Below are 57,671 nucleotides of genomic sequence, written 5' to 3'. Positions count from 1 at the left end.
CTATGTCGACCAGAACTGGTTCGGTGGCAAGCTGCCGTTCACCCTGCACGACACCAAGCCGGACTACGCCTGCCTGAAGCTGGCGGCCGACTCGCAGAAGATCGACTACCCGAAACCGGACGGCAAGCTCAGCTTCGACAAGCTCAGCTCGGTATTCCTCTCCAGCACCAACCATGAAGAGGAACAACCTTGCCACCTGAAGCTGACCGACCCGAACATCCCGATCGCCAGCAACCTGCCGCTGTACGACGAACCGGCGCAGCGCTATTGCCCGGCGGGCGTGTACGAAGTGGTGAGCCAGGAAGACGGCAGCAAGCGCTTCCAGATCAACGCACAGAACTGCGTGCACTGCAAGACCTGTGACATCAAGGACCCGGCCCAGAACATCACCTGGGTCACCCCCGAAGGCGCGGGCGGGCCGAACTACCCGAACATGTAAGCCCCTGCCCTTGCGGTAAGGAAAAGCCCCCGGTTCTCACGAGCCGGGGGCTTTTCTGTTTTACCTGTTGCCTGGCGGTACTGGCCGCGCCTACAAGCACCGCGTCGGCAGCAAGTCGGGCTCGCTCATCGGCAACGGCTCACGACGCCCGAAACAGAGCGCCGTCAACAACCCCACCGCGCCCATGATCAGGCAGAACCCGGCACACACCCACGGGCTCCATGGCATCAATGCGATCAGCGCCAGCGGTGTAGTGCTGGCCCACAGGGCGTAGGCCACGTTGTAGGTGAAGGAAATACCCGACACACGGATCTCGGCCGGGAACAACCCGACCATTACCGACGGCACCACCCCCACCACGCCACAGCACAGGCCGGCCAGTGCATAGGCCAGCCAGGTCATGCCCCACTGCCCTACCAGGCTGGTGTACAACACGCCGATGCCCAGCGGCAGCAGCAGGCTGTAGAGCATCAACGCGCGCCAGGCGCCGACGCGGTCGACCAGCAGGCCGGCCAGCACGCAGCCGATATTGAGAAACACGATACCCACGCTGCTCAGGGCAAAAGTGTGCCCGGCCGTCATGCCGAAGCGCTGTTGCATCACCGTCGGGGTAATCACCACCAGCACCACCACGGCGCTGGTCAGCACACAGGTCAGCAGCACCGCCGGGATCAACGCCCGCCGGTGTTCGCCCAACACCTGCCGCAGCGGGAAGCGCACCGGCTGCTGCTGGCGCGCACGCAAGGCCAGGAACACCGGGGTTTCGCTGAGCCAGCGGCGCAGCCATACGCCCACCACGCCAAACACCCCGCCCAGCAGGAACGGGTAGCGCCAGGCATGGTCGAGGATCTCCTGCGTAGTGAACAGCTGCGCCAGCAAGGTCGCAGTCAGCGCCCCCAGCAGGTAGCCGAAGGTCAGCCCCGCCTGCAGGAAGCCCAGGGCGTATCCGCGCCGTCCGGCCGGCGCATGCTCGGCGACGAAGGTCCAGGCGCTGGGCACTTCGCCGCCCACCGCCGCGCCCTGCAGAATGCGCAGGGCCAGCAGGATCAGCGGCGCCGCATAGCCGATGTCGGCGTAGGTCGGCATCACCCCGATCAACAGGCACGGCAGGGCCATCATCAGGATGCTCAGGCTGAACACCCGCTTGCGCCCCAGGTGGTCGGCGAAGTGCGCCATCAGGATGCCGCCCAGCGGTCGCGCCAGGTAGCCAGTGACGAAAATCCCGAAGCTTTGCAGCAGGCGCAGCCATTCGGGCATCTCGGGCGGGAAGAACAGCTGGCTGAGGGTGAGCGCAAAGAACACGAAGATGATGAAATCGTAGATTTCCAGCGCGCCGCCCAGCGCCGCCAGGCCCAGGGTCCGGTGGTCGCCGCGGCTGAACCGGGACGGGCGAGCGGTATCGTTGGCAGTCATGGCAGGGTCCGCAAATCGGCAAAGGCCGAAAGGATAGCAAATAGCGCCCCCCTTGCCCCGCCTGCGGCGTGCTAGCGGTTGAATACCGTGTGGGCGAAGTTGGCGCGCGCCACTGGCCGTGCCGGTGCCGCGGGCAGCGTGCCCGGCAGTGGCAGCTTGCCGACCTGCAGCGGTGTATCAATGATCGCCATGAACGCCTGCAGCGCCTCATTGTCAGGCACCTGCGGCAGGCTCAGGCTGACCGCCTGGCGCTCGGCCTGGGGCACCGAAGGTACTTTCACCTGGGTGGAGTGATAAAGCAGGGCATGCTGGATCTGGGTACTGACACGGCAGAAGCGCTCCAGGTCGACCCCGGCATGGCTGGCCAGCTCGATATTGCCCAGCAGCAGGTGGAACGGCTGCAAGGCACACAGCACCAGGCGCTGCAGCTCCTCGAAGCTGTCCACGGGTGCAATCCGGTAATAGCCCAGGCCATTGAGCAGCCGTTCCAGCTGGAGGCGCTGGCACGGGTGTGCATCGGCGATAAGGATGCGCAAGGTCTTGTTTGCCATGGGTCGGGCCTAGGCAGTGGGGTGATGGGTACGCTCCATGACCGTACTGCGCCAGTGACGGCTACTGCCTGGTCGAGGCCTGGCAGGGGTCTACCTTGATAGAAGTCGGGAAAGACGCAGAAATCAAGTGCCTGGGCGAGGGAATTTGCCGGCGCCTGGCGGGCCGGTTATCAGCATTCCCACTCGCGCATGCGCACCCGGCAGTGCTTCATGGCGTTGACGATGTGTTTTTCCACCAGGCTGCGGGAAATACCCAGGTGGTCGGCAATCTGCTGGTGCGACAAGCCATCGAGCTTGCGCAGCAAAAAGCAGTCACGGCAAACCTTGCCCAGCTCATCCAGGGCACGCTGCATCAGCGCCAGGCGCTGGTCGAGCTGCATGGCGTGGGCCGGCGCCGGGGTGTGCCAACGCTCGTCGCTGTCCAGCACCTCCAGCGGCTCGGCCTGACGTACCAGGTGGCGCCGGTGGCGGTCGACCACAAGGTTGAGCGCGGTGCGGTACAGGAAGGCACGCGGGTGCTCGATGCGTTCGCCATCGGTGCGCTCCAGCACCCGCAGGTAAGCGTCGTGCGCCACGTCTTCCGCGGCCTGGCGACTGCCCAGGCGCGCGGAAAGGAAGCCCACCAGTTCGCGATAGTAATGTTCCACGACGTTACCTGAGATCGTCCTGCCAGCCTGCCCAGAAAGCCCTTTCAGGCAGCGCGCGGGACCGAGTGATGTCAGCCTGCGATCTTACAAATTATAATGATTCTCAGCAACACGGTATGGCTGTAGAGCTGCAGCGCCTGTCAGATCTCTGTAGCCGCGCCAGTCCCACGCGATAACCGCTAAATCCCCTTCTGCCGCTTTCGTCTATCTGGCACCCACTCGGCTGGAAGTGTGCATGAGACCTTTACCCAACACCCGTCGCCGGGCCCTGCTCGTCGGCCTGGGTCTGCTCGGCCTGGGCGGCCTGCTGGCCTGGACCACCCCGCCCTACGCTGCACCACCGCCTAGTACGGTCGCCGTGACCCGCGCCGACATCGAAAGCAGCGTCACCGCACTCGGCACCCTGCAGCCAAGACGCTACGTGGATGTCGGTGCCCAGGCGTCCGGGCAGATCCACACCCTGCATGTCGAAGTCGGCGACACCGTACGCAAAGGCCAGCTGCTGGTCGAGATCGACCCCTCGACCCAGCAGGCCCGGCTGGATGCCGGCCGCTACTCGATCGACAACCTCAAGGCCCAGCTTGCCGAACAACGCGCGCAGTTCCAACTGGCCCGGCAGCAGCTCAAGCGCCAACGTGACCTGGCCGCTGCCGGCGCCACCCGCGACGAGGATGTGCAAACCGCCACTGCCCAGCTCAACGTCACCCAGGCACGCATCGACATGTTCCAGGCGCAGATCCGCCAGGCCCAGGCCAGCTTGCGCAGCGACGAGGCCGAGCTGGGCTACACCCGCATCTATGCGCCGATGGACGGTACCGTGGTAGCGGTGGACGCGCGCGAGGGGCAGACCCTCAACGCCCAACAGCAAACCCCGTTGATCCTGCGCATCGCCAGGCTCTCGCCAATGACAGTATGGGCGCAGGTATCGGAAGCCGACATCGGCAAGGTCAAGCCCGGCATGACCGCCTACTTCACCACGCTGGCCGGTGGCAAGCGCCGCTGGACCAGCACCGTGCGCCAGGTGCTGCCGGTGCCACCCAAACCACTGGAGCAAGCCAGCCAGGGCGGCGGCAGCCCGGCCAGCGTCAGCAACGGCAGCGCTGGCAACCAGGTGGTGCAGTACAGCGTGCTGCTGGATGTCGACAACCCGGACGGTGCGCTGATGGCCGAGATGACCACCCAGGTGTTCTTCGTCGCTGGCAAGGCCAGCCAGGTGCTGACCGTGCCTCGGGCTGCGCTGGACGACGCGGATGGCCTGCACTTGGCGCGTGTGCTGACCCGCGACGGCAAAGTCGAACAACGCCAGGTTCGCACCGGCCTCAGTGACCGCCTGCGGGTGCAGGTAGTCGACGGCCTCAATGAAGGCGAACGCCTGGTCATCGGCGCCCCGGGCGTCAGCGGAGGCTGAATGAGCACACCCCTGATCGAACTGGTCGACATCCGTAAATCCTTTGGCGGCGTTGGCTCCCCCAAGGTCGATATCCTGCATGGCATCAGCCTGCGCATCCACCCCGGCGAGTTCGTCGCCATCGTCGGCGCGTCCGGTTCAGGCAAGTCGACGCTGATGAACATCCTCGGCTGCCTCGACCGCCCTACCTCCGGCAGCTACCGCTTCGCCGGCAAGGACGTGGCCGAGCTGGGCAGTGACGAGCTGGCCTGGCTGCGCCGCGAGGCGTTTGGCTTCGTGTTCCAGGGCTACCACCTGATCCCCTCCGGCTCGGCTCGGGAAAACGTCGAAATGCCGGCCATCTATGCCGGCATCGCTGCCAGTGAACGCCACGCCCGCGCCAGCGCCCTGCTCGGCCGCCTGGGCCTGGCCAGCCGTACCGACAACCGCCCGCAGCAGTTGTCCGGCGGCCAGCAGCAGCGGGTATCGATCGCCCGGGCCTTGATGAACGGCGGCCATATCATCCTTGCCGACGAACCCACCGGCGCGCTCGACAGCCACAGCGGCAGCGAGGTGATGGCGTTGCTCGACGAGCTGGCCAGGCAGGGCCACGTGATCATCCTGATCACCCATGACCGCAACGTGGCAGCGCGGGCGCAGCGGGTGATCGAGATTCGCGACGGTGTGGTCATCAGCGATTCGGCCACCGGGCAGCCCCCGGTCGACCCTGGACGAGGGCTGCAGGCGGACCAGTTGCGTCAGCACCTGGACCACGGCGCGGCCTTGCGCGGGGCATGGAAAGGCGAACTGCGCGAAGCCCTGCAGGCCGCCTGGCGGGTGATGTGGGTCAACCGCTTCCGCACCGCCCTGACCCTGCTGGGCATCGTCATCGGTGTTGCCTCGGTGGTCGTGATGCTGGCCGTGGGCGAAGGCAGCAAACGCCAGGTCATGGCGCAGATGGCCGCCTTCGGCTCGAACATCCTCTACCTCAATGGCAAGCCGGCGAGCCTGGGCGAACAGGCCGGCACCATCACCCTCGACGATGTTGCCGCCATCGGCCAGTTGCCGCAGGTCCGGCACGTGATGCCGGTGCTCGGGGAAAAGATGATGGTGCGTTACGGCAACCACAGCCAGCGGTTCTATGTGGGCGGCAACAACACCCGCTTCCCCGAGATTTTCAACTGGCCGGCGGTGCACGGCAGCTTCTACAGCGAAACCGATGAAGCCAGCGCCGCGGCAGTGGCGGTGATCGGTCAGAAAGTGCGGGAACAGATGCTCGACCCAGGGCGCGACCCGCTGGGGCAATACCTGCTGATCGGCAATGTACCGTTCCAGGTGGTCGGTATCCTGGCCGGCAAAGGTGCCAGCTCCGGCGACCAGGATAGCGACGGGCGCATCGTGGTGCCCTACTCCGCGGCGGCCATCCGCCTGTTCGGCCAGCGCGACCCGGACTACATCGCCGTCGCCGCGCTCGACTCCACGCGGGTCGACGAGGCCGAAGCGGCCATCGACCAGTTGCTGCGCCAGCGTCACAACGGGCGCCGGGACTTCGAGCTGACCAACGATGCCGCGCTGATCCAGGCCGAAGCGCGCACGCAGAACAGCCTGTCGCTGATGCTGGGGGCGATTGCTGCGATTTCGCTGCTGGTCGGCGGCATCGGGGTGATGAACATCATGCTGATGACCGTGCGCGAGCGTACCCGCGAAATCGGTATCCGCATGGCTACCGGCGCCCGCCAGCGCGACATCCTGCGGCAATTTCTCAGCGAGGCGGTGATGCTGTCGATGGTCGGCGGCCTGGCCGGCATCGTCCTGGCCCTGGCCATCGGCGCCGGCCTGATGCTGGCCGAGGTAGCGGTGGCCTTCGCCTTACCGGCCATGCTCGGCGCCTTCGCCTGCGCCGTGGTTACCGGCATCGTGTTCGGCTTCATGCCAGCGCGCAAGGCCGCCCGCCTCGATCCGGTCAAAGCCCTTACCAGTGAATAAGCCATGACTCTGCCCAGCCGCATCAGCCTGCTGACCCTGTGCGTCAGCCTGGCCGCCTGCACCACGCCGTCCACACCCGCCAACGGCATTGCCGCGCCGCTCGCCTGGCAGGGCGCAGCCGCATCAGCGCCGGCACAACGGCCGACGACACGATGGTGGCATGCCTTCGCCAGCCGCGAACTGGACCGCCTGGTGCAGCATGCCCTGCACAATGCCCACGACCTGGCCGCCGCCACGGCGCGGGTGCGCCAGGCCCGGGCCCGCGCCGTCATCGCTGGCGCGCCCTTGCTGCCGGAGCTGAAGCTGGGCCTGGACGGCAGCCGCCAACGCCTGCTGCACGGCGAGGGCAACGACCAGCTTGATGTCAGCCGCAACGAACCGACCAGCACCTCGTTCGACGTGCAGCTCAGCGCCAGCTACGAACTCGACTTCTGGGGCGGCCTGCGGGCGACGCGCGAAAATGCCCTGCACAGCCTCGATGCCAGCCGTTTCGACCGTCAAACTGTCGAGCTGACCCTGGTCAGTGCCGTGGCCGACAGTTATCTGCAGGGGCTGGCCCTGGAAGAACAATTGCGTATCGCCCGCTTGAACCTGCGCAATGCCGAGGACGTGCTGGGCCTGGTCGAAGCGCGCCAGCGCAACGGGGCCGCCACGCGTCTGGAGCTGGCCCAGCAGCGTAGCCTGGTGGCCGCGCAGCAACGTCAGTTGCCGTTGCTGGAACAGCAGTGGCAAGACAGCCGGGTCACCCTGGCGACCCTGCTCGGTGAACCGGTGCAGTCGCTGCCGAGCAGCCAGGAAGCGATCGCCAGCCTGCAGTGGCCTGCCATCGGCAGCGGCGTGCCCAGCGAACTGCTTACTCGGCGACCGGACATTGCCGCTGCCGAAGCGCGTCTGGCCGCTGCCAGCGCCAATGTGCAGGTCGCCCGCGCGGCCATGCTGCCCAAGCTCACCCTCGGCGCCAACCTGGGGGCGGGCGCCGATACGTTCGCCCACCTGTTCGACAGCGCCTACTACACCCTCAGCAGCGGCCTGGTCGCGCCGGTGTTCAACCATGGCCGGCTGCGTGCCGCACGTGAGCTGGCCGAAGCCGAACAGGCAGAATTGCTGGAAACCTACCGCAGCAGCATCCTGGCCGCTTTTGCCGATGTCGAGAAGGCGCTCAATGCGATCGCTGGCGTGGATCGCCAGCGCCAGTGGCAGGATGAAGAGGTGCAGCAGGCACGGCTGGCCTTCGAGCTGGCGCAACGGCGCTATGGCGCAGGCGCGGAGACCTTGTTGAGCGTGCTGGAAACCCAGCGCACCTGGTATGTGGCGCAAGACCAGCAGGCGCAACTGCGCCTCGCCCGGTTGCAGGGCAGCGTGGCGTTGTACAAGGCCTTGGGTGGAGGCTGGGGCGCCAACCCGTAGGGCTGGCACAGGCAGCGGCTAGCTCCGCACCTTCAGGTTGCGGGCATACCACGGTCGCTGCGGCACCTTGGGCTGCAACTTGTCGAACAGGCCGTCATCACTGTAGATGATGCGCAATGCCAGCTTCATCGTTTCCGGGTCCATCTCCACACTGCGCCCAGGCCGCAGCCCCGGCACCGTCGAGCAGCCATGGGTATCCGGCCCCAGCCATGGGTCCGCCACGTCCACCCAACGCCCCGGGGCGAACCACGGCACACCGTTGACCTGCAGGCGCCGCACCTCGCCGGGGTGCAGCCGTTCGTGGGCATGGAACCAATCCTCGATGCGGTCGTCGATCCAGCCATGAAAGCGCCAGAACACCGGGTTCACATGGGAGGAGAACGGGTCGCCAAGGAAATCGTTCTGCGCAGCGAACCAACGCTCGGCAAAATCATCCGGCGTGCGCGCCGTGGGCACAGGCATGCCATTGGCGGGGTCCCGCGGCACCGATGCCCAGCGCATGTGCAACCAGTCGTGCAGGCCCAGCTCCAGTTCCGAGCCGAACTGCGCCAGGGTCACCGTGCTCAGGTACTCCGGGTCGGTATAGCGCGACTCCCAGACCTGGAAATTGCCGTGGAAGGTGTCCGCCGCCTTGATGTCGCGCACCCACTGGCTGTACGCCGCGTCACCGCTGGCCAGCCAGGTCGGCGGCAGGGCATTGCCGTCATGGTTGTCGAAGTAACGGGCGAAGCCGACGCGGTCGCGCTCCAGTTCCGGCTGCGGCAGCGGGAAGCGCGGCCAGGAAGGCAGGTCTTGCAAGGCACGGGCGCTGCCCAGCATATGCCGGTGCATGAACAGGAAGTCCTCGCCCGAGCCATTGCGGTCCTTGTGCCGCCCCCGCGCATCGCGCTCGCGGTCACGCGGCCCAGGTTGCCAGCCCAGGCCACGCAGGGCCGCCTGCTTGTCCTTGGCCAGCTTGTGCCATTTATCCCGCGCGGCGTGCCACAGCTGGTGGAACAGGCGATGTTCCGGAGCGACCAGCCAGGCCAGCAGTTGCGGGTTCAGCGGGGTCCGTTCGCGGGCCTCCGGGAAGGTGCGCTTCAAGGCCACGAACTGGTTATCCTGCAGCGGCAACGACAACGCCCGGTCGAGGCAGGCAATGCGCCCATTGAGGGTGGCCGGCCCGGCGTTGCCGAAGCGGCCCCATACCTCGTCGAGCACGACATGGCATTCATAGCGCGCCTGCGATGAAAACAGCCGCCAGCGCAAGCTGCCCGGCTTGTCCGCCAGCAAGTCGCCGACCACGCGGTAACGCGGTTCCGCCTCCGCACGCAGGCGCTCGGGGGTATCCAGATAACCGCGCAGGGCGCGGCCATTGCCTGCAACGTCAAGAAACAGCTCCAGGTCACCTGCCGGCAAGCCCTGCAAACCCGCCTCCTCGCCCAGCAGGGTCAAGCGCCAGACCCCGCGCAGGGTATCGCCCAACTGCTGCAGGCCGGTATCGGCCAACTCGACGACGGCCTCGCCAGGCGTCTCCGGAAATTCCTCGGCGGCACGCTGCCGCTGCTGATACAGCGCACCCACCGCAGCGGGCACCACCACGCCCGTCAATGCCACACCGGCGATGAAACCGCGTCGCGAAATCGTCATTGCATACCTGTGCATTCATTGCGGCCATGGAGCACGGCCCGTCCAAGGCTAGAACGTGGCATGGGCGGCGAAATTTAACCGTGCATGGCCAAAGCCCGCGGCTAAATTTCTGCGCTGCAGGCTCGTCCACTGCAGGTAACGGCGGCTCTGTGCCCATCCCTCGACGGTGAACCTACTGAGACCAAGATGACGACTTCACGCTGGAACAAAGCCCTGTTTATCAGCCTGGCCACTGCGCTTGGCGCTGGCGCCGGGTTTGCTGCCTGGCACTATTTCGCCACGCCCGCGGGCTATTCCAGAGAGGTGACCCGCCAGGCCAACGACCTGCAGGAACGCATCCTCTCGTTCGACAGCCATGTGACCCTGCCGCTGACCTTCGGCACCGAAGGCAGCGAGGCGGACAAGGACGGCGCTGGCCGCTTCGACCTGGCCAAGGCTGCACGCGGGCGTCTGTCCGGCGCCGCCCTGAGCATATTCGCCTGGCCCGAATCGTGGACCGGCGACACTGCCCCGCACCGCCCTACCCCGGGCTTCGTCGAAGCCGCCCGGCATACCCAGGAGGTGCGCTACAACGCCATCAGCGCCATGGTCCGCGACTTCCCGCAACAGGTTGGCATCGCCTACACCCCGCAAGATTTTCGCCGCCTGCACGGCGAGGGCAAGTTCGCGGTGCTGCTCAGCATGCTCAACGCCTACGCCCTGGGCGACGACATCGACCAGCTCGACCGCTGGGCCGCACGCGGGGTGCGCATGTTCGGCTTCAGCTATGTGGGCAACAACAGCTGGGCCGACTCGTCGCGCCCGCTGCCGTTCTTCAATGACACTGCCGATGCCCTGGGCGGCCTGTCACCACTCGGCAAGCGCGCCGTGCAACGGCTGAATGACCTGGGCGTGATCATCGATGTGTCGCAGATGTCCAGCAAGGCGCTGGCCCAGGCCGTCGCCCTCAGCCGCGCCCCTGTGGTGGCGTCGCATTCGGCGCCACGGGCCATGGTCGACATCAGGCGCAACCTCTCCGACAAGGAACTGCAACTGATCAAGGACAGCGGCGGTGTAGTCCAGCTGGTGGCCTTCTCTACCTACCTCAAGCCGCTGAGCAGCAAGACCCAGGGCAAACTCAACGCATTGCGCGCACGCTACGCCCTGCCGCCACTGGCCGATCTCAACTACGCACTGATGCCGGGTGACCCGGTAATCGCCGGCTGGCCCGAGCAGAAGGTCGGCCAGTATGCCAACGAGCTGTACGGCATCCTTGAAGAAGAACCCCCGGCCACCCTCAAGGACTACGGCGATGCCATCGACTACACGGTGCGCAAGGTCGGCATCGACCATGTCGGCCTCAGCTCGGACTTCAACGAAGGCGGCGGCATCGACGGCTGGCAGAACGCCAGCGAGGCACGCAACGTCACCGCCGAACTGATCAGCCGCGGTTACTCCGAAGCGGATATTGCCAAGCTCTGGGGCGGCAATTTCCTGCGCGTGTGGGAGCAGGTGCAACGTGCCGCACAACCTGTCGCCTCTTTATCCCCCTGATCTTGCGAGCCACGTGATGAACGACCGTCGCACCTTCCTCAAACAGGCCGGCCTGCTGGCTGCCGCCTTGCCACTGACAGGCCCCGGCCCGCTGCTGGCAACTGCCCACGCAGCGCCTGGCCCAGCGGCCAGTGGCACCGACTGGGCTGCATTTCGCAGCCTGTTCGAGCTGGACCCTGCGTATGCCCACTTCGCCAACTTCTTGATCACCTCGCACCCACGCCCGGTACGCGATGCCATCGAGGCACTGCGCGCCCGCTTCGACCATCACCCGGCGCGCCTGGTCGACTGGGACAGCCAGTCGGAGTGGAAGCATGAAGCCGCCGTACGTGAATGGGCGGCCCGCTACCTTGAGGTGACACCCCGCCAGATTGCCCTGACCGGCAGCACCACGGAAGGCCTCGGGCTGATCTATGGCGGGCTGAAGATCGCCCCGGGGCAGGAAGTACTCACCACCGTGCATGAGCATTCGGCCGCCCGTCATACCCTGGGTTTTCGTACCACGCGCGACGGCACCCCGGTGCGCCGCTTGCGCCTGTTCGACGACCCCGCCAAGGTCAGCAGCGACCAGGTACTGACCACCATCGCTGCCGCCATCGGCCCGCAGACCCGGGTCCTGGGCATGACCTGGGTGCACTCGGGCAGTGGCGTGAAACTGCCGGTGGGCGAGATCGGTGCACTGGTCCGCGAGGTCAACCGCCAGCGTGACGAGCACGACCGGATCATCTACGTGATCGACGGTGTACATGGCTTTGGCGTCGAAGACATGCGCTTTGCCGACCTGAACTGCGATTATTTCATTGCCGGGACCCACAAGTGGCTGTTCGGACCCCGCGGTACCGGGATCATCTGCGCGGCCTCCCCCGGGCTGGAGCAACTGACCCCGACCATTGCCACCTTTTCCGAGAACGAAGACTTCGCCACCGTGATGACGCCGGGTGGCTACCACGCGTTCGAGCACCGCTGGGCGTTGGGCAAGGCGTTCGAATTGCACCTGCAACTGGGCAAGGCGGCCGTGCAGGCGCGTATTCACGAGCTGAACGACTACCTCAGGCAACGGCTTGAGGCACTGCCGGCTATCGAACTGGTGACCCCGCGCAGCGCACGGTATTCGGCGGGGTTCACCTTCTTCAGGGTCAAGGGCCAGGATGCCGACGAGGTCGCCCGGCATCTGAATAGCCAGCGCATCGTGGTCGATGCCGTGTCGCGGGATGTGGGGCCGGTGGTACGGACGGCGCCGGGGTTGTTGAATACCGAGGCGGAGATCGAGCGGTTGGTAAATGTGTTGGGGCGACGCGTTCACGGGTGACGCCCTGGGGGCGCAACGCGCGCCCCGGCTATCTTGCGTCAGCCCTGCGCCCCGATCCCCTGCAACCACCCCCCGACATCCCGATAAATGTCCGCTACCTGCCCCACGATTCCCGACATGCGCAAAAAGTCATGGGTCAGGCCCTCCACCCGCGCGAAGCGCACCGGCGTGCCGCCCGCCAGCAGCCAGTCCCGATAAGCGATCCCTTCATCGTGCAACGGGTCGTACTCGGCCACGAACAGATACGCCGGCGCCAGCGCTTGTCGCAACGTCGAGCGCAACGGCGACACCCGCCAGTCCAGGCGTTGCTCGGGCTGCGGCGCATAGTGCTGGTAGAACCACTCCAGGGTGGGCGTCTCCAGCAGGTAGCCCTCGGCGTGCTGGCGATGCGATGCACGCTGGCAGGCAATGTCGGTCACCGGGTAGAACAGCAACTGCGCCAGCGGCTGGAATGCCAGGGCCTCGGGCTGCTGCACCGACATGATGGCCATGACCGCAGCCAGGCTGGCCCCGACACTGTCTCCCGCCAGCACTATCCGGCGGTTGTCCAGCCCCAGCGACGCGGCCTGTTCGGCCAGCCAGTTGGCGGCGTCCAGCACGTCGTGCAGCGCCACCGGGAACTGCTGCTGCGGCGCCAGGCGGTAGTCTGCGGCCAGCACCGCGAACTCGCCCAGCGTCGCCAGACGGCGGCACACCGAATCATGCGAGTCGAGGCTGCCGACGACGTAGCCGCCACCGTGCAGGTACAGGATCACCGGTTGCAAGGCGGTGCCGGCCCGGCCCTGACGGTACAGACGGGCAGCCAGGCGAGAACCGTCGCGCACGCTGAACTGCAGCTCGCTGACCGTCACATGGCCCGGCGGGCTGGGGTCGAGCACCTGTGAGCTGCTTTCGAACTCGGCGCGGGCCTGGGCCACGTCCATCGCGTGCATGGGCAGGCTCCTGCCCGTCAGCCGGCCAAACTCGACCAGTTCCAGAAAAGCCGCCAGATCGGGATGCAGTGCCATGTGGGTTCCTTGGGTGAAGTGACTCGGGCTCCCGTACGGGACGTAGCTGCACGCCGGAAAATTACCCGTCCGGATGGCTAAATCGCTGGCGCAGGCACTCGTCATCCTTGCACAACGAAAGACCGCCAGAGGCACACCGTGGACCTTCAGAGCATTCTCAGCAAACTGTTCGCCAACGCCCATGCCGTCGGCATCGAAGGCGTCTTCCAGTTCGTCTTCGGCGAAGACCAGGCCTTCTGGTCGGAAGTGCGCGACAGCAGCCGCACCGGTGCCGGCCGCCACGGCGCCGCGGACGTCACCATCGAGGTGGCCGAGCGCGACTTCCTCGCCATCATGGGCGGCACCGCCAACGTCGAGGAGCTGTTCGCCAGTGCGCGCCTGAAGATCACCGGCAACATGGGCCTGGCCACTCTGCTACCGCAGATCATCAGCAACGCCCGCCGCGGGGCGACGCCGACCAAGGTATCGATGAACCAGCGCTACCCGACACCGGCACGCTTCAGCGAACGGGTCTCGGCCGCCCAACCGGTGCAGCGCGAAGTGCCACGCATTGCCCGCGCCGACATGCCCGTGGCGCGCTTCCACAACGACTACCTGGTGCATGGCACCCCGCTGGTGATCAGCGATGCCCTGCAGGACTGGCCACTGTTCAGCATGGGCCGTGAAGCCTCGCTGGAACATTTCGCCGAACTGCAGGGCATTACCCGCCACGGCGACTACGTGCAGAAGACGTTTTCCACCGACCGCGACTTCCGCTCCACGTCCATGGCCGAGTTCATCGCCTCGCTGGACACCCCGGCCAGGCCTGGTGAAACCCCGGCCTACATGGGCAACAACATCGTGCCGGAAAAGTTGCTGAAGCTGATCCGCTACCCGCAGTATTTCGCCCGTGACAAGTTCATTGCGCCGCGTATCTGGATCGGCCCCAAGGGCACCCTGACACCGTTGCACCGCGACGATACCGACAACCTGTTTGCCCAGGTCTGGGGGCAGAAGTCGTTCATTCTGGCTGCGCCGCACCATCGCCCGGCGCTGGGGACCTGGTCGACCAGCCCCAAGGGCGGCCTGGACGGCTGCGACTTCAACCCCGACGCGCCGGATTACCAACGCTTCCCGGCGGCGCGCGAGGTGCCGTTCCTGCGTGTGGTGCTACAAGCCGGTGACCTGCTGTTCCTGCCCGAGGGCTGGTTCCATCAGGTAGAGTCGGTATCTACCTCGTTGTCGGTGAATTTCTGGGTAGATTCCGGGCGCGGCTGGTAGCCGGGATTGCCGGGGGCATCCTGCGCCCCCGGCACGATTCAGACAGCAGCAACCAGCGCCTCGGCAAAGCGCTGTGCCACTTCATCGATCTGCTCAGCGCTGATGATCAACGGCGGCAGGAAACGCACCACCGCGCCATGCCGCCCGCCCAGTTCCAGGATCAGCCCGCGCTTGAGGCACTCGCGTTGCAGCTTGGCCGCCAGCTCACGGTTGGCCTGCGGCTGGCCCAGGGCATCGCGCTGCCCTTGGCCACCTACCAGTTCCACCCCGATCATCAACCCGCGCCCGCGGATGTCGCCCAGTTCCGGATAATCCCGCTGCAACTGCTGCAGGTGCTGGCGCAGGCGCTGGCCCATGGCCTCGGCATGCTCGGCCAGGCGCTGTTCGACCAGGTAACCGATCACCGCCGAGCCCGCCGCCATGGCCATCTGGTTGCCACGGAAGGTGCCGGCGTGGGCACCCGGCTTCCACGTGTCCAGCCAGTCGCGGTACACCACCACCGCCAGGGGCAGGCTGCCACCAATGGCTTTGGACAGGGTGACCACATCCGGCAAGATGCCGGCGTGCTCGAAGGCGAACATGCGCCCGGTGCGGGCAAAGCCGCTCTGGATCTCGTCGACGATCAGCGCCACGCCAGCCTGCTCGGTGATCCGGCGCACGCCCCGCAGCCACTCGACATCGGCCGGGATGACCCCGCCCTCGCCCTGGACCACCTCGAGGATCACCGCGGCGGGCAGGGGCACGCCGCTTTCCGGGTCGAGCAACAGGTTTTCCAGGTAATGCAGGTTGGCCTTGACCCCGGCTGCGCCGCCCAGACCGAACGGGCAGCGGTAGTCATAGGGGTACGGCATGAACTGCACGCCGTTGCCAAGCAAGGCGCCCAGTGGCTGCTTCGGCCCATGGCTGCCCATCAGGCTCAGCGCGCCCTGGCTCATGCCGTGGTAGGCGCCCTGGAAAGCCAGCACGGTGCTCCGCCCGGTGGCACTGCGCACCAGTTTCAGCGCCGCTTCCACCGCATCGGTGCCGGTCGGGCCGCAGAACTGCACCTTGGCCTCACGACGCAGTGCCTCGGGCAGGACGCCGAACAGGTCCTGGACAAAGCGGTCCTTGACCGGCGTGGTCAGGTCCAGGGTGTGCAGGGGCAGCTCATCGGCCAGGACCCGCTGGATCGCCTCGACCACCACCGGGTGGTTATGGCCCAGCGCCAGGGTCCCGGCCCCAGCCAGGCAATCGATGAACTGGCGGCCTTCGACGTCTTCGACATGAATGCCACTGGCGCGCTTGAGCGCCAGCGGGATGCGCCGCGGGTAGCTGCGGGCATTGGACTCCTGTTGCTGCTGGCGCTGCAGCAGCGGCGAATCGGTGAACGCATACAACGGGCGCGGCGCGCCCGCCGGTGGGACCTGGGCAAGGCTGGAAGCGGTGGACATGGCGTGGTTCCTCGCAAGCAAGCGAATGAGCGGGTGTCGCTTGGGAAACGCTTGAATGCGGGGCGGATTTAGCGGTATCGCTTCTTTATCTCGCCTGTGTCGGCACAGGGCAGCGTCAACTGGCCGGACGCGCCGGCACCTGCAACAAGACCCGCAAGCCATCACTACGGCTGTCGAACTTCAGGCTGCCGGCACAGCGCTGCACGATCGCCTGCACGATCGCCAAGCCCAACCCGCACCCGCCACTTTGCCCATTACGCCAGAAGCGTTCGGTCAAATGCTCCAGGTCTGCCTCGGCAATCCCCGGCCCATGGTCGCGCACCATGAAACCTACCTGCCCGTCGCTCATCTGCAGCTCCAGTTCCACCGCCTGATCGCCACCATGGCGCAAGGCGTTGTCCAGCAGGTTGCGCAACGCCGCCACCGCCAGGGGCGCCGGCATGCCCAGGTAGACCTGCGTGGCTTCTTCCGGCAAACGCAACACGATCCGCCGGTTGTCGCCACCACCGGCGTCCTGCACCGCCTGCCGGGCCACCTGCTCGGCGCTGCACTGCACGCCATCATCGAACGACAGGCTGCCTTCCACGCGCGCCAGCATCAGCAACTGCTCCAGCGTGCGATGCATGCGGTCGGTGCCCTGCTCGGCATGCGCCAGCGCCTGCTCGCGCACCGCCCCCTCGGTCATGCGGGCTACCTGCAGGTGGGTCTTGATTGCCGTCAGCGGGCTGCGCAGTTCATGCGCGGCATCGTCGGTCAGGCGCCGCTCGCGCTCGATGGTCTGGGCAATGCGCAGGAACAGCTGGTTCTGGGTTTCCAGCAGCGGCTGCAGTTCGCTGGGCATGCCCGCCACCTGCAGCGGCTCGACACTGTCCGCACGCCGGCGGCGCAGCGCGTCGCGCATGCGGTTGAGCGGCTCCAGGCCCTTGCCCAGGCCGATCCACAACAGCCCCAGGCTGCCAAGCAGGGCCATCAGTACCGGCGCCGACGCCGCCAGCAGGATCGACTGGTTCAGCGCCTCGCGCTCCAGGTGCCGGTCGGCGGTGGTGATACGGACGTCGCCATGGTTGTAGGTGAAGGTGCGCCACAACGCGTCGTCGATGGTCTGGTCACGGAAACCACTGCGTTCGTCGTCCATGGCGCCATCGTGCTTGTGGTTGCTGGCGAGGATCTCGCCACGCAACGAGCTGACCTGACAGGCCATGCCGTCCGGCACGCTGAACTGGTCGGCGGAAAAGTGCGCCTCCTCGCCCTTGGCGGTCAACGGCTGCGGCAACTGGTCGATCAGGCCGGCGACCATACGCGCCGAGGCCACCAGGCGCTGGTCGAGGGAGAACATCATCTGCTGGCGCAGGTCGCGCAGCATCCACGCGGCAGCCAGCACCCAGATGATCACGAAGGCGCTGCCCAGGATCAGGCTCAGGCGTACCCGCAGGCTCATGATGCGGCCTCTTCCGGCGCCTGCGCCGGGCCCAGGCGGTAGCCGAGGCCGCGCACGGTCTCGACAATGCCATTGCCCAGCTTGCGCCGCAGGTGGTGGATATGCACGTTGAGGGCGTTGCTCTCCACCTCGTCGCTGAAGCCGTACACGCAATCCTTGAGCTGTTCGCTGGACAGCACTCGCCCAGGGTTCTGCAGCAGCGCCTGGAGCAGCGCCTGCTCACGCCGCGACAGGTCGACCGGCTGCCCGCCAAGGGTGGCCGAGCAGGTACTCGGGTCGTAGCGCAGCGGGCCGTGCTCGATCACGTTCACCGCACGCCCGGCCACGCGTCGCAGCAGGGTGTGCAGGCGCGCAGCCAGTTCGCGCAGGTCGAAGGGCTTGAGCAGGTAATCGTCGGCCCCGGCCTGCAGGCCATCGACCCGGTCGGTGACCGCGTCCCGCGCGGTGAGCACCAGCACCGGCAGCGTCTCGCCCTGCTGGCGCAAACGGCGCAGCAGCTTGAGGCCGTCTTCGTCAGGCAGGCCGAGGTCGAGGATCATCACGTCGAACTGCGCCGCCTGCAGCATCGCCCGCGCAGCGGCGGCGTTGCCCACCCGGTCCACGGTCAGGCCCTGGGCGGTAAGGCCGGCGCAGATGCCGGCGGCGATCAGGTCGTCGTCCTCGCAGAGCAGAACGTGCATGGTTGGGCTCCCGGAGTGATGTGGCTGACATTGCACCTTGGGCGGATTAAGGGGGGATTATGAACCCTTTCCGAAGGGCTGAGGATGCCGCGTTTTGGCAAACGCTCCGGGCCTAGATCACACCCTGCGGCGTATCCACATCCAGCAACACCCCGGCATCCGCCACCTCAACCACCGTCCAGCAGCCTTGATGCGCCCGCACCACCGCCCGCGCTCCTTCATCCCCGCGCAACCGCGCCAACGCCGGCCAGAAATCGCGCCCGAAGATCACCGGGTGCCCGTACTGCCCGGCATGACGCGGCAACACGATGGTCGAAGCGCTGGCCGCCTCGGCCAGCCGACACAAGGTTGCCGGTTCGATCCAAGGCATATCACCCAGCAGAATGGCCACCGCCTGCGCCTGGCTGTCGCGCAACGAGCCGGCACCGGCAGCCAGGCTGTGCCCCATGCCGGCGGCAGCCTCGGGGCTGGCGACGATGCGGCAATCTCCAGGCAGGCCGAAATCCTCGCCCCGCTCGCCTGCGCGTAACACCACGCGAACGTCAGCGAAGGCTGCCCGAGCCCGCTCCACGCTATGCGCCAGCAGGCTGCGACCATCGGCCAGGGCCACTCGGCGCTTGTCGGCGCCAAAACGCCTGGCGCTGCCTGCCGCCAGCACCAGCGCGACCACACTCACAACCGCACCTGGCGTCTGGGCGACGAAGCCGCGGCGGCCATCGCAGCGCGCTCGGACGTTTCGCTGGCTATTGTCTCAGGCATGGGCAACTCGTAATGGCCGGATCATGCTGCAATGCAACCATTGCCGTGTCGGCATGGCAAGTGCGGTTGATGGTGTCGCGCCGGGGTACGCACCGCCGCTTGCAGAACAAAGGGTTAACCCTGGGTTAATCGACCCACGCCAGCATGGCCCCATTCCTCGATCTGCCAAGGCGAAGACATGCGCATCCTCCTGCTGTTCCTGACATTGCTGCTGGCCGGCCCGTTGCAGGCCAACCCGTTCGACGTCAAACCTGACTTCCTGCCAGTCGACCAAGCCTTCGTGCTGACCCACAACCGCCAGGCCGACGGCCAGATGCGCCTGTACTTCCAGATCAAGCCGGGCTACTACCTGTACCAGAAACGCCTGAAGTTCGACGGCCTGCCCGTCGAACAACACCCGCAGCTGCCACCCGCCCTCAACCACCACGATGAGTTCTTTGGCGACAGTGCGGTGTACCGCGACCAGCTCGAACTGCTGCTGCCCGCCAGCGCCCAGGGCCAGCTGCGCCTGGGCTGGCAGGGCTGTGCCGATGCCGGCCTGTGCTACCCGCCGCAAACCACGCTGATCGACCTGGGTGGCAGCGTGACGCCGGCAGCCGGGCAAGCCAGTGACCAGGCCCTGGCCAGCGACCTGCAACAGGGCCACCTGGCCTGGAGCCTGCTGGCGTTCTTCGGCCTTGGCCTGTTGCTGGCCTTTACCCCCTGCTCGTTGCCGATGCTGCCGATCCTCGCCGGGCTGGTGCTGGGCAATGGCGCCAGTGCCCGACGCGGCTGGATGCTGGCCGGGGTCTATGTGTTGAGCATGGCGCTGGTGTACGCCGCCCTGGGTGTGGTCGCCGCGCTGCTGGGTGCCAGCTTGCAGGCCTGGCTGCAGCAACCCTGGCTGCTGGGCAGCCTGGCGGCGCTGTTCGTGCTCCTGGCCTTGCCCATGTTCGGCGCCTTCGAACTGCAACTGCCCGCCGCCCTGCGCGACCGCCTGGACCGCGCCGGGCGCGGCACGCAGGGCGGCAACCTGTATGGCGCGGCCCTGCTCGGCGCGCTGTCCGGGTTGCTGATGGGCCCGTGCATGACCGCACCATTGGCGGGTGCGCTGCTGTACATCGCGCAGAGCGGCGATGTGTTGCAGGGGGCGCTGGTGCTGTTCAGCCTTGGCCTGGGCATGGGCGTGCCGCTGTTGTTGCTGGTGACCTTGGGCAACCGCTACCTGCCACGCCCGGGTGCCTGGATGAACCGGGTCAAGGGCGTGTTCGGCTTCGTCTTCCTTGGCATGGCGCTGTACACCGTGCGCGGCCTGCTGCCCGCCGCACTGCTGCTGGCCCTCAGCGGCGGCCTGCTGATCACGCTGGCCTGGGCCGCCTGGCCGGCCCTGCAGCGGCAGCCGGCATTGCGCGCCATTCCGCTACTGGGCGCCCTCTGGGGCGGCCTGCTGCTGGTGGGCGCGGCGGCCGGTGGCGACGACCTCTGGCAGCCGCTGCGCCCGTTCACCGGCGGTGCTGCGCCGGCCGCCGGCCAGCACGCCGAAGCCACCTTGGTCACCGTCAGCCGCCCCGAAGACCTGCAACGCGAACTGGATGCTGCCAAGGCGCGTGGCCAGTGGGTGATGCTCGACTACTATGCCGACTGGTGCGTGTCGTGCAAGGTCATGGAAAAACAGGTGTTCGCCCGCAGCGACGTACAGGCCGCCCTGGCCGGCGTGCACCTGCTGCGCCTGGACGTGACCGCCGACTCCCCTGCCAGCCAGGCCCTGCTGCAGCGCTACCAGGTCCCCGGCCCACCCAGCATCATCTGGATCGGCCCGGAAGGCGACGAACGCCGCGCACGGCGCCTCACTGGTGAAGTGGATGCGGCCGCGTTCCTGCAACACTGGACCCAGACCAGGAGCCAAGGCTGATGCTGACCGTAACCCTCGGGCCACTGACCATGGCCCTCAACCACCTGCTGATGCTCAGCGCGCTGGTGATCGCCAGCGTGGTCGGCTGGTGGGTCGCCCGGCGTGGCGGCGAAAGCCCTGAATCGGCGCTGTTCAACCTGTTCCTGATCGGCCTGTTGTGTGCACGCGCCGGCTTCGTGCTGGCCTACTGGCCGATGTACCAGGACGACCCGCTGCAGATCATCGACATCCGTGATGGTGGCTTCCTGTTCTGGTCAGGCCTTGCCGGTATCGTGCTCGGTGCCTTTTGGCAGGGCTGGCGCCACCCCGGCCTGCGTCGCCCGCTGGGCTGGGCGCTGTTCAGCGGCGCGCTGTTCTGGAGCCTGGCCAGCCTCGCCGGGCACTTGTACAGCAAAGGCACCGAGCTGCCCGAACTGAGCCTGCGCAATGCCGCCGGGCAATCCGTGGCACTGCACGGCTACCGTGGCCAGCCACTGGTGATCAACCTCTGGGCCACCTGGTGCCCACCCTGTCGGCGCGAGATGCCGGTGCTGCAACAGGCGCAAGGCGACTACCCGCATGTGACCTTCCTGTTCGTCAACCAGGGCGAGACCCCGGAAAATGTCAGCACCTTCCTCGCCACCACCGGCCTGAGCCTGACCCATGTGCTGTTCGACGGTAGCGGCCTGCTGGCCCAGCGCGTCGGTTCCATGGCCCTGCCCACCACCCTGTTCTATGACGCCGACGGGCGGCTGATCGGCAGCCACCTCGGCGAGCTGTCCCGGGCCAGCCTGCGCCACGCCCTGGAGCCTTTCGACCGGGCCGCCGCGCCCGCCCCTGCCGCACAAGGAAACTGACATGCGACTGACTGCCCTGCTGCCCCTGTCCCTGGCCCTGCTGGCTGCCCCGGCCTTGCACGCCGAAGAGCTGCCCAAGGCGATTCAGCAACTGCAAGCCAAGGGCGCCGAGATCAAAGGCAGCTTCGACGCCCCCAACGGCCTGCGCGGGTATGCCGCCGAGTACCAGAACAATGGCCTGGCGCTGTACCTCACCCCTGACGGCAAGCACGTACTGGTCGGCAGCCTGTTCGACGAACAGGGCAACGACCTCAGTGCCGAGCCGCTGAAAAAGCTGGTGTATGCGCCGATGAGCAAGGAAATCTGGGCGAAGATGGAGAAAACCTCCTGGATCGCCGACGGCAAGGACGATGCGCCGCGCAAGGTGTACCTGTTCAGCGACCCCAACTGCCCGTACTGCAACATGTTCTGGGAACAGGCGCGGCCGTGGGTGGAGTCGGGCAAGGTGCAGTTGCGCCACATCATGGTCGGCATCATCCGCGCGGACAGCCCGGGCAAGTCGGCGGCGCTGCTGGCGGCGAAAGACCCGGCCAAGGCGCTGCACGAGCACGAGAAGGCCGGCAAGGCGAGCACGCTGAAGCCGCTGGACCAGGTGCCGGAAGCGGTGCAGCAGAAACTGGCCGCGAACATGGCATTGATGGAAGAAATGGGGCTGCAGGCAACCCCGGCGATCTTCTATCAGGATGAGCAGGGCAACCTGCAGAACCAGCAAGGCGCACCACGGCCGGAACTGCTGGGCAAGATTCTCGGCAAGCGCTGAGCGATTGGCCGCCCGTTCCGGCCTATTCGCGGGCACGCCCGCTGCCCCAGGTGCAGCGCCGCTCACAAGGCCGGTGCAATACCTGTGGGAGCGGGTTCACCCGCGCAGAATCCAGCGCGCTGCATGGCACCGGCTGCGCCGGTGTTCGCGGGTAAACCCGCTCCCACAGGGACCTATTCAGGTCACAACCCCTCAAGCTCGGCCATCAGGTCACTCAGCCGGTCGACCTTGGCCTCATCCAGCGCACTGCCCTGCAGGCCCTGCACATATTCGGCCAGCTCAGCCACCGTGCTGCACTCGAACATCGCCCGCAACGGCACATTCAGTTGCAGCTGCTTCTGCACCCGCGAGGCGATCTGCGTGGCCAGCAGCGAATGCCCGCCCAGCTCGAAGAAGTTGTCGTGCATCCCCACCCGCTCGACCTTGAGTACATCGGCCCAGATTTCCGCCAGCAGCACCTCCAGCTCATTGCGCGGGGCCTGGTACGCCTGGCTGTGCTGGCCGCCGATGTCGATGGCCGGCAAGGCGTTGCGGTCGAGCTTGCCGTTGGCGTTGTGTGGCAGGCTGTCGAACCAGCCCCAGTGCAGCGGTACCATGTACTCCGGCAACTCGGCCCGCAGGCGCTGCTTGAGCTGCTCCAGCAACGCAGCATCGGCGCTGAAGCCCTGGTGCGGCACCAGGTAGCCGACCAGGTGCTTGCCATTGGCGCCCTCCTGCACGCCAACGGCGGCATCGCGGATCTCGACCTGCTCGTGCAGGCGCGCCTCGATCTCGCCCAGTTCGATGCGGTAGCCACGAATCTTCACCTGATGGTCGATGCGCCCGATGTACTCGAACACGCCATCCGGGCGCTGCCGCGCCAGGTCACCGGTGCGGTACAAGCGCTCGCCTGCGGCGCCATGGGGATGGGGGACGAACGCCAGCGCGGTACGCACCGGGTCGCCGACATAACCACGGCCAACACCGGTGCCGGCCACGCACAGCTCACCCACCGCGCCCAACGGCACCAACGCCTGCTCGCCGTCGAACAGGTAAAGGCGGTTGTTGTCGGTCGGGCGGCCAATCGGCAGGTAGCTGCCGTGGGTCGAGGCGGCATCGACGCGGAAGAATGCCACGTCGTCGGAGCACTCCGCCGGGCCGTAGGCGTTGACCAGGCCGATCTGCGGGTAACGCTGCAGCCATTGCCCGGCCAGCTCCGGTGGCATGGCTTCGCCGGTCGGCAGCATCCAGCGCAGGCCGTCGAGGGCCTGATGGTCGCTGGCCAGCATGCCCTGGATCAGCGACGGCACGCTTTCCAGCACACTGATACCGGTGGCCTGTACATGCGCCAGCAGGGCCTGCGGGTCATGGGCGATGGCGTTCGGCACGATCTCCAGCCTGGCGCCGAACAGCGGTGCGGCAAGGAACTGCCATACCGAAATGTCGAAGCTCTGCGAGGCGGTCTGGGCGATCACGTCGTGCTCGCTGAGCGCCAGGTAGGGTACCTTGCTCAGCTGGTTGTTGAGCATGCCGCGCTGCTCGACCATCACCCCTTTCGGCAGGCCGGTGGAGCCTGAGGTGTAGATCACGTAGGCAAGGTTGCCCGGCGCGCTGTAGATACCGGGGTTGTGGCTGGCCAGCGGGCAGGCCTGGGTGTCTTCCCACACCAGCAATTGCGGGCGTGCCGGCGCCTCCAGCGTTTCCAGCAACTGCCGAGCTTGCCCGGCACAGGCCGCGCTGCACACCAGCACGGGGGTTCGGCTGCGCTGGATGATGCTTTGCAGGCGCGCCGATGGCAGGCCCGGGTCCAGCGGCAGGTAGCCGGCACCGGCCTTGAAGCTGCCGACGATCATGCCCAGCAATGGCAGCCCGCGCTCGGCCAGCAGCGCCACTGGCTGGTCAACCCGTACACCCGCCGCAATCAAGGCATGGCCCAGGCGGTTGGCCGCCAGGTTCAACCCGGCATAGTCATAGCTCGCCTCCAGGCAGCGCGCCACGGTACGTTGCGGGTGTGCAGCGACCTGCGCCTCGAACTGGGCGATGTAGCTCTGCTCCAGCGGGTAGGCCCGCGTAGTGCGGTTGCAGTCCTCGAGCAGGAAGCGCTGTTCCTCGGCGCCCAGCAGCGGCAGCGCACTTACCTCCCCGGCAAAACCTTGCACCAGCGCCAGCAGCAGGCGCTTGAACTCGGCCAGCAGGCGCTCGACGGTCGGGTAGTCGAAGTAACGCTGGTCGAACGACAGGTGCAGGCCAAGCTCATCGCCCGGGTAGCACACCGCCGTCAACGGGAAGTTGGTGTGGGTGCGGCCCGAGTCGGAACTGGCGTTCAGGTGCTGGGCATGGTCGAGCACGGCGGTTTCGACTGGCGCGTTCTCGAACACGAACAGGCTGTCGAACAGCGGCTGGCCCTTGGGCAGCTCGCTGCATTCCTGAATCGCCACCAGCGGCAGGTATTCGTACTCGCGCAGTTCCATGTTGCGCTCCAGCAAGCCTTGCAACCACTGGCGCACGCTGCAGCGCTGGCCGGCCGCCGGCAACTGCACGCGCAGGGCGACGCTGTTGATGAACAGGCCGACCGTGCGCTGCATCTGCGGCAGGCTCACCGGCCGCCCGGCCACGGTCACGCCAAACACCACGTCGCGGTCGCCGCTGTAGCGCGCCAGCACCAGGGCCCAGGCCGCCTGGGCAAACGTGTTGACGGTAAGCTGGTGGGCCTGGGCCAGTTCACGCAGGCGCACGCCGTCGTCTGCCGCCAGGCGGGTGTAGCAGTCGCCGACGAGCATGCCGCTGCCGGCATGCTCATGGCGTAGCGGGCGGTCGCTGGGGATGGCGGTGGCGCGTTCGAAACCAGCCAGGCTGGCCTGCCACCAGGCGCGGGCATCGTCCAGGCCCTGGCGTTGCAGCCAGCCGATGTAGTCGCGGTAGCGTGGCGGCACAGGCAGTTGCGCCTGACGGCCCTCACCGAGGGCCTGGTAGATTTCGAAGAAATCGTTCATCAACAGCGAGCGGCACCAGGCATCGATCAGGATGTGGTGATTGCTCATCACGAACCAGTAGCGCTCGTCGGCCACCCGCACCAGGCGCAGGTGGAACGGCGCTTCGCTGAGCAAGGCGAAGCCAGCCTCGCGCTCCTGCTTGTGCAGGGCCTGCAGGCGCTGCTCCTGGGCACCCTCATCGAGGTCGCGCCAGTCCTGGTAGTCCAGCGGCGTGTTGCCCGGTTTGTGGATGATCTGCAGCATCGCCTCGCCGGTATTCCAGCTGAACGATGCGCGTAGCGCCTCGTGCCGTGCCACCACGGCTTGCCAGGCCTGGGCGAAGCGCTCGGGATCAAGGGCGCTGTTGATGCGATAACGGTCCTGCATGTAGTAGAGGCCGGTGCCCGGCTCCAGCAGGGTGTGCAGCAACATGCCTTCCTGCATCGGCGTCAGCGGGTAGACATCCTCGATCTGCGCAGCCGGCACCGGCAAGGCGTCGATCTGCGCCTGGGTCAGGTGCGCCAGCGGGAAGTCGGACGGCGTGAAGCTGCCGTTGCCATCGGCCAGGCAATGCTCGACCAGCGCCAGCAGTTCCTGGCGATAGGCCTCGGCCAGGCTGGCGATGGTGCGCTCGTCATAGCGCTCGGTGCTGTACGTCCAGCGCAATTGCAGGGCACCGCCATACACCTGGCCATCGACACTCAACCAGTTGGGCAGCGGCGCATCGGCAGCGTGGGCCTGGCCGGCCGGGGCGTCCAGCGGCTGGAACAGCGCCGCGCGGTCAAACTGCTGGTCGAACTGGCCCAGGTAGTTGAAGGTGATACGCGCCTGCGGCAAGGCCGCCATCTGCTCGCGCAGCGTCGTATCGGCCAGGTAGCGCAGCACGCCGTAGCCAAGGCCTTGGTGCGGCACCTGGCGCAGTTGCTCCTTGATGCACTTGATCGAAGCGGCCCGCGCCGCATCGTCCTCGCCCGGCAGCGGGCGCAGGCTGAGTGGGTAGGCATTGGTGAACCAGCCGACGCTGCGGGTCAGGTCCATGTCTTCGAACAGCCCGTCGCGGCCATGGCCCTCCAGTTGCACCAGCACCGCCTCATCGCCGCTCCAGCGGCACAAGGTACGCGCCAGCGCGGTCAGCAGCAGGTCGTTGACCTGGGTGTGATACGCCGCTGGCGCCTGCTGCAGCAAGTGCCGGGTCTGCTGCGCATCCAGGCTGATGGCCAGGGTACGGGCGTGGCGCTGCAGGTTGCCGCCCTGCGGGTGATCGCAGGGCAGTTCGCGGCGCACGCCCGCCAACTGGCCTTGCCACCAGCCGAGCTCGTCGCGCAGCGAATCGCTGCCGGCATAGCTGGCCAGGCGGGCCGCCCAGTCGCCCATGGCGTGTGTCTTGGCCGGTAGCGGCTGGCCACGGTACAACGCCTGCAGGTCCTCCAGCAGTACCCGCCAGGACACGCCATCCACCACCAGGTGATGGATCGCCAGCAACAGGCGCTGGCTGCCCTGCCCGTCACGCACCAGCAAGGCACGCAGCAGTGGCCCCTGCTGCAGGTCGAGACTGCGTTGCAGGTCGGTGTACAGCGCCTGGCAATCGGCGAAGTCGGCAACCGTCGCGCTCCACAGCAATTGCCCGGCGTCAGGCTGGGCGTACGCGGCCTGCCAGCGGCCGTTGGCCTCGCTGAAGCGCAGGCGCAGGCTGTCGTGGTGCCGCACCAGGGCGGCGAGTGCCTGTTCCAGTACCGCTTCGTCCAGCGTCTGGCGGGCTTGCAGCAACACCGCCTGGTTCCAGTGCTGCGGCTGCGCCAGGTCGGTGTCGAAGAACCAGTGCTGGATCGGGGTCAGGCCGACCTGTCCCTGGCGCAGGCCCTGGTCGATGCTGCTGGTGGCTTCGCTGTGGCGAACGACGGCCGCCAAGGCCTGGATGGTCTGGTGCTGGAACAGGTCGCGCGGGGTGAACTGCAAGCCGGCCTGGCGGGCCCGGCTGACCACCTGGATCGACAGAATCGAATCGCCGCCCAGTTCGAAGAAGTTGTCCTGCACGCCGACCCGGGCAAGGCTCAGCACGTCGCACCAGATCTGCGCCAGTTGCGCTTCAACCGCATTGCCAGGGGCCTGGTAGTGCTGGCGCGCCTGCTCCAGGTCCGGCAGCGGCAGCGCGCGGCGGTCGAGTTTGCCGTTGCCCGTCAGCGGCAGGCGGTCGAGCAGGACCAGGTGCGCAGGCACCATGTAGTCCGGCAGGTGCCGTCGGGCATCGGCCTTCACCGCTTCACGCAGCCGGCCCTGGGCTGCGCTGTCGGCCGCCGCCTGCCGGCACACCAGGTAACCCACCAGTTGCTTGCCACCCGGCAAGTCGAGGGCCAGCACCACGGCTTCGTCGACGTCGGCATGTGCCTGCAGGCGGCTTTCGATTTCCCCGAGTTCAATGCGGAAGCCGCGAATCTTCACCTGCTGGTCGGCACGGCCAACGTACTCGACCAGGCCATCGCTGCCCAGGCGCACCAGGTCGCCGGTGCGGTACAGGCGCCCTCCTGCGCCGCTGAACGGGTCGGCGACGAAGCGCTCGGCGCTGAGCCCGGGGCGGTCGTGGTAACCCTGGGCCAGGCCGGCACCGCCTACATACAGTTCACCGATGCCGCCTTGCGGCAACAGGGCAAGGTTCTCGTCGAGGATATAGGCCGTGCGGCTGCCGACGACACGCCCGATCGGCACGCTACCGAGGTCTGCCGGCAACGTTTCCGGCGCCAGGCAGGCCAGCGGCATGACCACGGTTTCGGTCGGGCCGTAGGCGTTGAACAGCTGCTGCGGCGCAAAGGCCTCGCGAATACGCTGCACATGCTCGCCGGTCAACGCTTCGCCACCGGTAATCACCAGGCGTACCGGCAACTGCTCGCCGTGCCCGGCCAGGTACTGCGCCAACTGGCTGCCATAGCTGGGCGTGAAGCCGAGGATACTGACCTGTTGTTCACGCACCAGCTGGCAGATGTCTTCTGCGCCCCACTGCCCCTGGGCGCGCAGCACCACACGAGCGCCGCACAACAGCGGCGCCCACAGGCGCTCGCTGGCAGCATCGAAGTTGATCGAGTAGAAGTGCAGTTCGCAGTCGTCACTGCGCATGCCAAATGCCGAGATCACCGCCTGGCAGTGCATGGCGAATTCGCCGTGGCTGACGATTACCCCCTTGGGCTTGCCGGTGGAGCCGGAGGTATAGATCAGGTAGGCCTGGTGCTGCGCCAGGTTGCGATTGTCCAGCGGCGCAGCGCTGTAGGCCGACAGGCTGGCAGTGTCGTCTTCCAGGCTCCAGCACGCCACCCCTGCGGGCAGCTCGCCGAGGCTTTGCAGCAGCGCGCGCTGGCTCAGCAGCAGGCCGATGCGGCTGTCTTCGATCATGTAGCGCAGGCGGTCGAGCGGGTACTCCGGGTCGAGCGGCACGTAGGCGCCGCCGGCCTTGAGGATGGCCAGCAAGCCGACCACCATGTGCGACGAGCGCTCCAGCGCCAGGCCCACGCGCACCTGCGGGCCGACCCCGCGCTCGCGCAGGGCGCGGGCCAGGCGGTTGGCTTGCTGGTCGAGCTCGGCATAGGTGAGGTGCTGCCCGGCAAAAGTCAGCGCAACGGCGTGCGGGGTGCGCGCCGCCTGGGCGGCGAACAGGCCATGCAAGGTCTGGTCGAGGCCGGGCGCATGCTCGCCTTGCAACTGGCCCGCCAGCACCTGCTGTTCGGCGCGGCCCAGCATCGGCAGCTCGCACAGGCGCTGCTGTGGGTCGTCCAGCAGGCCGCCCAGCAACTGCTGCCAGTGCGCGGCCATGCGCGCGATGCGCGGCTCGTCGAACAGGTCGCGGCTGTACGTCAGGCAGCAGCCCAGGCGGCCGTCAAGGTCGGTCACCTCCAGGTACAGGTCGAACTTGGTGGCGCTGGCATCGTTGACCAGGTAGTCCACCTGCATGCCGGCCAGCGTACGGCTTTGCTGGAAGGCCCAGCGCTGGACGTTGCACATCACCTGGAACAGCGGGTTGTAGGCGCTGCTGCGCGGTGGCTGCAGGGCCTCCACCAGTTGCTCGAACGGCAGGTCCTGGTGCGACTGGCCTTCGATGGCCGCCAGGCGCACCTGCTCCAGCAAGGCATGGGCCGTCATCTGCCCGTCCACCTCGCAGCGCAGCACCTGGGTGTTGAGGAATGCGCCGATCAGGCCTTCGCTTTCCGGGCGTATGCGGTTGGCCACCGGCGCGCCGATGCGCAAGTCATGCTGGCCACTGTAGCGGTGCAGCAAGGCGGCCAGGGTGGCGGTCACGGTCATGAACAGGGTCAGCCCGCGCTGGCGGTTGAAGGCGTGTACGCGGGCGACCAGCGCCGGGTCCAGTTCGAAGCGGTACAGCTCGCCACGGTGGCTTTGCACCGGCGGGCGTGGGCGGTCGGCGGGCAACGCCAGCACCGGGTGCTCATCGCCCAGGCGCGCCTGCCAGTAGGCCAGCTGGCGCGCCCCCTCGCCGCTTTCCAGCCATTGCCGTTGCCACACGCTGTAGTCCAGGTACTGCACCGGCAGCGGCGGCAGTGGCGATTCGCGGTCATCGACGAACGCCTCGTACAGCTCGCCCAGTTCGCGGGCAAAGATGTCCATGGCCCAGCCTTCGGTGACGATGTGGTGCAGGGTCAGCACGAAGAAATGCTCGCGCTCTTCGGCCTTGACCAGGCAGGCGCGCAGCAGCGGGCCGCGCTCCAGGTCGAAGGGCTGGTGCGCCTGGTCGTCGGCCAATTGGCGCAGGCGTTGCTGGCGGGCTTCGGCAGGCAATGCGCTGAAGTCCTGCCAGTCCAGCTGCAGGCGGCCATCTTGTGCCACGCACTGGTACGGCACGCCGTCAATGCTGGGGAAGGTGGTACGCAGGGTTTCATGACGCACCACCAGCGCCTGCAACGCACGCTCGAAGGCTTCCACATGCAGGGTACCGCGCAGGCGTGCCATGCCGCCGACGTTGTACGCCGGGCTGTCCGGCGCCATCTGCCAGAGGAACCACATGCGCTGCTGCGAGTACGACAGCGGCACTGCCTGACGGCGGTCGACGCGGGCGATTTCGCCTTGCAGGTTGCGCTCGCCGGCAGCACGGATACGCGCGATCTCGGCACAGAAGGCGCCCAGCTCGCTGGCCTCGAACAGGGCCTTGAGCGGCAACTCGACATCGCACGCCTGGCGCGTGCGCGAAACGATCTGGGTGGCCAGCAGCGAGTGGCCGCCGAGGGCGAAGAAGTCGTCCTGCAGGCCGACGCGCGGCAGGTTCAGCACTTCGCACCAGATGGCCGCGACCTGCTGCTGCAATGCGCTGTGTGGCGCGACGTGCTCACGCTGCTGCCACACCGGGGCCGGCAGCGCCTTGCGCTCGACCTTGCCGCTGGGGCCCAGCGGCATCTGCGCCAGCGGCACCAGTTGTGCCGGCACCATATAAGCTGGCAGCTGCCCGGCCAGCACCGCCAGCAACTCGGCTGGCTGGGCGCTGCCGCAGTAGTAGCCGACCAGTTGCGCGCCGACGGCATCCTGGTGCACCAGCACCAGCGCCTGTTCGACATTGGCTTGCGCCAGCAGGCAGGCCTGGACCTCCTCGGGCTCGACCCGGAAGCCACGCACCTTGACCTGCTGGTCGAGGCGGCCCAGGTACTCCAGGGCCTCGGTCTGTACCTGCCAGCGGGCACGGTCGCCGCTGCGGTACAGGCGTTCGCCATGGCCATCGACCCGGGGCACGAAGCGCTCGGCGGTAAGGCCCGGGCGGCCCAGGTAGCCACGCGCCAGGCCGGTACCGCCAAGGTACAGCTCGCCCGGCACGCCGGGGGCAGTGAGCTCAAGTTCGTCGTCCAGCACCCGGCACAGCACGTTGGCCAACGGCCGGCCGATTGGCGAACGCTCACCATCGGTCGCCTGGCAGTGCCAATGGGTGACGTTGATGGCGGTTTCGGTCGGGCCGTAACGGTTGTGCAACTGCGCCTGCGGCAGCACCTGCAGCACCCGGTCACGCAACGCCGCGGGCAGCGCCTCGCCCCCGGAAAACACCCGGCGCAGGCTGGTGCAGGCCTGCGCCAGCGGTTCCTGGATGAAGACCTGCAGCAGAGGCGGCACGAAATGCAGCGTGGTCACGCCATGGGCCTGCACCAACGCGGCGATGCGCTGGGGGTCGCGGTGCTCGCCGGGGCCGGCGAGCACCAGCTTGCAGCCGGTGACCAGCGGCCAGAAGCATTCCCACACCGAAACATCGAAGCTGACCGGCGCCTTTTGCATCAGCACGTCGCTGTCGTTCAGCGCATAAGTGCTCTGCATCCACTGCAGGCGTTCGGCCAACGCCGCGTGGGTGTTGCCTACGCCCTTAGGTCGGCCGGTGGAGCCGGAGGTATAGATCACGTACGCCAGGTTGTCGCCGTGCAAATGCAGCCCTGGCGCATGGCTGGGCCAGCTGTCCAGGTGCAGCTGGTCGAGGGCGATGGCGCTGACCCCGTCGACCTGCGGCAGCTGGCCCAGCAGGCCGCTGTGGCTCAGCAGCAGGCGGGCACCGCAGTCGGCAAGCATATAGGCCAGGCGCTCGGCCGGGTAATCGACGTCCAGCGGCACATAGGCACCGCCGGCCTTGAGAATCGCCAGCAGGCCGACCAGCAATTGCGGCGAGCGTTCGATGGCAATGGCCACGCAGATATCGGGGCCGACCCCCTTGTCGCGCAGGTAATGGGCCAGGCGGTTGGCTTGCTGGTGCAGCTCGGCATAGTCCAGGCTGCCCCCTTCCCAGACCAGCGCGGTGCGCTGCGGGGTGTTGCGCGCCTGTTCATTGAGCTGCTCGACCAGCAGGCACTGCGGCGCTACGGCCGGTGCCTGGCCCCAACCCAGCAGTTGCCTGCGGCCGTGCTCGTCGAGCAACTGCACCTCGCCAAGGGCCCGCTGCGGCGCAGCGCACACCTGCTCCAGCAGGGCCAGCAGGTGCTCGGCCAGGCGTTTGATGGTAGCGGCTTCGAACAGGCCGGCGGCGTAGTCGAAGGCCAGGCTCAGGCGGCCCTGGTGGTCCTCCTCGCTGTGCAACTGCAAATCGAACTTGGCCTCGCGGCTGTGCCACGGCAACTCCTCGGCCAGCAGGCCCGGCAGGCGGCGCAGGGCCGACAGGTCGCGTTGCTGGTGGTTGAACATGACCTGGAACAGGCCTTGCTCGCGGGCCGCGGGCAAGGCTTCGACCAGTTGCTCGAACGGCAGGTCCTGGTTGGCCTGGGCTTCCAGGGTGGCTTGGCGCACCTGGGCCAGCAACTGGCTGAACGGCAGGCGGCCATCGAGTTGCGCGCGCATCACCTGGGTATTGATGAAGAAGCCGACCAGGCCTTGGGTTTCCAGACGCGGGCGGTTGGCGTTGGGCACGCCGACGCGGATGTCGGCCTGGCCGCTGTAGCGGTACAGCAGCGCCTGCCAGCCGGCCAGCAAGACCATGAACAGGCTGGCTTGCTGCTCACGTGCCAGGCCCCTCATTGCCTCGCTGAGGCCAGCCGGCACCTTCACCTGCAACCGCGCTGCCCGGTGGTCGCGCTGGCTGGTGCGCGGCTGGTCGGTGCACAAGTCGAGCACTGGCGTTTCCTCGCCCAGGCGCGCCTGCCAGTAGCGCAGCTGGCGCTCGGCCTCGCCTTCCGCCAGCCACTGCCGCTGCCAACTACCGTAGTCGGCGTATCCCAGGGGCAACGGCGCCAGGTTGGCCTCCAGGCCCTGGCAGCGGGCAGCGTACAACCTGGCAAATTCATCCAGCAGGATATTCAGTGACCAGCCATCCGCGACGATGTGGTGCAGGGTCACCCACAGCTGATGGTCTTCCTCGCCCAGGCGCGCCAGGGTGACCCGCAGCAGCGGGCCCCGGGTCAGGTCGAAGGGCTGGCAGGCTTCCGTCTCGCGCTGGGTGGCAACCTGTGCGGGTGCCTGGCCTTCGAGGTCCAGGCGGCGCAGCTGGAATGGCGATGACGGCAGGATGCGTTGCAGGGCCTGGCCGTGTTCTTCGCTGAACACGGTGCGCAGTGACTCATGGCGCTGCACCAACACCTGGAAGGCCGCTTCCAGGGCAGGTTGGTCCAGCTCGCCACGCAGGTGCAGGCCAGCCGGAATGTTGTAGGCCGCCGCCTGCGGCTGCAATTGCCACAGCAGCCACAAGCGGTTTTGCGCCAAGGACTGGGGCAGTGCCCGGCCCCGCTCCAGCGGGGCGATGGCAGTGGCCCGGGTGCCGTCGACAGCGAGCAGCGCTGCCACTGCCTGGCTGTAGTCGGCCAGCACGGGCGCCTCGAACAACGTGGCCAGGTTGAGCGTGATGCCCAGCTCATCGGCCAGGCGAGCGGTGGCCTGGGTGGCGGCGATGGAGTTGCCGCCCAGCAGCAGGAAGTGGTCGTCTGCCGCCACCGCCTCCACCTCGAGGACGTCGCGCCATACACTGGCGATACGCGCCTGCAACCCCTCAACGCTTGCCGGCCTGGCGTCGGCTACGTCGATACCAGGGAAGCGGGCGTAGCAATCCAGGCTGCCATCCTCCATGCGCAAGCGGCAGGCCGAGCGTTGCAACTTGCCGCTGGAGGTCTTGGGCAACGCACCGGGGTTCAGCAGCAGGACCACCGCCGGGGCCTGGCGGCAGGCGTCAGCGACGACCTGGCGCAGGGTGTTGATCAGGTCGTGGGGCTGGACCGCCTTCTGCACGTTGCGGCTGACTTCCACCGCCACGCCGATGCCCTCCTCGCCCTGGTGCTCGACGGCAAATACTGCCACCCGGCCTTTGCGCAGCACCTCGACTTCGCGTTCGAGGGTTTTTTCCAGGTCCTGCGGGTACAGGTTCTGCCCGCGTACGATCAGCAGGTCCTTCAGGCGTCCGCTGACGAACACTTCGCCGTCACGCAGGAAGCCCAGGTCGCCGGTACGCAACCAGGTCTGGCCGTCCATTTCGACAAAGGTGCGGGCACTGGCTTGCGGGTTGCGCCAGTAGCCCCGGGCGATGCTCGGGCCGCTGGCCCAGATCTCGCCGACCTGGTTGTCACCCAGCGGCTGCAGGCGTTGCGGGTCGACAACACGCAGCGCATGCCCCGGTTGCGGGTAACCGCAGCTCATCAGCACGCTGCCCTGGCCCGGCTCGGCGCGGTTGGCGGCGAAGGCCTCGGCGTCCAGTTCCAGTGCGGCGATACCCTGGCCCCGGCGGCTACCGCTGACGAACAGGGTCGCTTCGGCCAGGCCGTAGCTGGCGAAGAAGCTCTGCGGGTCGAAGCCGCAGGCACGGAACTTGTCGGCGAAGGTGGCCAGGCTGTCCTGGCGGATCGGCTCGGAGCCGGAATAGGCCACGCGCCAGCGGCTCAGGTCGAGCCCGGCCAGGGCGGCCGCGCTGACCCGCTCGCTGCACAGGCGGTAGGCAAAGTCAGGGCCACCGCTGATGGTGCCGCCGTAATCGCTGATGGCCTGCAACCAGCGCAGCGGCCGGGCCAGGAAATAGCCCGGCGACATCAGCACGCAGGGCACACCGCTGAAGATCGGCTGCAGCAGGCCGCCGATCAGGCCCATGTCGTGGTACAGCGGCAGCCAGCTGACGATCACGTCGTCGGGGTTGAGGTCGATGCCGAAACCGCGGCGGATCAACTCCTCGTTGGCGACCAGGTTGCCATGGCTGACCTGCACGCCCTTGGGCAGCGCGGTGGAGCCGGAGGTGTACTGCAGGAAGGCAATGTCATCCCCCTTCAGGGCCGGCTCGCGCCAGTCCGCAGCCAGCGCCGGGTCGAGGCTGTCGACCGCCAGCAGCGCAGGGGCGTTGGCCCTGCGCAGCGCCTCCAGGCCCTGCAGGCTATCTTGCAGCGCCGCCACGGTCAGCAGCAGGCGCGGTTCGGCGTCGTCGATGATCGACAGCAGGCGTTGCTGGTGGTGCTGGCGCGCCGACTCCGGCGGGTAGGCAGGCACCGCGATGACGCCCGCATACAGGCAGCCGAAGAACGCCGCCACGTAGTCCGGCCCACTGGGGAACAACAGCACCGCACGCTCACCGAAACCGACCCGTGCCTGCAACGCCGCGGCGATGGTGCGCGCACGTTGGTCCAGTTCGCGGTAGCTGAGCACCGCCTGTTCGCCGGGAGCGTCGGCCAGGAAGCGCAAGGCGATCCGGTCCGGGGTCTGTGCGGCGCGTTGGGCCAGGGCCTGGGCCAGCGAGAGCGGGAGTTCGAAGGCGTCCGTCATGGGGTGTTCCTGCCAGTGTCTGGTGGGGGCGGGCCGGCTGCTGCGTGAACGTCGGCGAGCAGCGTACGGCGGCCGGATGTACACAGGGGAACGTATGGGCAGGGGGAGAAATTAGCGGGGCCTGGCTTGCCAGGGGTGGCGCTCGATCTTCCAGGCGCCACACCTCCCAAGGCATACCTCCCGAAACCACAACCCTGTCGTAATAATTACATTTCTCATTTGACAATCATTATCACTATGAATAGGTTGTCGCACGTCGTAGGAAACTTCCCACATCAGGAAGCGTCCTTTCCCCTCTGTGACAAGGTGATTTCCATGGCGGAACAACTATCCACAAGTAAGTGCGATTCACCATTACTGCAGGCTTTCGTCGACAACCGCAGCATCCTGGTCAAGATTGCCGCACGCATTACCGGCTGCCGCTCGCGCGCCGAAGATGTGGTGCAGGATGCCTTCTTCAGGCTCAGCGCCGCCCCGCAGATCACCTCGTCGTTCAAGGCGCAGTTGAGCTACCTGTTCCAGATCGTGCGCAACCTGGCCATCGACCACTACCGCAAGCAGGCGATGGAGCTGAAGTACTCCGGCAGCGAGGAGGAAGGCCTGAATGTGGTGATGCAGAATGCCTCGCCCGAGGCCACCCACATCAACCTGGCCGCGCTGGATGACATTGCCGAGGCGTTGAACCAGCTGCCGCAACGCACCCGCTATGCGTTCGAGATGTACCGCCTGCATGGCGTGCCGCAGAAGGACATTGCCAAGGAACTGGGAGTGTCGCCGACGCTGGTCAACTTCATGATCCGCGATGCACTGGTGCACTGCCGCAAGATGGCCGGTCGCCAGGCCTGAACCCTCAAGGCTGCCGAGGGCATGTGGGAGGGGGCTCACCCGCGAACACCGGCGTAGCCGGGGCCAGGCGACCGCGTCGCGCGCTTCGCGGGAAAACCGCAGCTACCGGGCCGCACCGTCCTCCCCCGGCCCTCAGACCAGTTCACAGCGATCGAAAAACCGCTCCCGGCCGAGAATCATCAATGCCGCCCGTTTGTGCGGGAAGTCGAACTCCTTGTCGCAGTGGAAGCATTGATCGTGCAGGTAGCCGATCATCTTGCCATTGTCGGCGCGCGGCTCGGCCACCACCCGCTGGGTACGCGGGTCGTCGAGAAACAGGTAATGCACCAGCGCCGATAGCCAGCTGGCCACCTTGTGCGGCCCGCGATGGTGCTGCTCGCCCACCAGCATGTGGATACCCCGGTCGTAGTCATCGGCCGGGTAGAACGGTGCGATGCGGTCCTCCTTGGCCCAGTAGGCCTCGAAGTAGGCAAACGGCTCATCATCGAAGCAGCCGATCAGCGGCAGGGTATGCGGGTCGGCCTGGAGCTTGCCGAGGTACTCGCGGTGCTGCGCCAGGGTGCCAGCCTCCTGCCAGAACGCTTCCACCCGCGGGTTGTTCTGCCAGCGGTTGAAGCGCTCCAGGTCTGTCTCGATCTCCAGCGTGCGCAGCGACACCCAGCTACCCAGGCGCGCATCGAAACGCCGGTACACTTCGCCGCGCGGCTTGGGTGCGCGGCGCGGGTGACGCTTGCCGTTGCTGAGCTGCATCTGCTGTGGATAGGCCGAATGGCCCGACTCGCCCAGCCAGGGCTGTGGCAACTGCCAGAACAGCGCCCGCTCGCACAGGTACTGGCCTGGTTGCTCAGCGTTCAGCAGCAGGCCACTGAGCAACGCCTGCGCCGGCACCTCCGGCAAGTGCCAGACCAGACGCTGGCAAGCGCTGTCGCGGGACAACAACCAGTAGCAGGCGGCCCACAAGGCCTGGCAGGGGCGCTCGGGGCACAGGCGCTCGAGGTGGAGGTGCAAGCTGGCACCCGCCTCCAGGCGCAACTGGATCAACGGGCGGCCTTCGAGGGACAGGCTCAGCCAGTGGTCGCCCTCCTCGGCACTGAGGCTGCGCCAGCGCGGCGCTGACAGGGGCTGCGAAGCAACATCGAACGGCATGGGCTTGGCTCACGGCAATGAAGAAAAAGGCTCACTGCTGAAAACGTTGCCGCCTGGCAGGAATTTAGTTTCGTGTCGGCACCACCGCAATGCGGTAGGGCTCGAAGATGCGCGCCAGCGCGCCGCTGTCGCGCAGGCCGCGCAGCAGCGCCGCGAATGCTTGTTCATCGATCGGCGCACCCGGGCGCAGCAAGGCGTAGTGGTGGTAAAGCTGATCAATGCGCTGCGAGGGCACCAGTTGCTCGCGGCTGGCCGGGTTGCGCGCGAGGAAATCACTGAAGTAGGAACGCGTGACCAGGGCGATGTCTGCACGCCCGGCTTGCACCATGAGCAGGTTGCTGTCGTGGGAATAGGTCAGGGTCGCGTTGTAGGTCTTGCGCAGGTACTCCGGGTCCGAATTGAAGCCGGCGAACGCATAGTGATAGCCATTGAACAGTGCCAGGCGCTTGCCGCTCAGGTTGTCGAAGTAATGCGGATCACGGCCGTTGACCTGACGGGCGACGAATACCTCGGCATCTTCCAGGCCCATGTCCACCGTCTGATGGGCAATCTGCTGCCAGCCCCATTCCGGGTTCTCGAAAATGGCCATGTCGGTGCGGCCTTGCTGGAAATCCCCAAAACGCCGCTGGATGGAAGTGGGCACCAGGATGAAACGGTACTGTTGCTGCGCACGGTTCAGCGCATCGACCAGCTGCGGCAGCAGGCCCGTGTCGGCACCCTTTTCGGGGCGCACCGTATAGGGCGGGAAGTGTGCCGCGCCGACCTTGACCTCAATGGCGTCAACCGCCCAGGCAGGCGCCACCAGCCAGGACAGGGCCAGCAACAACAGGGTAGACAAGGCCTTGCGGCCTGACGTTGGAATCAAGACGGACACTCATACGGTTCATGCCTGGGTGCGCTTAAGCTAGGCGTTTTCCCGGTCGGACACAACTGCCGGTTGCGCTGCCCTTGTGCCAAACCCGGGGGGCAGATTGCCAGTGGTGCCGGATGCCCACAGATTGGCTACGCTCTAGCAGGATCTGCAAGGGAGCCTGGTATGGGCCAGTGGTTGGTGATCGACCTGGAAGCCACCACCGACAAGGGTGGGTGGCCGGTCACAGAGATGGAAGTCATTGAAATTGGCGCAAGCCTGGTTACCCGCGAAGGCCGCGAAGTCGACCACTTCCAGTGCTTCGTCAAGCCCCGGCGTCGGCCGCAGCTGACCCCGTTCTGCCGCGAACTGACCCACATCAGCCAGGCCGAGGTAGACAGTGCGGCCCCCTTCCACGAGGTGTGGGCAAGCTTCGAGCGTTGGCTCGGGCACCACCGTGGGCAGCTTCAGGCCTGGGTCAGCTGGGGTGACTACGACCGCCAGCAGTTGCATCAGGAATGGCAGTTGCACGGGCTGGACAGCCTGCTGCGGACCCTGCCGCACATCAACCTCAAGCAGCGCTTCGCCAAGGCCCGCCACCTGCAGCGCCCAACCGGCCTGAACGGTGCCCTGCAACTGGCCGGCATGCACTTTTGCGGGCAGCAACACCGGGCTCTGGAAGATGCACGCAATACTGCACGGCTGCTGCCCTTGACCCTGCCTGCCAACGGCACCTGAAAGCAGATGACGGGGCCTGAGGGCTTGGGCATACTGGCCAGCCCTTTTCCATCCCCTTTTCAGGAGTCGCCCATGTTCAAGGTCAACGAGTACTTCAACGGCACCGTCAAGTCGATCGCTTTTGCCGGCGAAGAAGGCCCGGCCACTGTCGGTGTGATGGCCCCGGGCGAATACGAGTTCGGTACTGCCAAGCGCGAGATCATGCACGTGGTGTCGGGTGCCCTGATCGTGAAGCTGCCAGGCAGCGACAACTGGGAAACCTTCAAGGCCGGCGACAAATTCAACGTGCCGGCCGACAGCAAGTTCCAGCTGCAGGTGAAGGTGGATACCGCCTACCTTTGCGAGTACCGCGACTAAGCGGTAGCCTGACCCGGCCTCTTCGCGGGCTTGCCCGCTCCCACAGGTTCGCTACAAGCTTGCGGGCCTGTGCAGTACCTGTGGGAGCGGGCAAGCCCGCGAAGAATCCAGCACTAATCCTTCAGGAATGCTGCAACCTTCTCAGCCGCCGCCTGCAAATGCTGCTCATGGCTGAACCCCGAGGCCTTCAGCGGCTTCAGGTCATGGTCCCCCGCCACCAACCAGCTCACCTCGATCGCCGGCGACAACGCATACCCTGCCACCGCCTCACGGTTACCCAGCGCATCCCGCTCGCCCTGCATGATCAACGTCGGCGTCTGCAAATCGGCCAAATGCTCGACCCGTGGCTTTTCCGCTTTGCCCACCGCGTAGAACGGATACCCCAGGCACACCAGTGCATCCGCTTCCAGTTCATCGGCCACCAGGCTGGCCATGCGCCCGCCCATGGACTTGCCACCCACCGCCAGCTTGCCCGTGACCAAAGGTCGCACCTGCCGGTACACCTCGCGCCAGCATTCGAGCAACACCTTCTGCGGGTTCGGCGGCCGCTTGCCACCCCCTAGCCTGCGCTCGGCCATGTACGGGAACTCGAAGCGCACCACCGCGACCCCAAGCGCCGCCAGCCTTTGCGCCATTTCATTCATGAACCCGCTGTCCATTGGCGCCCCCGCGCCATGGGCCAGGATCAGGCAGCCCTTGTAACCGCCACGGCCCTGTAGCTGCGGCGGATCGCAGCGCAAGCCTGGGACATTTGCGACCTTCGCCCATTGATCCCCGTCAATACCGGCACTTTGCCCATTAATCATGCTTGCCTCGCTGTAAAGCCTGCCAAATAACCGTGGATGGGAACCCATACATGAACACAACCAGCAGTACCGCCTATAACTACAAGGTGGTCCGCCAATTCGCCATCATGACGGTGGTGTGGGGAATCGTCGGGATGGGGCTCGGCGTCTTCATCGCCGCCCAGCTCGCCTGGCCTTCCCTCAACTTCGACCTGCCCTGGACCAGCTTCGGCCGCCTGCGCCCCCTGCATACCAATGCGGTGATCTTCGCTTTCGGCGGCTGCGCGCTGTTCGCCACCTCCTATTATTCGGTGCAACGCACCTGCCAGACCACCCTGTTCGCACCGGGCCTGGCCGCGTTCACCTTCTGGGGCTGGCAACTGGTGATTCTGCTGGCGGCCATCAGCCTGCCGCTGGGCTACACCACTTCCAAGGAATACGCCGAACTGGAATGGCCGATCGACATCCTGATCACCATCGTCTGGGTGAGCTACGCCATCGTGTTCTTCGGCACGCTGATGAAGCGCACCACCAAGCACATCTACGTCGGTAACTGGTTCTTCGGCGGCTTCATCCTGACCGTGGCGATGCTGCACGTGGTCAACAACCTCGAGCTGCCGGTCAGCCTGACCAAATCCTACTCGGTCTACGCCGGTGCCACCGACGCCATGGTGCAATGGTGGTATGGCCACAACGCGGTGGGCTTCTTCCTCACTGCCGGCTTCCTCGGCATGATGTACTACTACGTGCCCAAGCAGGCCGAACGCCCGGTGTACTCCTATCGCCTGTCGATCGTGCACTTCTGGGCGCTGATCACCCTGTACATCTGGGCCGGCCCGCACCACCTGCACTACACCGCCCTGCCCGACTGGGCGCAGTCGCTGGGCATGGTGATGTCGCTGATCCTGCTGGCACCGAGCTGGGGCGGCATGATCAACGGCATGATGACCCTCTCCGGCGCCTGGCACAAACTGCGCAGCGACCCGATCCTGCGCTTCCTGGTGGTGTCGCTGGCGTTCTACGGCATGTCCACCTTCGAAGGCCCGATGATGGCCATCAAGACGGTCAACGCCCTGTCCCACTACACCGACTGGACCATCGGCCATGTACACGCCGGCGCCCTCGGCTGGGTGGCGATGATCTCGATCGGTGCCCTGTACCACACCATCCCGAAAGTGTTCGGCAAGGAGCGCATGCACAGCATCGGCCTGATCAACGCGCACTTCTGGCTGGCCACCATCGGCACCGTGCTGTACATCGCCTCGATGTGGGTCAACGGTATCGCCCAGGGCCTGATGTGGCGCGCGGTCAACAGCGACGGCACGCTCACCTACTCGTTCGTGGAAACCCTGGTGGCCAGCCACCCAGGCTTCATCGTGCGCTTCGTCGGCGGTGCGATCTTCCTCAGCGGCATGTTCCTGATGGCCTGGAACACCTGGCGCACCGTGCGTTCGCCGGCGCTCGATGTCGCCCCTGCGAACGCCCAGCTGGCTTGAGGAGACCTGCCTGATGAAACATGAAGTCATCGAGAAAAACGTCGGCCTGCTGGCCCTGCTGATGGTGTTCGCCGTCAGTATCGGCGGCCTGACCCAGATCGTCCCGCTGTTCTTCCAGGACGTCACCAACAAACCGGTGGAAGGCATGAAACCCTACACCGCGCTGCAACTGGAAGGCCGCGACATCTACATCCGCGAAGGCTGCGTGGGCTGCCACTCGCAGATGATCCGCCCGTTCCGCGCCGAAACCGAGCGCTACGGCCACTACTCGGTGGCCGGTGAAAGCGTCTGGGACCACCCGTTCCTGTGGGGCTCCAAGCGTACCGGGCCGGACCTGGCCCGGGTCGGCGGCCGCTACTCGGACGACTGGCACCGCGCCCACCTGTACAACCCGCGCAACGTGGTGCCGGAGTCGAAGATGCCGGCGTATCCGTGGCTGGTGGCGCAGCCGGTCGACAACAGCCACACCGACACCAAGATGCGCACCCTGCGCACCCTCGGCGTGCCGTATAGCGACGAGGACATCGCCGCGGCCCGCGACGCGGTCAAGGGCAAGACCGAGATGGACGCCCTGGTCGCCTACCTGCAGGTGCTCGGCACCGCGATCAAGAACAAGAGGTGAGCGCGATGGAACTGGACATCGGCATGATCCGCGGCCTGGGCACCCTGGTGGTGATGATCGCCTTCATCGGCCTCACCCTGTGGGTATTCAACCGCCGCCGCGACCGTGATTTCGCCGAAGCGCGGCTACTGCCCTTCGTCGACGACCGCCTGCCCGCTGCCGGGCAGGAACCTGCTGTAAGGAGCAATGGGCAATGACCACCTTCTGGAGTACCTACATCAGCGTACTGACCATCGGCAGCCTGATCGGCCTGGCCTGGCTGCTGCTCGGCACCCGCAAGGGGCAGAGCAACAGCACCACCGACCAGACCATGGGCCACAGCTTCGACGGCATCGAGGAGTACGACAACCCGCTGCCCAAGTGGTGGTTCTGGCTGTTCGTCGGCACCCTGGTATTCGGCGCCGGCTATCTGGTGCTGTACCCAGGCCTGGGCAACTGGAAAGGCGTCCTGCCCGGCTACGAAAATGGCTGGACGGGTGCCAACGAGTGGCAGAAGGAGATGGAAAAGGCCGACGCCAGGTTCGGCCCGATCTTCGCCAAGTACGCAGCCATGCCGGTAGAGGAAGTCGCCAAGGACCCTCAAGCGCTGAAAATGGGCAGCCGCCTGTTCGCTTCCAACTGCTCGGTGTGCCATGGCTCGGATGCCAAGGGCGCCTATGGTTTCCCCAACCTCACCGACCAGTACTGGCGCTGGGGTGGCGACGCGGAAACCATCAAGGCTTCGATCATGAACGGCCGCCACGGCGTGATGCCGGCCTGGGCCGAGGTGATCGGCGAACAGGGCGTGGCGGATGTGGCTGCGTTCGTGCTGGGCGATCTCGGTCAGCGCAGCCTGCCGGAAGGGACCAAGGCCGATGCGGCCAAGGGCAAGGCCATCTTCGCCGCCAACTGCGTGGCTTGCCACGGCCCTGAAGGCAAGGGCACACCGGCCATGGGTGCGCCAGACCTGACCCACCCGCAAGCATTCATCTACGGGTCGAGCTTTGCCCAGTTGCAGCAGACCATTCGTTATGGTCGCCAGGGTCAGATGCCGGCGCAGGCCGAGATCCAGGGCAACGACAAGGTGCACCTGTTGGCGGCCTATGTCTATAGCCTGTCGCAGGATGCTGCTGGCGAAGCCGTGACGGCCAAGTGAGTCTGCCGGGAGAAATCCGGCGTCTGTGAGATCGAGCGCCGCGCAGGCGGCGCTCGATATCTGCCTCCCCACAAAATCAAACCAATCTCCGCTCCCTGGCCCATCCCCGCCCTCCCCCTCCCCCTCCCTTGCACCCCCTCCGAACAGAACTAAGCTTGTTGCCTCAGTGGGCTTCGCTGCGAAAGCACCGAAGCAGACGCGGCGCACGGCCTGTCGCCGCCCCGATAAAAGCCTGACCGATCGATCAGAAAAATATGAAAAACGGTACACATTACAAATATTTATTTGTGTACAATCGATCAGGCCCGATTACTGCGGGACATCAGTTGACGGGCTCGGGCACGGGTCGGCGTACCAAAGTTGCGTTGCGGTAACCACGGTGGTTATCAATACTGGCGCCGATTTTCGACCAACAAGAACATCAAAACCGTGGAACCTTAGCAATGAGCACAGCAATCAGTCCGACTGCTTATAACTACAAGGTCGTCCGCCAGTTCGCCATCATGACGGTGGTCTGGGGGATCCTTGGCATGGGCCTCGGCGTCTTCATCGCCTCGCAGCTGGTGTGGCCGCAACTGAACCTGGACCTGCCCTGGACCAGCTTCGGTCGCCTGCGCCCGCTGCATACCAACCTGGTGATCTTCGCCTTCGGGGGCTGTGCGCTGTTCGGCACCAGCTACTACGTGGTGCAACGCACCTGCCAGACCCGGCTGATCTCCGACAGCATGGCCGCCTTCACCTTCTGGGGTTGGCAGGCGGTGATCGTCGGTGCACTGATCACCCTGCCGATGGGCTACACCACCACCAAGGAATACGCCGAACTCGAATGGCCACTGGCAATCCTGCTGGCCATCGTCTGGGTCACCTACGGGCTGGTGTTCTTCGGCACCATCGTCAAGCGCAAGACCAAGCACATCTATGTCGGCAACTGGTTCTACGGCGCCTTCATCGTGGTCACCGCGATGCTGCACATCGTCAACCACATCTCGCTGCCGGTGAGCCTGTTCAAGTCGTACTCGGCCTACTCCGGGGCCACCGATGCGATGATCCAGTGGTGGTACGGCCACAACGCAGTGGGCTTCTTCCTCACCACCGGCTTCCTCGGCATGATGTACTACTTCGTGCCCAAGCAGGCCGAGCGGCCGATCTACTCGTATCGCCTGTCGATCGTGCACTTCTGGGCGCTGATCACCCTGTACATCTGGGCCGGCCCGCACCACCTGCACTACACCGCCCTGCCCGACTGGGCGCAGTCGCTGGGCATGGTCATGTCGATCATCCTGCTGGCGCCGAGCTGGGGTGGCATGATCAACGGCATGATGACCCTCTCCGGTGCCTGGCACAAACTGCGCACCGACCCGATCCTGCGCTTCCTGGTGGTGTCGCTGGCGTTCTACGGCATGTCCACCTTCGAAGGCCCGATGATGGCCATCAAGACCGTGAACTCGCTGTCGCACTACACCGACTGGACCATCGGCCACGTGCACGCCGGCGCCCTCGGCTGGGTGGCGATGATCTCGATCGGTGCCGTCTACCACATGATCCCGCGCCTGTATGGCCGCGAGCAGATGCACAGCGTCGGCCTGATCAACGCGCACTTCTGGCTGGCAACCATCGGTACCGTGCTGTACATCGCCTCGATGTGGGTCAACGGCATTACCCAGGGCCTGATGTGGCGCGCCATCAACGATGACGGCACCCTCACCTACTCCTTCGTCGAAGCCCTGCAGGCCAGCCACCCTGGCTATATCGTCCGCGCCCTGGGCGGTGCGTTCTTCGCCAGCGGCATGCTGCTGATGGCCTACAACGTGCTGCGTACCGTCCGTGCCGCCAACCCGGCACAGGCAGAGGAAGCCGCCAAGATCGTCGTCGTGGGAGCGCACTGATGAAGCATGAAGCCGTCGAGAAGAACATAGGCCTGCTGGCCTTCTTCATGGTCATCGCCGTGAGCGTCGGTGGCCTGACCCAGATCGTCCCGCTGTTTTTCCAGGACGTCACCAACAAACCCGTCGAAGGCATGAAGCCGCGCACCGCGCTGGAGCTTGAAGGCCGCGACATCTACATCCGCGAAGGCTGCGTGGGCTGCCACTCGCAGATGATCCGCCCGTTCCGCGCCGAAACCGAGCGCTACGGCCACTACTCGGTGGCCGGTGAAAGCGTCTGGGACCACCCGTTCCTGTGGGGTTCCAAGCGTACCGGGCCGGACCTGGCCCGGGTCGGTGGCCGCTACTCGGATGACTGGCACCGCGCGCACCTGTACAACCCGCGCAACGTGGTACCGGAATCGAAGATGCCGTCCTACCCGTGGCTGGTCGAGCACAAGCTCGACGGCAAGGACACCGCGAAGAAGATGGAAGTGCTGCGCACCCTCGGCGTGCCGTACAGCGACGCCGACATCGCCGGGGCCCGCGACGCGGTCAAGGGCAAGACCGAAATGGACGCCCTCGTCGCGTACCTGCAGGGTCTTGGCACCATCATCAAGAGCAAACGGTGACGCTGATGGATATCGGGATGATTCGCGGCCTGGGCACCGTCGTGGTGATGGTGGCGTTCGTGGGCCTGGCGCTGTGGGTGTTCAGCCCGCGGCGGAAAAAGGACTTCGACGAAGCGACCCAACTGCCCTTCGCGGATGACCCCGAGGCCAGCCGGCACGTCGAGCAAGCAAAAGCTTCTGGGAGCAAACAACAATGACAACCTTCTGGAGTCTGTACGTTACCGTCCTGACCCTGGGCACCATCTTCTCGTTGACCTGGCTGCTGCTGTCGACCCGCAAGGGCCAGCGCGAAGAGGTTACCGATGAAACCGTCGGGCATGCGTTCGATGGCATCGAGGAATACGACAACCCGCTGCCGAAATGGTGGTTCTGGCTGTTCGTCGGCACCATCGTCTTCGCCCTCGGCTACCTGGTGCTGTACCCCGGCCTGGGTAACTGGAAAGGCGTGCTGCCGGGCTACTCGTACCTGGACAACGACAAGCAGACCGAGTTTTCCAACGGCCAGCCAGGCTGGACGGGGGTGCACGAATGGGAAAAGGAAATGGCCAAGGCCGACGCCCGCTTCGGGCCGATCTTCGCCAAGTTCGCCGCCATGCCCATCGAGGAAGTGGCCAAGGACCCGCAAGCGCTGAAAATGGGCGCGCGGCTGTTCGCCTCCAACTGCTCGGTATGCCACGGCTCCGACGCCAAGGGTGCCTTCGGCTTCCCCAACCTGACCGACAACGACTGGCGCTGGGGCGGCGAGCCGGACACCATCAAGACCACCATCATGGGCGGCCGCCACGGCGTGATGCCGGCCTGGGCCGAGGTGATCGGCGACCAGGGCGTGGCTGACGTGGCGGCGTTCGTGGTCAGCAAGCTGGATGGCCGCAGCCTGCCGGAAGGCGCGAAGGCCGATGTCGAGAACGGGCAGAAGATCTTCGCCGCCAACTGTGTGGCCTGCCACGGGCCGGAAGGCAAAGGCACCCCTGCCATGGGCGCGCCGAACCTGACTCACCCGCAGGCGTTCATCTACGGCTCGAGCTTCGCTCAGTTGCAGCAGACCATTCGCTATGGCCGCCAGGGGCAGATGCCGGCCCAGCAGCAGCTGCAGGGCAATGACAAGGTGCACTTGCTGGCTGCGTATGTGTACAGCCTGTCGCAGCAGGCGGAGCCGGCCAAGGCCGAGTAAGCAGGCCCGGCCTCTTCGCGGGCGCGCCCGCTCCCACAGGGACTACACCCACCTCAAGACTGGTGAGGAACCTGTGGGAGCGGGCAAGCCCGCGAAGAGGCAGGCAAAGGCACAGCATTTCTCGCAGGAAAATGACCTGGATCAATTGACACCCGCCATAACACGATTCACGTCACGAACCCAACGCGACTAAAGGTCGCAGTGCGACCCCATACTGCCATCAGCGGCGTATCATGGGCCGCAGAGCGCTAGCAGATTGCGCCAGACTGCGGCCGGCACGCACTGGCCGCGGCGTTTCTCCACTGCCGTGGGACTTGATGATGAGCAAGCAGATTCCGGTACATGATGTCACCCCGCCTGCCAGCAAGGGCAAGGACTCCGTCGACCTCTACGCCTCCCGCGAGAAGATCTACACCCGTGCCTTCACCGGCCTGTTCCGGCGCCTGCGCATGGTCGGCGGTGCCGTGCTGTTCCTGCTCTACTTCGGTACCGTCTGGCTGAACTGGGGCGGCCACCAGGCCGTGTGGTGGAACCTGCCCGAGCGCAAGTTCTACATCTTCGGTGCCACCATCTGGCCGCAGGACTTCATCCTGCTCTCGGGCATCCTCATCGTCGCCGCCTTCGGCCTGTTCTTCATCACCGTGTTCGCCGGCCGCGTGTGGTGCGGCTACACCTGCCCGCAAAGCGTGTGGACCTGGATTTTCATGTGGTGCGAAAAAGTCACCGAGGGCGACCGCAACCAGCGCATGAAGCTGGACAAGGCGCCCATGAGCGGCAACAAGTTCCTGCGCAAGTTCGCCAAGCACAGCCTGTGGCTGCTGATCGGTTTCGTCACCGGCATGACCTTCGTCGGTTATTTCTCGCCGATCCGCGAACTGGTCATCGAATTCTTCACTGGCCAGGCCGACGGCTGGGCCTACTTCTGGGTCGGCTTCTTCACCCTCGCCACCTATGGCAATGCCGGCTGGCTGCGTGAACAGGTGTGCGTGTACATGTGCCCCTATGCGCGCTTCCAGAGCGTGATGTTCGACAAGGACACGCTGATCGTGTCCTACGACCCGCGCCGTGGCGAAACCCGTGGCCCGCGCAAGAAGGACCTCGACTACAAGGCCCACGGCCTGGGCGACTGCATCGACTGCACCATGTGCGTACAGGTCTGCCCCACCGGCATCGACATCCGTGACGGCCTGCAGATCGAGTGCATCGGCTGCGCCGCCTGCATCGATGCCTGCGACAACATCATGGACAAGATGAACTACCCGCGCGGGCTGATCAGCTACACCACCGAACACAACCTGTCCGGGCAGAAGACCCACCTGCTGCGCCCACGCCTGATCGGCTACGCGTTGGTACTGGTGGTGATGATCGTCGGCCTGGCCACCGCCTTCGCTACCCGTTCGCTGGTCGGTTTCGATGTCAGCAAGGACCGCGTGCTGTACCGCGAGAACGCCCAAGGCCGGATCGAGAACGTGTACAGCCTGAAGGTGATGAACAAGGACCAGCGCGACCATGTGTACGTGCTGGACGCCGCCGGCCTGCCGGACCTCAGGCTCGAGGGCCAGCGCGAGATCCGCGTGGCGGCCGGTGATATCGTCAGCCTGCCGGTGCAACTGTCGGTCGCCCCCGAGAAACTGCCCTCGACCACCAACGAAGTTACCTTCATCCTCAAGAGCGCCGATGACAGCGACGCCCAGGTTGAAGCCAAGAGCCGCTTCATCGGCCCACAGATCCGCTGAGAGAGATAACCGACAATGCCTGCCACCGCCGCCAGCCCCTGGTACAAGCACCTCTGGCCCTGGATCATCATCGGCATCCTGGCCACCTCGGTGTGCCTGAGCCTGAGCATGGTCAGCATCGCCGTACGCAACCCGGACAACCTGGTCAACGACAACTACTACGAAGCCGGCAAGGGCATCAACCGCTCGCTGGACCGTGAACTGCTGGCGCAAAAGCTGGGCCTGAAGGCCAGTGTGCACCTCGACGAGCTGACCGGCGAAGTGGAGGTGCGCCTGAGCGGCAACAGCGACCCGCAGGGCCTGGAACTGAACCTGATTTCGCCGACCCAGCCGGAGAAGGACCGCAAGGTACTGCTGAGCCGCGCCGAAAGCGGGCGCTATGTGGGGCAGCTGGAAGACAAGGTCGACGGGCGCCGCTTCGTCGAGCTGCTGGGTAGCGAAGGTGGCCAGGTGTGGCGCTTGTTCGAGGAAGAGAAGGTCGAGCATGGTGTGACCTTGCAACTGGGTGATGAAGCTTTGCAAGGTGCCGAGCACCAGCAGTAGCGACACCGCAACTCCCTGTGGGAGCGGGCATGCCCGCGAATGCGACAGCTCAGGCAAAGGTGTTTTCAGGCCTGACGCTTTCGCGGGCATGCCCGCTCCCACAGGGTTTCCTATGTGCCTGAGCAGTGCTTGCCTTATGACCCAACCCACCCCCTGCTACCACTGCGCCCTGCCCGTACCCGCCGGCAGCCGCTTCAGCGCCGTGGTGCTGGGCGAACCCCGGCAGTTCTGTTGCCCCGGCTGCCAGGCAGTGGCCGAATCGATCGTCGCCGGTGGCCTGGAGCACTATTACCAGCACCGCAGCGATACCAGCGCCAACCCCGAGGCCTTGCCCAGGCAACTGCAGGACGAACTGGCCCTGTACGATCGCAACGACGTGCAGCAGCGCTTCGTCCGCCACCAGGACGGGCTGGCCGAAGCCACCCTGCTGGTCGAAGGCATCAGCTGCGCTGCCTGCGGCTGGCTGATCGAGAAGCACCTGCGCAACCTGCCCGGCGTCGCCGAGGCACGCCTGAACCTGTCCAACCACCGGCTGCTGCTGAACTGGGACGACAGGCAACAGCCGCTGTCGCGCCTGCTCGCCGAGCTGCGCCAGATCGGCTATGCCGCCCACCCCTACCAGCCCGACCAGGCCGCCGAGCAGCTGGCGCGCGAAAACCGCAGTGCCCTGCGCCGCCTGGGCGTGGCCGGGCTGCTGTGGTTCCAGGCAATGATGGCAACCATGGCCACCTGGCCGGAATTCAACATCGACCTGTCGCCCGAGCTGCACACCATCCTCAGGTGGGTGGCGCTGTTTCTCACCATCCCCATCGTCTTCTACAGCTGCGCGCCGTTGTTCAAGGGCGCCGCGCGGGACTTGCGTACCCGTCACCTGACCATGGACGTTTCGGTGTCGCTGGCCATTGGCCTGGCCTTCGCCGCCGGCATCTGGACCGCCATCACCGGCAGTGGCGAGCTGTATTTCGACACCGTGGGCATGTTCGCCCTGTTCCTGCTCACCGGTCGCTACCTGGAGCGCCGTGCCCGCGAACGCACGGCCGCGGCCACTGCACAACTGGTCAACCTGCTGCCCGCCTCATGCCTGCGCCTGGATGCCCACGGCCACACCGAGCGCATCCTGCTCAGCGAGCTGCAGCGCGGCGACCGGGTGCAGGTGCTGCCAGGCGCGGTGATTCCTGCCGACGGCTGCATTGTCGATGGCCGCTCCAGCATCGATGAATCGCTGCTCACCGGCGAATACCTGCCGCAACCCCGCCGGGCCGGCGAACGCGTCACCGGCGGCACGCTGAATGTCGAAAGCACCCTGAATGTGCAAGTCGAAGCGCTGGGCGCCGATTCGCGGCTATCCGCCATCGTTCGCCTGCTGGAGCGAGCCCAGACCGAGAAACCGCGCCTGGCCGAAATCGCCGACCGCGCCTCGCAGTGGTTCCTGCTGTGCTCGTTGCTGGCCGCCCTGGCCATCGGCCTGTGGTGGTGGCACCTGGACCCGACGCGGGCGTTCTGGATCGTGCTGGCCATGCTGGTAGCGACCTGCCCTTGCGCACTGTCCCTGGCCACGCCGACGGCCCTGACCGCCGCCACCGGCACCTTGCACAAGCTTGGCCTGCTGGTTACCCGTGGCCATGTGCTGGAAGGCCTTAACCAGATCGACACGGTGGTGTTCGACAAGACCGGCACATTGACCGAAGGCCGCCTGACCTTGCGCAGCATCCGCCCGCTCGGCAACCTGCCGGCCGACCGCTGCCTGGCCCTGGCCGCAGCCCTGGAAAACCGCTCGGAACACCCCATCGCGCGTGCCTTCGGCCGCAGCGCCAGCCCTGCCGACGATGTACAGAGCGTGCCGGGCCTGGGCCTGGAAGGCCAGGTGGCAGGCCAGCTGCTGCGCATTGGCCAAGCCACCTTCGTCTGCGCCCTGAGCGGCGCTGCGCCCCCCGCGGTGCCGGAACCGCGCGGCCAGTGGCTGCTGCTGGGCGACCGCCACGGGCCGCTGGCCTGGTTCGGCCTGGACGACCGCCTGCGCGACGACGCGCCTGCCCTGCTGGCCGCTTGCAAGGCCCGCGGCTGGCGCACGCTGCTGCTGTCCGGTGACAGCTCGCCGATGGTTGCCGAGGTGGCCGCCCAGCTGGGCATCGACCAGGCCATCGGCGGCCTGCGCCCGGACGACAAACTGGACCGGCTGAAGGCGCTGCAGGCGGCCGGGCGCAAGGTGCTGATGCTGGGCGACGGGGTCAACGACGTACCGGTGCTGGCCGCTGCCGACATCAGCATTGCCATGGGCAGCGCCACCGACCTGGCCAAGACCAGCGCCGATGCCGTGCTGCTGTCCAACCGCCTGGCGGCGCTGGTACAGGCGTTCGAGCTGGCCCGCCGCACCCGCCGCAACATCCTCCAGAACCTGTTGTGGGCGACGCTGTATAATGGCCTGGTGTTGCCGTTCGCCGCGCTCGGCTGGATCACCCCGGTATGGGCGGCCATCGGCATGTCGATCAGTTCGCTGGTGGTGGTGCTGAATGCCATGCGCCTGACCCGCGCGCCGCTGGCACCGGGCCTGCCTACCAATGAAGCGTCCTTGCCTGGGAGAAAGCCATCATGCCCGCCCTCTATGTCATGATCCCCGCGGCACTGCTGCTGGTCGGCGTGGCCGTGTACATCTTCTTCTGGGCAGTGGACAGCGGCCAGTACGACGACCTGGAAAGCCCGGCCCACAGCATCCTGTTCGACGACCAGGACCCGCGCCACCAGGCAGCGGTGACGCCTGACGACAGCCAGGCCGCCCGCGCCAAGGAACCACCACCCCGTGCCTGACCTGCTTCCCCTGCTCGGCTCGGCACTGATCCTCGGCCTGCTGGGTGGCGGCCACTGCCTGGGCATGTGTGGCGGCCTGATGGGCGCGCTGACCCTGGCCATCCCCCCGGAGCAACGCGGCCGGCGCCTGCGCCTGCTGCTGGCGTACAACCTTGGCCGGGTGCTCAGTTATGGCTGTGCCGGCCTGCTGCTGGGCCTGGCCGGCTGGGCCGTGGCCAGCAGCCCTGCGGCCCTGGCGTTGCGGGTGCTGGCGGCGCTGTTGTTGATCGTCATGGGGCTGTACCTGGCTGGCTGGTGGAGCGGGCTGACCCGCATCGAGGCGCTGGGCCGGGGGTTGTGGCGGCATATCCAGCCCATAGCATCGCGCTTGCTACCGGTGTCCAGCTTACCGCGCGCGCTGCTGCTCGGGGCACTATGGGGGTGGCTGCCGTGCGGGCTGGTGTACAGCACCCTGCTGTGGGCTGCCAGCCAGGGCAATGCCGGGTACAGCGCAGCGTTGATGCTGGCATTCGGGGTGGGGACCTGGCCGGTGCTGCTGGCGACCGGGCTGGCGGCAGAACGGGTAAACACTTTGTTGAAACGACGCAGTGTGCGTGTAGCTGGCGGAGTGCTGGTGATGTTGTTTGGCATCTGGACCCTGCCTGGGCCGCACCAGCATTGGCTGATGGGGCATTGAAGGGGGCCGCTTTGCGGCCTCGGCATTCACCGCCAATTCCCCTTGATACAAATCAACACAGATTCCTACAGACAACCCTAGACTCCGGTGCATTGCTGCTCTTTCCGGGGACCGCCCACATGCTCGACGACCTACGTTGGGATACCGACCTGATCCGCCGCTACGACCTGGCCGGACCACGCTACACCTCTTACCCGACCGCCGTGCAACTGCACAGCGAAGTGGGCTCGTTCGACCTGCTCCACGCCCTGCGCGAGAGCCGTCGGGCCGTGCGCCCGCTGTCGCTGTACGTGCACGTGCCGTTCTGTGCAAACATTTGTTACTACTGCGCCTGTAACAAAGTCATCACCAAGGACCGTGCCCGTGCCGCGCCGTATCTGCAGCGCCTGGAACAGGAAATCCAGCTGATCGCCTGCCACCTCGACTCCAGACAACGGGTCGAACAGCTGCATTTCGGCGGTGGCACCCCGACCTTCCTCAGCCATGTGGAACTGCGCCAGCTGATGGCCACCCTGCGCCAGCATTTCCACCTGCTGGACGACGACTCCGGCGACTACGGCATCGAGATCGACCCCCGCGAGGCTGACTGGTCGACCATGGGCCTGCTGCGCGAACTCGGCTTCAACCGCGTCAGCCTTGGCGTGCAGGACCTCGACCCGGCCGTGCAGCGCGCAGTCAACCGCCTGCAGAGCCTGGAACAGACCCGCACCCTGATCGAGGCTGCACGTACCCTGCAGTTCCGCTCGGTCAACCTCGACCTGATCTACGGCCTGCCCAAGCAGACCCCGGAAGGCTTCGCCCGCACCGTCGAAGAAGTGATCCGCCTGCAACCCGACCGCCTGTCGGTATTCAACTACGCCCACCTGCCCGAGCGCTTCATGCCGCAACGGCGCATCGACCACAATGACCTGCCCAGCGCGGCCGCCAAGCTGGAGATGCTGCACAGCACCATCGACCAGCTGACCGCAGCCGGCTATCGCTATATCGGCATGGACCATTTCGCCCTGCCCGATGACGAACTGGCCATTGCCCAGGAAGAAGGCACCCTGCAGCGCAACTTCCAGGGCTATACCACCCACGGGCACTGCGACCTGATCGGCCTGGGCGTGTCGGCGATCAGCCAGATCGGTGACCTGTACTGCCAGAACAGCAGCGACCTCAACACCTACCAGGACAGCCTTTCCAACGCCCAGCTGGCAACCCAGCGCGGCCTGATCTGCAACCACGACGACCGCTTGCGCCGGGCAGTGATCCAGCAGCTGATCTGCCATTTCGAGCTGGACTTCGAGCCGATCGAACAAGCCTTCACCCTCGATTTTCGCGGCTACTTCAACGACCTCTGGCCTGAACTGCTGACCTTGCAGCGCGACGGCCTGATCCGCCTGGACGACAAGGGCATACGCATCCTGCCGGCCGGCCGCCTGCTGGCGCGCTCGGTGTGCATGGTGTTCGACGCCTACCTGGGCCTGCACAATCGCCAGCGCTTTTCCCGGGTCATCTGAACCGAGTCGTTCAACCGCATGGACAAGTTTCCTTGCCAGGCACACCATGGGCACAGCGCAGGCCCCGGCATAGCCGCCAGGGCCTGGCCGGCGCGCTGTACGACAGCGTACGCTGGCCTACACCCTACGCCGTGAGTTACCCTTACGTCTTATGTGTGCTTTCCCACAAGGATCGAAAGATATGTCCGAGCCAGTCAAACTGCGCCCACACAACCAGGCCCATTGCAAGGACTGCAGCCTGGCCCCCCTGTGCCTGCCCCTGTCGCTGAACCTGGAAGACATGGATGCACTTGACGAAATCGTCAAGCGCGGACGGCCGCTGAAAAAAGGCGAGTTCCTGTTCCGCCAGGGCGACAACTTCGGCTCGGTCTACGCGGTACGCTCCGGCGCCCTGAAAACCTTCAGCCTCAGCGACAGCGGCGAAGAGCAGATCACCGGCTTCCACCTGCCCAGCGAGCTGGTCGGCCTGTCGGGCATGGACACCGAGGCCTATCCGGTGTCGGCCCAGGCGCAGGAAACCACCTCGGTGTGTGAAATCCCCTTCGAGCGCCTCGACGAACTGTCGGTGCAGCTGCCACAGCTGCGTCGCCAGCTGATGCGGGTGATGAGCCGGGAAATCCGCGATGACCAGCAAATGATGCTGCTGCTGTCGAAAAAGACCGCTGACGAGCGCATCGCCACCTTCCTGGTCAACCTGTCGGCACGCTTCCGCGCCCGCGGCTATTCAGCCAACCAGTTCCGCCTGAGCATGTCGCGCAACGAAATCGGCAATTACCTTGGCCTGGCCGTGGAAACCGTGTCGCGGGTGTTCACCCGCTTCCAGCAGAACGGCCTGATCCGCGCCGAAGGCAAGGAAGTGCATATCCTCGACCCGATCCAGCTGTGCGCGCTGGCCGGCGGTGCGATGGAGGCCTGAGGCGGCGTTTAGCAGGTATACTTGGGCATTCGTTTTCCCAGGATACCCGCAACAATGCACAGCGACGCCTTCGACCTCAAAGCCCTGATCCGCCCGGTAGTGGACTTCCCCAAGCCGGGCGTGATCTTCCGCGACATCACCCCGCTGTTCCAGTCGCCGCGCGGGCTGCGCTATGTGGCCGACCAGTTCATCGAGCGCTATGTCGAGGCCGAGTTCAGCCACATTGGTGCCATGGATGCGCGAGGCTTCCTGATCGGCTCGATCATCGCCCACCAACTGAACAAGCCGCTGATCCTGTTCCGCAAGCAAGGCAAGCTGCCCGCCGATGTGCTGAGCGAGGCCTACCAGACCGAGTACGGCGAAGCGTTCCTGGAAGTGCACGCCGACAGCCTGTGCGAAGGGGATTCGGTGCTGATCTTCGATGACCTGATTGCCACTGGCGGTACGCTGCTGGCAGCGGCCAACCTGGTGCGTCGAACCGGTGCGCAAGTATTCGAGGCGGCGGCAATCATCGACCTGCCGGAGCTGGACGGGTCGCGCCGGCTACAGGCGGCGGGTGTGCCGACGTTCTGCCTGACCGAGTTTTCGCTCAGCGAATACTGAGACCACGGGGCTGCTTTGCAGCCCACCGCGACACAAGGCCGCCCTACAGGGGAACGCAACCTCCTGTAGGAGCGGCCTTGTGTCGCGATGGGCCGCAAAGCGGCCCCGGCAATTCTGAATCAGAGCGAAATCGGCCGCCGCCCGGCGAAGGCATGGGCCAGGGTCCCGCCGTCGACCAGTTCCAGCTCTCCTCCCAGCGGCACACCATGGGCAATGCGCGACGCCACCAGGCCCTTCTCGCTCAGCAGCTGGGCGATGTAATGCGCCGTCGCCTCACCTTCCACCGTCGGGTTGGTGGCCAGGATCACCTCGGTGAAGGTGCCCTGCTCCTCGATCCGCGCCATCAGTTGCGGAATGCCAATCGCCTCCGGCCCCAGGCCGTCCAGCGGCGACAGGTGGCCCTTGAGCACGAAATAGCGGCCACGGTAGCCGGTCTGCTCCACCGCATACACATCGGTCGGGCCCTCGACCACGCACAACTGGGTATCGTCACGGCGCGTGTCGGCGCATTGCGGGCACAGCTCCTGCTCGGTCAGGGTACGGCACTGGCGGCAATGCCCTACCCCTTCCATGGCCTGGGTCAGGGCCTGTGCCAGGCGCAGGCCGCCGCTGCGGTCACGCTCGAGCAGCTGCAGGGCCATGCGCTGGGCGGTTTTCTGGCCGACACCCGGGAGAATACGCAGGGCATCGATCAGTTGGCGGATGAGAGGGCTGAAGCTCATGGGAAAGGCCTGACAATTCAATAAGAGGCGGTTTATACCCAGCGCTGGCAATGCCGTCAAATCAGCAGACCGCGTCCGGGGGGAAATCTCACCCGAAAAAAACCGCCGCTGTTGTCAGCGGCGGTTCCTGGTAACGCAAGGCCCTTAGAACGGCATCTTGAAGCCCGGCGGCAACTGCATGCCGGCAGTCATGCTGCCCATCTTTTCCTGGCTGTTCTGCTCGACCTTGCGCACGGCGTCGTTCAGTGCAGCGGCGATCAGGTCTTCCAGCACTTCCTTGTCGTCGGCGTCGGTCGACATCAGGCTCTGGTCGATGCTGACACGCTTCACGTCGTGACGACCGGTCATCACCACGCTCACCAGGCCGCCACCGGACTGGCCGGTAACTTCGGCGTTGGCCAGCTCTTCCTGCATCTTCTGCATCTTTTCCTGCATCTGCTGGGCCTGCTTCATCAGGCCGGCCATGCCACCTTTCATCATGGGGTATACCTCGATTGGGTCATGTGATGCGGCCCGGCACCTGGCCAGCCGCATGGTTATCCGTTACTGGCCCTGATTGGCCAGGGCCTCTACAGGTTCAATAGTATCCTGCCGCACCTTGGCACCGAACAGCTTGATCATCTGCTGGATCAACGGATCCTGCTCGATCGACACCACCGCGTCGTGCTGACGCTCTCTGCGCTTGCGCGCTGCCGCCTGGGCCGGGGTTTCCTGCTCGGGTTGAATCAGCTCGATACGCAGGTTCAGCGTACGCCCCAGGTGCTGGTTGAGCGCTTCGTTCAGGCGTCGCTGCTGGGTGGCATTGAACAGCGCCCCTTGGCCAGGGTCCAGGTGCAGCAGCCAGTCGTCACCCTCGACGGCGATCAAGGTACAGTTCGCTGCGATGTTGCCTGTCATCCCCGACACAGGCAACTGGGGGAACATTTCCAGCCATTGCAGGGCCAGGCCGGTAGCCGGCTTGGCCGCTGGCAGCGGCTCGGCGACTGGTTTGGGCGCCTCTTCCTGGACGTGTTCGGCCAGTTCGTCCAGG

General features: G+C 66.2%; 45 protein-coding genes (2 of these 45 only partly in view). 29 read left to right on the top strand and 16 right to left on the bottom strand.

Features of this window, described 5'->3' with window-relative positions:
• On the top strand, positions 1-439 hold the final stretch of the coding sequence (locus ACLEJP_RS12335) for an electron transfer flavoprotein-ubiquinone oxidoreductase (protein ID WP_440806750.1). The gene continues 1,244 nt to the left of window position 1, outside the view; the window shows 439 of its 1,683 coding nt (coding positions 1,245-1,683); its start codon lies off the left edge, out of view; the stop codon is at positions 437-439.
• 90 nt (positions 440-529) lie between these two features.
• Here ACLEJP_RS12335 and ACLEJP_RS12330 read toward each other — a convergent pair whose 3' ends face one another.
• From ACLEJP_RS12330 to ACLEJP_RS12320, 3 genes are all read right to left on the bottom strand, one after another.
• Positions 530-1,852: an MFS transporter gene (locus ACLEJP_RS12330; RefSeq protein WP_440806747.1), complete on the bottom strand. Its 1,323-nt coding sequence runs from the start codon at positions 1,850-1,852 to the stop codon at positions 530-532.
• Between the two features lie 71 nt (positions 1,853-1,923).
• Complete coding sequence (locus tag ACLEJP_RS12325) at positions 1,924-2,403, bottom strand: histidine kinase (RefSeq protein WP_289135901.1); 480 nt, start codon at positions 2,401-2,403, stop codon at positions 1,924-1,926.
• A gap of 170 nt (positions 2,404-2,573) precedes the next feature.
• Positions 2,574-3,050 carry a sigma-70 family RNA polymerase sigma factor gene (locus ACLEJP_RS12320; protein WP_440806746.1) on the bottom strand — a complete coding sequence of 159 codons (477 nt, stop codon included), beginning with the start codon at positions 3,048-3,050 and terminating at the stop codon, positions 2,574-2,576.
• 235 nt (positions 3,051-3,285) lie between these two features.
• On the opposite strand from ACLEJP_RS12320, the gene ACLEJP_RS12315 reads away from it, so the two are divergent.
• From ACLEJP_RS12315 to ACLEJP_RS12305, 3 genes are read left to right on the top strand one after another with little or no spacing between them, the layout of a single operon-like run.
• On the top strand, positions 3,286-4,458 hold the full coding sequence (locus tag ACLEJP_RS12315) for an efflux RND transporter periplasmic adaptor subunit (RefSeq protein ID WP_440806744.1): 1,173 nt from the start codon (positions 3,286-3,288) through the stop codon (positions 4,456-4,458).
• Positions 4,459-6,423, top strand: a complete 1,965-nt coding sequence (locus ACLEJP_RS12310; protein ID WP_440806742.1) for a MacB family efflux pump subunit — start codon at positions 4,459-4,461, stop codon at positions 6,421-6,423.
• A 3-nt stretch (positions 6,424-6,426) separates the two neighbouring features.
• Positions 6,427-7,830 (top strand): efflux transporter outer membrane subunit, encoded by a 1,404-nt coding sequence (locus ACLEJP_RS12305; protein ID WP_440806740.1) that lies wholly within the window; start codon positions 6,427-6,429, stop codon positions 7,828-7,830.
• Between the two features lie 18 nt (positions 7,831-7,848).
• On the opposite strand, the gene pvdP is transcribed toward ACLEJP_RS12305, so the two are convergent.
• Positions 7,849-9,459 (bottom strand): pyoverdine maturation tyrosinase PvdP, encoded by a 1,611-nt coding sequence (pvdP, locus tag ACLEJP_RS12300; RefSeq protein WP_440806738.1) that lies wholly within the window; start codon positions 9,457-9,459, stop codon positions 7,849-7,851.
• A 186-nt stretch (positions 9,460-9,645) separates the two neighbouring features.
• On the opposite strand from pvdP, the gene pvdM reads away from it, so the two are divergent.
• Positions 9,646-10,992 carry a pyoverdine-tailoring dipeptidase-like protein PvdM gene (gene pvdM / locus ACLEJP_RS12295; RefSeq protein ID WP_440806736.1) on the top strand — a complete coding sequence of 449 codons (1,347 nt, stop codon included), beginning with the start codon at positions 9,646-9,648 and terminating at the stop codon, positions 10,990-10,992.
• A 16-nt stretch (positions 10,993-11,008) separates the two neighbouring features.
• Positions 11,009-12,301 carry a pyoverdine-tailoring periplasmic protein PvdN gene (gene pvdN / locus ACLEJP_RS12290; protein WP_440806734.1) on the top strand — a complete coding sequence of 431 codons (1,293 nt, stop codon included), beginning with the start codon at positions 11,009-11,011 and terminating at the stop codon, positions 12,299-12,301.
• A gap of 38 nt (positions 12,302-12,339) precedes the next feature.
• Here pvdN and ACLEJP_RS12285 read toward each other — a convergent pair whose 3' ends face one another.
• Positions 12,340-13,308, bottom strand: a complete 969-nt coding sequence (locus ACLEJP_RS12285; protein ID WP_440806732.1) for an alpha/beta hydrolase — start codon at positions 13,306-13,308, stop codon at positions 12,340-12,342.
• A gap of 138 nt (positions 13,309-13,446) precedes the next feature.
• Here ACLEJP_RS12285 and ACLEJP_RS12280 point away from each other — a divergent pair, with 138 nt between their 5' ends.
• A complete protein-coding gene (locus ACLEJP_RS12280) occupies positions 13,447-14,568 on the top strand; it encodes a cupin-like domain-containing protein (RefSeq protein WP_440806729.1) in 1,122 nt (373 codons plus the stop codon).
• 38 nt (positions 14,569-14,606) lie between these two features.
• Here ACLEJP_RS12280 and ACLEJP_RS12275 read toward each other — a convergent pair whose 3' ends face one another.
• The 4 genes from ACLEJP_RS12275 to ACLEJP_RS12260 all read right to left on the bottom strand — a co-directional run bounded on the left by ACLEJP_RS12275 (position 14,607) and on the right by ACLEJP_RS12260 (position 18,792).
• Positions 14,607-15,998, bottom strand: a complete 1,392-nt coding sequence (locus ACLEJP_RS12275; RefSeq protein ID WP_440806727.1) for an aspartate aminotransferase family protein — start codon at positions 15,996-15,998, stop codon at positions 14,607-14,609.
• Between the two features lie 115 nt (positions 15,999-16,113).
• The gene (locus tag ACLEJP_RS12270) at positions 16,114-17,436 is read right to left on the bottom strand and encodes an ATP-binding protein (RefSeq protein ID WP_440806726.1); all 1,323 of its coding nucleotides are present in this window, start codon (positions 17,434-17,436) and stop codon (positions 16,114-16,116) included.
• The gene (locus tag ACLEJP_RS12265; RefSeq protein WP_440806724.1) at positions 17,433-18,116 is read right to left on the bottom strand and encodes a response regulator; all 684 of its coding nucleotides are present in this window, start codon (positions 18,114-18,116) and stop codon (positions 17,433-17,435) included. Before ACLEJP_RS12265 ends, ACLEJP_RS12270 begins: the two co-directional genes overlap by 4 nt.
• Positions 18,117-18,228: 112 nt before the next feature.
• Entirely contained in the window at positions 18,229-18,792 is a 564-nt protein-coding gene (locus tag ACLEJP_RS12260; RefSeq protein WP_440806723.1) for a nucleotidyltransferase family protein, read from the bottom strand.
• 261 nt (positions 18,793-19,053) lie between these two features.
• Between ACLEJP_RS12260 and dsbD the strand changes: the two genes are divergently transcribed.
• From dsbD to dsbG, 3 genes are read left to right on the top strand one after another with little or no spacing between them, the layout of a single operon-like run.
• A complete protein-coding gene (gene dsbD / locus ACLEJP_RS12255) occupies positions 19,054-20,766 on the top strand; it encodes a protein-disulfide reductase DsbD (protein WP_440806721.1) in 1,713 nt (570 codons plus the stop codon).
• On the top strand, positions 20,766-21,602 hold the full coding sequence (locus ACLEJP_RS12250) for a prolipoprotein diacylglyceryl transferase family protein (protein ID WP_440806720.1): 837 nt from the start codon (positions 20,766-20,768) through the stop codon (positions 21,600-21,602). Before dsbD ends, ACLEJP_RS12250 begins: the two co-directional genes overlap by 1 nt.
• Before the next feature lies 1 nt (position 21,603).
• Positions 21,604-22,362, top strand: coding sequence for a thiol:disulfide interchange protein DsbG (gene dsbG / locus ACLEJP_RS12245; protein WP_440806718.1), 759 nt, complete (start codon positions 21,604-21,606; stop codon positions 22,360-22,362).
• 182 nt (positions 22,363-22,544) lie between these two features.
• Here dsbG and ACLEJP_RS12240 read toward each other — a convergent pair whose 3' ends face one another.
• Positions 22,545-35,498 (bottom strand): non-ribosomal peptide synthetase, encoded by a 12,954-nt coding sequence (locus ACLEJP_RS12240; protein WP_440806716.1) that lies wholly within the window; start codon positions 35,496-35,498, stop codon positions 22,545-22,547.
• Between the two features lie 315 nt (positions 35,499-35,813).
• On the opposite strand from ACLEJP_RS12240, the gene ACLEJP_RS12235 reads away from it, so the two are divergent.
• On the top strand, positions 35,814-36,344 hold the full coding sequence (locus tag ACLEJP_RS12235; RefSeq protein WP_440806714.1) for an RNA polymerase factor sigma-70: 531 nt from the start codon (positions 35,814-35,816) through the stop codon (positions 36,342-36,344).
• Positions 36,345-36,476: 132 nt separating this feature from the next.
• Here ACLEJP_RS12235 and ACLEJP_RS12230 read toward each other — a convergent pair whose 3' ends face one another.
• Together ACLEJP_RS12230 and ACLEJP_RS12225 are read right to left on the bottom strand one after the other, a co-directional pair.
• On the bottom strand, positions 36,477-37,490 hold the full coding sequence (locus tag ACLEJP_RS12230; protein WP_440806713.1) for a GNAT family N-acetyltransferase: 1,014 nt from the start codon (positions 37,488-37,490) through the stop codon (positions 36,477-36,479).
• Positions 37,491-37,554: 64 nt separating this feature from the next.
• On the bottom strand, positions 37,555-38,355 hold the full coding sequence (locus tag ACLEJP_RS12225; protein WP_440806879.1) for a substrate-binding periplasmic protein: 801 nt from the start codon (positions 38,353-38,355) through the stop codon (positions 37,555-37,557).
• A 171-nt stretch (positions 38,356-38,526) separates the two neighbouring features.
• Here ACLEJP_RS12225 and ACLEJP_RS12220 point away from each other — a divergent pair, with 171 nt between their 5' ends.
• Both ACLEJP_RS12220 and ACLEJP_RS12215 read left to right on the top strand, forming a co-directional pair.
• A complete protein-coding gene (locus ACLEJP_RS12220; protein ID WP_289135862.1) occupies positions 38,527-39,078 on the top strand; it encodes an exonuclease domain-containing protein in 552 nt (183 codons plus the stop codon).
• A 72-nt stretch (positions 39,079-39,150) separates the two neighbouring features.
• On the top strand, positions 39,151-39,435 hold the full coding sequence (locus ACLEJP_RS12215; RefSeq protein ID WP_289135860.1) for a pyrimidine/purine nucleoside phosphorylase: 285 nt from the start codon (positions 39,151-39,153) through the stop codon (positions 39,433-39,435).
• Between the two features lie 113 nt (positions 39,436-39,548).
• Here the strand turns inward: ACLEJP_RS12215 and ACLEJP_RS12210 are convergent, their stop codons facing one another.
• Positions 39,549-40,241 (bottom strand): alpha/beta family hydrolase, encoded by a 693-nt coding sequence (locus tag ACLEJP_RS12210; RefSeq protein WP_440806708.1) that lies wholly within the window; start codon positions 40,239-40,241, stop codon positions 39,549-39,551.
• Between the two features lie 50 nt (positions 40,242-40,291).
• On the opposite strand from ACLEJP_RS12210, the gene ccoN (ACLEJP_RS12205) reads away from it, so the two are divergent.
• The 16 genes from ccoN (ACLEJP_RS12205) (at position 40,292) to ACLEJP_RS12130 (ending at position 55,919) form a co-directional block, all read left to right on the top strand.
• Positions 40,292-41,716 (top strand): cytochrome-c oxidase, cbb3-type subunit I, encoded by a 1,425-nt coding sequence (ccoN, locus tag ACLEJP_RS12205; RefSeq protein WP_296234573.1) that lies wholly within the window; start codon positions 40,292-40,294, stop codon positions 41,714-41,716.
• Positions 41,717-41,729: 13 nt separating this feature from the next.
• Entirely contained in the window at positions 41,730-42,338 is a 609-nt protein-coding gene (gene ccoO / locus ACLEJP_RS12200) for a cytochrome-c oxidase, cbb3-type subunit II (protein ID WP_440806705.1), read from the top strand.
• A 5-nt stretch (positions 42,339-42,343) separates the two neighbouring features.
• Positions 42,344-42,535, top strand: a complete 192-nt coding sequence (locus ACLEJP_RS12195) for a cbb3-type cytochrome oxidase subunit 3 (RefSeq protein WP_225778595.1) — start codon at positions 42,344-42,346, stop codon at positions 42,533-42,535.
• A complete protein-coding gene (gene ccoP, locus ACLEJP_RS12190) occupies positions 42,532-43,473 on the top strand; it encodes a cytochrome-c oxidase, cbb3-type subunit III (protein ID WP_440806702.1) in 942 nt (313 codons plus the stop codon). Before ACLEJP_RS12195 ends, ccoP (ACLEJP_RS12190) begins: the two co-directional genes overlap by 4 nt.
• A gap of 443 nt (positions 43,474-43,916) precedes the next feature.
• Positions 43,917-45,359 carry a cytochrome-c oxidase, cbb3-type subunit I gene (gene ccoN / locus ACLEJP_RS12185; protein WP_170030923.1) on the top strand — a complete coding sequence of 481 codons (1,443 nt, stop codon included), beginning with the start codon at positions 43,917-43,919 and terminating at the stop codon, positions 45,357-45,359.
• Positions 45,359-45,967, top strand: coding sequence for a cytochrome-c oxidase, cbb3-type subunit II (ccoO, locus tag ACLEJP_RS12180; protein WP_289135854.1), 609 nt, complete (start codon positions 45,359-45,361; stop codon positions 45,965-45,967). The genes ccoN (ACLEJP_RS12185) and ccoO (ACLEJP_RS12180) overlap by 1 nt, the downstream gene beginning before the upstream one ends.
• A 5-nt stretch (positions 45,968-45,972) precedes the next feature.
• Complete coding sequence (locus tag ACLEJP_RS12175) at positions 45,973-46,164, top strand: cbb3-type cytochrome oxidase subunit 3 (protein WP_170030944.1); 192 nt, start codon at positions 45,973-45,975, stop codon at positions 46,162-46,164.
• On the top strand, positions 46,161-47,138 hold the full coding sequence (gene ccoP, locus ACLEJP_RS12170) for a cytochrome-c oxidase, cbb3-type subunit III (RefSeq protein WP_440806698.1): 978 nt from the start codon (positions 46,161-46,163) through the stop codon (positions 47,136-47,138). The genes ACLEJP_RS12175 and ccoP (ACLEJP_RS12170) overlap by 4 nt, the downstream gene beginning before the upstream one ends.
• Before the next feature lie 320 nt (positions 47,139-47,458).
• Positions 47,459-48,874: a cytochrome c oxidase accessory protein CcoG gene (ccoG, locus tag ACLEJP_RS12165; protein WP_440806696.1), complete on the top strand. Its 1,416-nt coding sequence runs from the start codon at positions 47,459-47,461 to the stop codon at positions 48,872-48,874.
• A gap of 15 nt (positions 48,875-48,889) precedes the next feature.
• Complete coding sequence (locus ACLEJP_RS12160) at positions 48,890-49,417, top strand: FixH family protein (protein WP_440806694.1); 528 nt, start codon at positions 48,890-48,892, stop codon at positions 49,415-49,417.
• Positions 49,418-49,553: 136 nt separating this feature from the next.
• Positions 49,554-52,028 (top strand): heavy metal translocating P-type ATPase, encoded by a 2,475-nt coding sequence (locus ACLEJP_RS12155; protein WP_440806692.1) that lies wholly within the window; start codon positions 49,554-49,556, stop codon positions 52,026-52,028.
• Positions 52,007-52,222, top strand: coding sequence for a cbb3-type cytochrome oxidase assembly protein CcoS (gene ccoS / locus ACLEJP_RS12150; protein ID WP_440806689.1), 216 nt, complete (start codon positions 52,007-52,009; stop codon positions 52,220-52,222). Before ACLEJP_RS12155 ends, ccoS begins: the two co-directional genes overlap by 22 nt.
• Positions 52,215-52,898, top strand: a complete 684-nt coding sequence (locus tag ACLEJP_RS12145; RefSeq protein ID WP_440806687.1) for a sulfite exporter TauE/SafE family protein — start codon at positions 52,215-52,217, stop codon at positions 52,896-52,898. Before ccoS ends, ACLEJP_RS12145 begins: the two co-directional genes overlap by 8 nt.
• Positions 52,899-53,017: 119 nt before the next feature.
• Positions 53,018-54,400: an oxygen-independent coproporphyrinogen III oxidase gene (gene hemN, locus ACLEJP_RS12140; protein ID WP_440806685.1), complete on the top strand. Its 1,383-nt coding sequence runs from the start codon at positions 53,018-53,020 to the stop codon at positions 54,398-54,400.
• A 181-nt stretch (positions 54,401-54,581) separates the two neighbouring features.
• Entirely contained in the window at positions 54,582-55,316 is a 735-nt protein-coding gene (gene fnrA, locus ACLEJP_RS12135) for a Crp/Fnr family transcriptional regulator FnrA (protein WP_015271145.1), read from the top strand.
• 54 nt (positions 55,317-55,370) lie between these two features.
• Positions 55,371-55,919 carry an adenine phosphoribosyltransferase gene (locus ACLEJP_RS12130; protein ID WP_027921268.1) on the top strand — a complete coding sequence of 183 codons (549 nt, stop codon included), beginning with the start codon at positions 55,371-55,373 and terminating at the stop codon, positions 55,917-55,919.
• A gap of 119 nt (positions 55,920-56,038) precedes the next feature.
• Here the strand turns inward: ACLEJP_RS12130 and recR are convergent, their stop codons facing one another.
• The 3 genes from recR to dnaX form a co-directional block, all read right to left on the bottom strand.
• Positions 56,039-56,641, bottom strand: a complete 603-nt coding sequence (recR, locus tag ACLEJP_RS12125; protein WP_003259670.1) for a recombination mediator RecR — start codon at positions 56,639-56,641, stop codon at positions 56,039-56,041.
• A 144-nt stretch (positions 56,642-56,785) separates the two neighbouring features.
• On the bottom strand, positions 56,786-57,121 hold the full coding sequence (locus ACLEJP_RS12120; RefSeq protein ID WP_023381418.1) for a YbaB/EbfC family nucleoid-associated protein: 336 nt from the start codon (positions 57,119-57,121) through the stop codon (positions 56,786-56,788).
• Positions 57,122-57,184: 63 nt separating this feature from the next.
• Positions 57,185-57,671: the end of a DNA polymerase III subunit gamma/tau gene (dnaX, locus tag ACLEJP_RS12115; RefSeq protein WP_440806680.1), read on the bottom strand. It continues 1,577 nt past the right edge of the window; 487 of the gene's 2,064 nt are visible here — the last part of the coding sequence; its start codon lies off the right edge, out of view — the gene reads right to left on this strand; it ends in the stop codon at positions 57,185-57,187.

It is taken from the genome of Pseudomonas sp. SMV7 (assembly GCF_052041995.1).
In the GTDB taxonomy this organism is placed as follows: domain Bacteria; phylum Pseudomonadota; class Gammaproteobacteria; order Pseudomonadales; family Pseudomonadaceae; genus Aquipseudomonas.
The sequence above is the reverse complement of the archived record's forward strand: the minus strand, read 5'-3'. Positions and strand labels throughout refer to the sequence as shown.

What these genes read in the sequence shown, in the direction of transcription:
- ACLEJP_RS12325 (WP_289135901.1), bottom strand. Translation starts at nt 2,403, where the DNA reads ATGGCAAACAAGACCTTGCGCATCCTTATCGCCGATGCACACCCGTGC.
- ACLEJP_RS12230 (WP_440806713.1), bottom strand. Translation starts at nt 37,490, where the DNA reads ATGCCGTTCGATGTTGCTTCGCAGCCCCTGTCAGCGCCGCGCTGGCGC.
- ACLEJP_RS12155 (WP_440806692.1), top strand. Translation starts at nt 49,554, where the DNA reads ATGACCCAACCCACCCCCTGCTACCACTGCGCCCTGCCCGTACCCGCC.
- ACLEJP_RS12240 (WP_440806716.1), bottom strand. Translation starts at nt 35,498, where the DNA reads ATGACGGACGCCTTCGAACTCCCGCTCTCGCTGGCCCAGGCCCTGGCC.
- ccoP (WP_440806698.1), top strand. Translation starts at nt 46,161, where the DNA reads ATGACAACCTTCTGGAGTCTGTACGTTACCGTCCTGACCCTGGGCACC.
- pvdM (WP_440806736.1), top strand. Translation starts at nt 9,646, where the DNA reads ATGACGACTTCACGCTGGAACAAAGCCCTGTTTATCAGCCTGGCCACT.
- ccoS (WP_440806689.1), top strand. Translation starts at nt 52,007, where the DNA reads ATGCCCGCCCTCTATGTCATGATCCCCGCGGCACTGCTGCTGGTCGGC.
- ccoN (WP_170030923.1), top strand. Translation starts at nt 43,917, where the DNA reads ATGAGCACAGCAATCAGTCCGACTGCTTATAACTACAAGGTCGTCCGC.
- ACLEJP_RS12330 (WP_440806747.1), bottom strand. Translation starts at nt 1,852, where the DNA reads ATGACTGCCAACGATACCGCTCGCCCGTCCCGGTTCAGCCGCGGCGAC.
- ACLEJP_RS12270 (WP_440806726.1), bottom strand. Translation starts at nt 17,436, where the DNA reads ATGAGCCTGCGGGTACGCCTGAGCCTGATCCTGGGCAGCGCCTTCGTG.
- ACLEJP_RS12210 (WP_440806708.1), bottom strand. Translation starts at nt 40,241, where the DNA reads ATGATTAATGGGCAAAGTGCCGGTATTGACGGGGATCAATGGGCGAAG.
- ccoG (WP_440806696.1), top strand. Translation starts at nt 47,459, where the DNA reads ATGAGCAAGCAGATTCCGGTACATGATGTCACCCCGCCTGCCAGCAAG.
- pvdP (WP_440806738.1), bottom strand. Translation starts at nt 9,459, where the DNA reads ATGACGATTTCGCGACGCGGTTTCATCGCCGGTGTGGCATTGACGGGC.
- ACLEJP_RS12275 (WP_440806727.1), bottom strand. Translation starts at nt 15,998, where the DNA reads ATGTCCACCGCTTCCAGCCTTGCCCAGGTCCCACCGGCGGGCGCGCCG.
- ACLEJP_RS12305 (WP_440806740.1), top strand. Translation starts at nt 6,427, where the DNA reads ATGACTCTGCCCAGCCGCATCAGCCTGCTGACCCTGTGCGTCAGCCTG.
- ccoO (WP_440806705.1), top strand. Translation starts at nt 41,730, where the DNA reads ATGAAACATGAAGTCATCGAGAAAAACGTCGGCCTGCTGGCCCTGCTG.
- ACLEJP_RS12130 (WP_027921268.1), top strand. Translation starts at nt 55,371, where the DNA reads ATGCACAGCGACGCCTTCGACCTCAAAGCCCTGATCCGCCCGGTAGTG.
- ACLEJP_RS12160 (WP_440806694.1), top strand. Translation starts at nt 48,890, where the DNA reads ATGCCTGCCACCGCCGCCAGCCCCTGGTACAAGCACCTCTGGCCCTGG.
- ACLEJP_RS12285 (WP_440806732.1), bottom strand. Translation starts at nt 13,308, where the DNA reads ATGGCACTGCATCCCGATCTGGCGGCTTTTCTGGAACTGGTCGAGTTT.
- ACLEJP_RS12195 (WP_225778595.1), top strand. Translation starts at nt 42,344, where the DNA reads ATGGAACTGGACATCGGCATGATCCGCGGCCTGGGCACCCTGGTGGTG.
- hemN (WP_440806685.1), top strand. Translation starts at nt 53,018, where the DNA reads ATGCTCGACGACCTACGTTGGGATACCGACCTGATCCGCCGCTACGAC.
- pvdN (WP_440806734.1), top strand. Translation starts at nt 11,009, where the DNA reads ATGAACGACCGTCGCACCTTCCTCAAACAGGCCGGCCTGCTGGCTGCC.
- ACLEJP_RS12215 (WP_289135860.1), top strand. Translation starts at nt 39,151, where the DNA reads ATGTTCAAGGTCAACGAGTACTTCAACGGCACCGTCAAGTCGATCGCT.
- ACLEJP_RS12120 (WP_023381418.1), bottom strand. Translation starts at nt 57,121, where the DNA reads ATGATGAAAGGTGGCATGGCCGGCCTGATGAAGCAGGCCCAGCAGATG.
- ACLEJP_RS12175 (WP_170030944.1), top strand. Translation starts at nt 45,973, where the DNA reads ATGGATATCGGGATGATTCGCGGCCTGGGCACCGTCGTGGTGATGGTG.
- dsbG (WP_440806718.1), top strand. Translation starts at nt 21,604, where the DNA reads ATGCGACTGACTGCCCTGCTGCCCCTGTCCCTGGCCCTGCTGGCTGCC.
- ACLEJP_RS12220 (WP_289135862.1), top strand. Translation starts at nt 38,527, where the DNA reads ATGGGCCAGTGGTTGGTGATCGACCTGGAAGCCACCACCGACAAGGGT.
- ccoO (WP_289135854.1), top strand. Translation starts at nt 45,359, where the DNA reads ATGAAGCATGAAGCCGTCGAGAAGAACATAGGCCTGCTGGCCTTCTTC.
- ACLEJP_RS12235 (WP_440806714.1), top strand. Translation starts at nt 35,814, where the DNA reads ATGGCGGAACAACTATCCACAAGTAAGTGCGATTCACCATTACTGCAG.
- fnrA (WP_015271145.1), top strand. Translation starts at nt 54,582, where the DNA reads ATGTCCGAGCCAGTCAAACTGCGCCCACACAACCAGGCCCATTGCAAG.
- ACLEJP_RS12315 (WP_440806744.1), top strand. Translation starts at nt 3,286, where the DNA reads ATGAGACCTTTACCCAACACCCGTCGCCGGGCCCTGCTCGTCGGCCTG.
- ACLEJP_RS12265 (WP_440806724.1), bottom strand. Translation starts at nt 18,116, where the DNA reads ATGCACGTTCTGCTCTGCGAGGACGACGACCTGATCGCCGCCGGCATC.
- ACLEJP_RS12310 (WP_440806742.1), top strand. Translation starts at nt 4,459, where the DNA reads ATGAGCACACCCCTGATCGAACTGGTCGACATCCGTAAATCCTTTGGC.
- dsbD (WP_440806721.1), top strand. Translation starts at nt 19,054, where the DNA reads ATGCGCATCCTCCTGCTGTTCCTGACATTGCTGCTGGCCGGCCCGTTG.
- ccoN (WP_296234573.1), top strand. Translation starts at nt 40,292, where the DNA reads ATGAACACAACCAGCAGTACCGCCTATAACTACAAGGTGGTCCGCCAA.
- ACLEJP_RS12250 (WP_440806720.1), top strand. Translation starts at nt 20,766, where the DNA reads ATGCTGACCGTAACCCTCGGGCCACTGACCATGGCCCTCAACCACCTG.
- recR (WP_003259670.1), bottom strand. Translation starts at nt 56,641, where the DNA reads ATGAGCTTCAGCCCTCTCATCCGCCAACTGATCGATGCCCTGCGTATT.
- ccoP (WP_440806702.1), top strand. Translation starts at nt 42,532, where the DNA reads ATGACCACCTTCTGGAGTACCTACATCAGCGTACTGACCATCGGCAGC.